The organism is Clostridium sp. DSM 17811, assembly GCF_018861905.1.
GTDB lineage: Bacteria > Bacillota > Clostridia > Clostridiales > Clostridiaceae > Clostridium_AD > Clostridium_AD frigoriphilum.
Genome location: NZ_JAHLDU010000015.1, coordinates 1 through 57,671 on the forward strand (window position 1 = coordinate 1; position 57,671 = coordinate 57,671).

The following is a 57,671-nucleotide window of genomic DNA, read 5'->3' on the forward strand; positions in this document are numbered from 1 at the left end:
CATTTATAGCACCGACAGAAAGACAAAAGTAATACATAAGGAGTGAAATTTTATGGTAACTTTACCTTTTGAAAAGAACATGTATGAACTTAAAAGTAAAATAGATGAGCTAAAAAATTTAGCAAAAGATCAAAATATGGATTTAGATAAAGAGATAAGACAGATGGAAATAAAGCTCTATAATATGCAAAAGGAAGCCTATAAAAATTTAACTGCTTGGGATAAAGTAAGTATTGCAAGGCTAGTGGAACGTCCGACTGCTCTTGATTATATAAATAAAATTTTTGATTCATTTATTGAGTTACATGGAGATAGATATTATGGAGACGATGCTTCAATTGTGGGTGGAATCGCAGAGTTTAATGGTATACCTGTAACTGTTATAGCGCAGCAAAAGGGAAAGAACACAAAGGAAAATATAAAGAGAAATTTTGGTATGCCAAATCCTGAAGGCTATAGAAAAGCTTTAAGACTTATGAAACAGGCAGAAAAATTTAAAAGACCTGTTATTTGTTTTGTTGATACTCCAGGGGCATATTGTGGATTAGGTGCAGAAGAAAGAGGTCAAGGTGAAGCAATAGCTAGAAATCTTATGAATATGTCAACTTTAAAAACACCAATAATTTCAATAGTCATTGGTGAAGGTGGAAGTGGCGGAGCTTTAGCAATGGCGGTAGCGGATGAAGTTTGGATGCTCGAACATGCAATTTATTCTATTTTATCACCGGAAGGTTTTGCGAGTATATTATATAAAGATGCAAGTCTTGCGAGTGAAGCAGCTAATGCGATGAAAATAACAGCTCAGGATTTGATAAATTACGAAATAATAGATAGAATTATAAAAGAACCTCTAGGCGGAGCACATACTAATGTAGATGAGATGTCAATTAGTATTAAACGTAACTTAGAGGAAGCAATTGGTAGATTAAAACGTGAATCGATAGAATCCCTTCTTACCAAAAGATATTATAAGTTTAGAAAGATTGGTAAGGTAGTAGAATAATTAGTAATTTCCACTTCAATTAAGCTAGGAAAAGTATATTTGCTTTTCTTTTTTTGTATAGAGGTGTATATATAAATTATATAGAATAAAAGGTAAAAATAATATTTAAAGAATGGCAAAGGGGATTTAAGTTATGAGTAAAACACATAGTGAAATAATTCTAGTAATAGATTCAGGATGCGATTTACCTTTAGAATATATTAAACAGGATAATATAGTACCATTAGGGTTGATTTGTAACTTTAAAGGGCAAGCAAGAGAAGATGATTTTGGAGAGGATTTTACTCGCAAAGATTTTTATGACGCTTTAAGGCAGGGAGAAACGCCTACTACATCACAAATTAATAGCCAAATATATTTAGAAGTTTTCAAAAAATATGTTCTACTGAAAAAGTCTATAATATATATTGCATTGTCTTCTGGATTAACTGGAACTATTAATAGTGCAAATATAGCAAGAGAAACTATACTTGAAGATTTTCCGGATGCTGATATAAGAATTGTAGATAGTAAATGCGCAAGCCTTGGACAGGGACTTTTAACATATTATGCATATGAAATGTTGAAGAGTGGGAAATCTACAGGAGAGATAGTTAAATGGCTTGAGGAGAATAAACTGAGGATTAATCATTGGTTTACGGTAAATGATTTAAATCATTTAAAAAGAGGAGGAAGGATATCTAGTTCTGCAGCAGCTGTTGGTACATTACTAAATATAAAACCTGTTTTATTTGTTGACAACGAAGGTAGGCTTATACCATTCTCTAAGTGTAGAGGAAGAAAAAAAGCAATAAGTACTTTAGTACAAAAGTTTAAGGAAAAGTCAGATCCAAGCATTAAGCAAGTTATTGCAATAAGCCATGGGGATTGTCTTCAAGATGCATTAGCTTTAGAATTATTACTTAGAGAAAATGGAAATGTTAAGGATGTTATTTTAAATTATGTTGGTACGGCAGTAGGGTCACATGTAGGACCAGAGATGTTAGGAATATTTTTTATAGCAAAGGAAAGATAAAAGATTGTATATTTTAATAGTAATAAATCGCAATTATAATAACACATCATATATTAATATAATATCATTATAATAAATCAAAAGGAAGATGTCATAGGGCATCTTCCTTTTGATTTAGGGATGTTTAAAAACTATTTCGTTTCTTTTCCTAATTTTTTAGATTCTTTAGAAACACCTATTTCATTTGCAGTTTCCATTCTCATTTTGTCTAATTCTTTTTTTGTTTTTTGACTAGCTTTTTTATTGTCTTTACTGTTTTTGTTGTCTTTATGTGACATATAAAGATCCTCCTTATATTTTTTAAGAGCATAAAATAATCATTAATCTATTACTCTTAATATTAAACATTTCAATATTAATATAACCAAATTTTAAATATTTATACTAAAAAATGTTATCAATTTGAATGTGCATTTTAATGATATAATTAGTATTATTAATTAAATTTACATTGGAGGAGTTATTGATATGAATAAAACAATAGGATTTATAGGTTGTGGGAATATGGCAAGGGCTATGATAAGTGGAATAGTTAAATCAAATTTAGTCCCTAGCGAAAATATAATAGCAAGTAATCCATCGGAGAAGAATTTAAATAAGGTAAAAGAAGAATATAATATTAAAGTAACAAATGATAACGCTAAAGTTGCAAAGGTTTCTGATATAGTAATACTTGCTGTAAAACCTTATAAATATATTGATGTCATTGAGGAAATAAAACCATATTTAAAGAAGGATGTGGTTATAGTAACTATTGCAGCGGGAATAACTTTAGAGCGTATGAGTAATTTATTAGGGGAGAAGGCAAAAATTATAAGAACTATGCCAAATACTCCAGCGCTTGTAGGCGAGGGAATGAGTGCACTTTGTTCAAATGCAAATATAAACCCTGATGAATTACAAGATGTATTGAAAATATTTGAAAGTTTTGGTAAGGTAGAAATATTAGAGGAAAAACTTATTGACGTGGTTCCTTCGGTTAGTGGATCATCTCCGGCTTATGTTTATATGTTTATTGAAGCCCTAGGTGATGGCGCAGTGCTTCAAGGAATGCCAAGAGGCAAAGCTTATAAAATGGCAGCACAGGCAGTGCTAGGGGCTGCTAAAATGGTGCTTGAAACTGGTGAACATCCAGGGAAACTTAAAGACGATGTATGTTCACCAGGGGGAACTACTATAGAGGCAGTATACACATTAGAAAAGAATAATTTTAGAGGCACTGTAATTTCAGCTATGGAAAGTTGTACGGAGAAGGCAATAAGAATGGGTAAAAATTAAATGAATAGAGTTTATAATTTGTTTATAATTTGTTTATAGAAAGTAGAGACATGTACTTTAAAATAGAATTATGAAAGACTTTCATGCTAAAAAACAAATTTAAAACAAAGAGGAGATTAAATAAAATGAAGTTAAATAAGAAAACAGCAATGATTGTAAGTTTTGCTCTAGGAAGTGTAATGTTTGCAACTACTGCTATGGCACAAGTATTAACTAAAAGTGGATATGACCAACTTAAGGATTCTGTTAAATATACAGCAGAAAATGCTACAACTAAACTAACAAGTTATACTGGAGACATGTCGATTATTATAAAGGATAATGGTAATGTAGTTTATTCTGAAGATTCTCTTAGTAAAGTTGACGTAGCAAAGGGAAGTAAAGAAACTGTAACAAAAGGACTTGATGGCTTAAAAAAGACAGAGGAGTATAATTACTCTGATTCAAATGAGTCTATATATAAAAATAGCACGAATAATATATATAATACAACTACATTTACAACTCCTCATAAAACTACAATTTCACAAAATCCCTTTAAAGAAGAGGGAGCAACTGATATGGAAAAAATTGCAGATGCTGTTGTTGGTAATTTAAAGGATGCAGTTGTGGTTACGCAAAATTCTGATGGAAGTAAGACTTTGTCTGGTTCTTTAAGTGAAGCACAAATACCATCCATTATTAATGCAGTAGTATCTCTTGAATCTAAGAGTGCATTTGGTAATATATCTAATAACCCTAATAATGAGAGTAGTATACCTAAAATAACAAATGATGTATTTGTAAAAGATGTTAAAGGAAATATGGTAACAACTAAAGATGGGCTTATTCAAACTGTTCTTGGCACTGGAGTAATTTCTGGTAAAGATGCAAAAGGCGTAGAACATAAGTTAACTTTTGAGTTACTAGCAAAGATGACGGATGTTAACTCGACTAAGGTTAATAAACCTGATTTAACAGGTAAGAAAGTAGAAAAAAATGTGGAACAAGATCATAGTAAATTAACTAATCCTGAAAAATATTTAGGAAAATATAAAGCAGATATTTTAATAGAAAAAGATGCAAAATTCGTAAAAATAGGTGAGAGATTTGTAGACATCACTGCCTTAGACAATAAAGGTGTCAGTGGAAGATATTATGAGGAATATGTAAAAGGATTTGAGCAATATGCAGTGGATAAAAAAGACTTTAAGTTTAGTTCAACATTTGAAAAAGGCCAGTTTAATGGGAAGGTTAAAGCATCTAATTTCACAGGGAATATATCTATTGACCAAGGTTCAGCAACTATATACTTTAACCAAAATGGAAATAGTGGTGGAACCTTAAATTCTAACGGTAATTACAGTAAAGTGTTTAAATAACAAATAAAATCATTAAAATTATATGGGGGACTCTAAATTAAAATATTCTGGGGTAGGGTCCCCGTATCTTTATTTTATCATTATTAAACAATATAATTATAATCAAAAGATTTTAAAAAGTGTATTTGGGGGGAAATAAATGGAGAAAGTAATTGAGATTAAAAACCTTTCCAAGGTATATAAAAATGGAAGAGGGATAACAGATATAAATCTTGATATACATAAAGGGGAGATTTTTGGATTTCTAGGACCTAATGGTGCTGGGAAAACTACTGCTATGAAAATTATGACTGGACTTATAAGACCAGACAGTGGGGATGTAAAAATCTTAGGACACAGTATACTAGAGGATTATGAACAAGTAATGAAAAAAGTCGGGTGCATTATAGAAACAGCAGAAACCTATTCCTATTTAACAGCTTATGAGAATCTAAAGCAAGTCTCAAGATATTATAAGGATGTTGATGATCAGAGAATTGATGAAGTTTTAGAGCTAACAGGTATTCTTAAATACAAAAATGAGAAACCTAGAAAATTCTCGCTTGGAATGAAACAAAGACTAGGAATTGCAGCAGCCATTTTAGCAAGGCCAGAGGTAATTATATTAGATGAACCTTTAAATGGACTTGATGTTGAGGGAATGATTGCTATGAGAAATATAGTGAAGGACCTTGCAGAAAAGGAAAATACAACATTTTTTATATCAAGTCATCTTATTCACGATGTTGAACTTACTTGTACACATATTGGTGTGTTATACAATGGGAGAATGCTTAATGTTGATACTATGAAGAATATTCTAAAAAATTATTCAACACTTGAAAATTATTTTGTTAGTGAGGTAGAGCGAAATGGTAGAATTTAAAGCTGCTTTAATAAATGAAATTGAAAAGCTATATAAAAGAAAGAAGATAATAGTTGCTGTGATTATATCACTTGTTATTATAATAATAGGACAACTATCTATGATAGTATTAAGATCTGGGTTTGGACTACGCGGAGTTTCTAGTATGGAATTTCCTATATTGGTTCTATCAGTAGTTGTAAATACAATATTACCTTTATTTACTGCTCTTGTTACTATTGAGAGTTTCTCAGGGGAGTTTTCACAAAACACTATGAAAATTGCACTAACAAGGCCCATCTCACGGTTCAAATTTTATGCATCAAAGTTAATTGCAATTATGTTATTTATCATAGCGAATCTCTTATTTATAATGATTTTTTCAATAATTGCTGGTTGTCTTTTTAATTCAAATTCAGCTACATTTAGTAGCGTTATTAAAATTCTAGTTTCCTATATTGTAACGTTAATTCCTATGGTGATATTATCAATAATCATTGCATTTTTTGCAAATATAATTAAAAGTGGTATAGGCGTGTTTTTTCTGTCTATTTTTGTTTTTGTTATGTTTAAGGGACTCGGAATTGTATTTTACAGATATTCGGGTATATTTATTACATCAATGATGAACTGGTATACGCTATTTACTATGGATACCGTACCTATTTTAAAAATCTTTCTACAATTTATGATGATGATTAGTTATGGTATAATATTTTTTACAGCAGGATATTATATATTTGACAAAAAAGAATTTTAAAGACATTTTTGAGGTGAAAAATGAATATAAAAAAACGATTGATCTTTTCTAACACTGTAACCGTGATAGTTCCTTTTGTAATTACAATTGTAGCTGCGGTCTTATTTATTTTTATTTCTTCAACCATTTTTAAAAAGGACGTAAGTTATGGTAATTTTAAAAAGTTCATATTCATAAAGACCCAATTAGCTGACACTAGCAATATTGTACGTAATCAAAGTTCTTATAATATAGAGGATATAAAATATCAACAATATTTACATCAAAAGTTATCAACCATAAATGGAGAAATAATAGTACTTAAAAATAATACTATTATTTTCACTTCAAAGGATGTAAATAAAATTGACATAGAGAAATGTTTAGTAGAAGCTAATACTAAATTTGAAAAAAAATTAGTAGAAATTGATGCTACATCTTATATGGTAGAAGTAGCTCCAATTAGGTTTAGTGATGGTAACAGAGGGAATGTCATATTACTTGCTCCAGTCTTTAGGTATTCAAGCATTCTAGAAGAGTTTATTATATTTATAGTTGCGATATTCCTTATATCATTTATAGCACTCAACATGTATATGTCCTATCTACTTTCTAAAAGAATAATAAAGCCCTTATCACTTTTAAGTATAGCTGTAGGAGAAATTAGTAAGGGTGATTTAAGTCTAGAAATTATTGAAGTTGGAGATCAAGAAATTAAGAAGTTATGTGCTGATTTTGAAAAGATGAGAATACAACTTAAAGATTCTATCCGCCTCAAAAAGAAGTATGACGAGAATAGGACGATGCTAGTTTCTAGTATATCCCATGATCTTAAAACACCTATAACGTCAATAAAGGGTTATGTTAATGGTATTTTGGATGGGGTTGCTAATACCCCTGAAAAGGCAGATCGATATTTAAAGACTATTTATTCAAAGGCCACTCAGATGGATGTTATGATTAATGATTTGCTTTTATATTCGAAGTTAGATCTCAGTCAATTACCTTTTAAATTTGAAAACACAGATATTATGGATTATTTTAAATACTGTATTCATGAAAGCGCACCAGAACTTGAAAAGTCGAACATAGAAATTTGTTTGGAAAATAATTTGGAGGGTTTAAAATACGTTAAGATTGATAGAGAAAGATTAATGAGAGTTATACTAAATATTATTGATAATTCTCGTAAATATATGGATAAAAAGCAAGGTAAAATCACAATTATTCTTAGAGAAACTAATTCTAGCATTATAATTGAAATAAGGGATAATGGTTCTGGTATTGATGAAAATGATGTAAATAAAATTTTTGATAGATTCTACAGAGCGGATGCGGCCAGAAGTGAAGCAAATGGAAGTGGACTAGGACTTGCAATTGCAAAACAAATTGTAGAGGGACACGGCGGCACAATTTGGGCTGTGAGTCATGAAAATGAAGGTACGAGTATTTTGATGTCATTTGGGAAAATATCAAATAAAGGAGTATTATGAAAAAAATTTTAATAGTAGAAGATGATATAAGTATTGCGATGCTTCAAAAAGACTATTTAGAGATTGAAGGGTTTGAAGTTGAAATATGTAATGATGGGGTAGATGGATTAAATGCTTTGAAAACAAAGGAATTTGATTTGTTAATTCTTGATGTTATGCTTCCTAAAATTGATGGATTTACTATTTTGCGCAGTATGCAAGAGGATAAGGAAATCCCAGTTTTAATGGTATCTGCAAAAAAAGATGATATTGATAAAATAAAAGGATTAAGTCTTGGTGCAGATGACTATATTACAAAGCCATTTAACCCAAGTGAACTAGTTGCTAGAGTTAAATCACACATTCGAAATTACGAGCGAATAAAGAATAAATTTAACTCTGTGGTGAAAAGTAGCACTATTATAATAAGGGGACTAGAAATAAGAAAGGATTGTAGGCAGGTATTTGTAAATGGTATTGAAATAAACTTAGCTCAAAAGGAGTTTGATTTATTACTTTATCTGGCTGAAAATCCTAACAGGGTATTTAGTAAAGTCGAATTATTTGAAAAAATATGGGGATATGATGCGTTATCAGATACTGCGACTGTAACAGTACATATTGGAAGAGTAAGGGAAAAAATTGATAAATGTACATCTCAGCCTCAATACATTGAAACTGTTTGGGGAACTGGGTACAGGCTTAGGGTATAAACATACCCTAAGCCTGTATTTTTATTATCCTTAATATTTTAGGTTCTTAAAATTATATGTATTAAGTTTACATGTAATAAAAATTACAAGCAAAACATATATATTTATTATGAAAATAAAATCTATTGACTAACGAACAAATGTTCGTTACAATGTATACATAACATAATAAGACAAAATACTTTTAAAGTATTTATAAATATATAATTATTTCATCTTATAATAGTTTTAATGACATTTCTAAAGTAGATTATTGGACTGGGGGTAAAACAAATGGAAACAAAGGATTTATTGGTTAAAATAAATTATTCAAGAGAGGGTAATGACAGTTTAGCAATAACTTATGCTTCAAGTACAGATAAGATTAATCGTTCTTCTAAATATTTAATATGTGGGGGAATGTATAATAGAAATGGTGGAACTATAATGTTTAAGGCTAAGAATATAGAAGAAGCTGCAGAAATAGCTAATAATAATTTAGTAGTTAATGCAAGTTCTAATAAATACCAGTATCTTAAAAAGGATTATATAATAAATAATATATAGAAAATAAGCTATTAAAAAAATAGATTAGGGTACCTCAAATGTTTTAATGGAAAGGGGGTGTCTCACAATAGAAATTACTTTCTATTGTGAGACACCCACTTTTTTTAGCTTTTAATTGTTAAAGGATGTAACATTATTAGACGGCAAACTCAATATTTCTAATTACGATATCTAATTGTGAAACAAGAGAAACGGTTGTGCCAACTTCATTAGAACTAGAATTTATTCCTTTTTTTATAATTTTAACTTGTGGTCTTAAAGCAAAGTTAGGAAATACAGCCATAACTACACCGATATCACCAGTGCTTAATTTGACCAGGGTTCCAGGTGGATAAGGAACAACTGCCTTAGAAAATACTTTAACCATTTCGTAATCAAACTGAGTATCACCATGAGAAAAAATATATTCTACAGCATCATTAGGGCACATGGCTTTGCTATAGGGCCTGTCTGATGTAAGTGCATCATACACATCTGCAATAGCAACAATTCTAGCAAATTTATTAATTGATTTATTTTTTATGTTATCTGGGTATCCGCGCCCATTTATTTTTTCATGATGTTGAAGAGCAACAATTCTAGCGGGAGCAGGTATTTCCAAACATCCTTTTAGAAAATCATAACCTTTTGTGGTATGTTCTTTTACAGTTTTATATTCTTCATCAGTTAAGGGACCAGGTTTTAAAATTATTTGTTTTGGAATAAGAGTTTTGCCTATATCATGTAGTAACGCTCCTATGCATAAAGTATAAAGCTCATTCTGATTTAATTGTAATTGAACACCTAATACTAGAGAAAGTACGGCTACGTTTACACTGTGTTGGTAGGTGTAATTATCCATACTTTTAATATCTACGAGGTTAATCATTACATTTTTTTTACTTATTATCTCGTCAATTATTTTCTTTGCAATACTTCCTATAGATTCGAAATAGACTCGTTTTTCTTTTGAAACTTTTTTTTCATCAATGTTGGTATTAGTAGAATACAAACTATATTTCTCAAAGCTATAAAAAGCTTCTTTTATAGCTTTAATAGCATGTTGGCGTAACTCAGGTTTTATAACATCTTCAATTTCAGCTTCGTTGTATTCATCATTAATGTATATAGAACAAATTTGTAAACGTTTTATCATTGCCAAGTAAAAATCAGTTAATGCAACACCTTCCCTTAATAGAATTCTCCCATCGTTATCAAATATAGTTTTAGCCAAAAAATCTCCTGGTTTTGCAAATTCAATTGGTAAAAGTCTCAAAATTACATCACATCCTGAATATTAAGTCACTTTAATGAATATTAATATAAAATCTATTCTAGTACGAATAATATATTACAAAATATATATTATTTTAGTATATATGTATAATAATATATTTTACACTATTATGAGCTAAAATTACACTAATATTTATTAATTATTAATTAGTGCACAACAATTGTAAAGAAGAGGTATAATAGTAACTGTAATAAAAGATTAAATCATCAATAAAGCATATAACCTTGAGAAGTTAAGGTTGCTTAAAGATAAGCATATACTTAGCATAATAAAAAATAACAAGTCTAAGATGCCTTATAACTAATCTGTAGTTAATATTGATGTTTAGAATAATTTTAGGTGGGAGGAAATGAAATGAATAAATTATCACGAAATGATGTGTGTTGGTGTGGAAGTGGCAAGAAATATAAAAAATGTCATATGGATCAAGACGTATTTATAAGCAATATAGAGGAGAAAGTTGGGTATACAATACCTAGAGATATCATGAAAACACAGGAACAAATAGACGGTATAAGAAAAAGTTGTAAACTAACTCATGATGTACTGGATATTGTTAGTGAGAGAATAAAAGCTGGAGTAACCACAGAGGAAATTAATACTTGGGTACATGAATATACGGTAGAGCATAATGCATACCCAGCACCATTAGGCTACGGTGGATTCCCTAAGAGTGTATGCACATCAATAAATGATGTGATATGTCATGGTATACCATGTGAAACTGTTCTAAAAGATGGCGATATAGTTAATGTAGATGTATCTTGCATATTAGACGGATATTACGGTGACGCTAGTAGAATGTACATAATAGGAGAGGGCTCAAAAGCATCAGTAGATTTGGTGCGTGTATCAAAGGAATGTCTAGACCTTGGCATAGAACAAGTGAAACCATTTAATACGCTTGGGGATATTGGAAATGCTATTCAGCAACATGCAGAAAGTCTTGGCTATTCTGTAGTTTATGATTATGGTGGTCATGGTGTTGGACTAGAATTCCATGAAGAACCATTTGTAGCTCATATAGGTAAAAAAGGTGAGGGTACAATATTATTACCTAATATGACGTTTACTATTGAACCTATGATTAATATCGGGAGCCCAGATACAAGGGTACTTGATGATGATTGGACAGCGGTTACAACAGATGGCTCATTGTCATCTCAATGGGAACATACCATACTTGTTACTCAAACAGGTTATGAGATATTAACTTAAGTTTTAACAAATAACAGTTTATAAGGAGAGTCCACGTTACATATGGTGGACTTTCCTTTTTGTTTTTTTGATAAGTTGTTTAGTGACTTAGACTACTCAGCTTTTATTATGTATGTGAATTCATCTAAGGAGCAAGATTCTCTTTTCCAGCTCTTATAATAAGAAAAGGTTATTTTGCATTCACCACAATTTAAACATTTAAATTTCCAGATAATTTGATTACTTCCACCTAAGATATTTGGTTTATTAAAATCAAATGTTTTTTTCTCTTCTAATAATACAATAGAAGGATCAGAGGTGGTGTAGTGCCAGCAATATCCAGTTGCTGGGGACTCAGTAAGTTCAATAATCATATTCTCATTTATAGGGATAATGTTTATAAGCTTATGGTCCAAAACAATAGCATTTGACTTGAAATTTTCATATTCATAAGTCAAGTTAGTATCCTCCTTAATCACCACCTGCGCAGATTTATCAATAAAATAGTATGAATAGCATAAATATATTATTATTGTTTCTTTTTTTTATATATTTATTCATGCAACAACAGTATCCTAAATGTCATTTTAGTAGCCATATTTAACATTTTATATAAAAACAGTAAAATGACACATTTTATTGGTATAATAACATAGATATACAAAATTTAACATAAACATTTAAATGGCTTATTATATTAATGGGATAAAGAACCTAGAGTGTACTATATTTGAAAATGAATTTCTAGCATTATCTAAAATGTTAATTTAATTGATATTTGAGGAAGTGATTAAAGTGGAAATTATTAATAATAGATATCGAATAATTAAATGTATAAAACAAAATAGGTTAGGTTCCAGTTATATTGTAAATGATATAAGAAAAAATTATGATACGGTACAATTAAATATTCTTAACTCAGAATTTCTAAAGAAAGAGTTAATAGAATTTTATACAAAAGAATTTATAAGTTTAACTAACTTAAAATGCGAAAATGTAACATTAGTATATGACTTTGATTTATTAAATTTATTAGATAATAAAAAATTAGATGACAAAGTTTATTTTTTCACAAATGAGTATGTTAAAAATGATTTTAATATTTTAGATATAGTAAGTGATATGCAAAGTGATGAGGTATTAGATTTATTTATAGAAATATGCCAAAGTATAAATTATCTACATTTAAAAGGATTTGTTTATAGTGATATAAATTTAAGTAATACAATAGTTACAAATACGAAGTACAAAAGAAATTGCGTTAAATTCAAGGATTTTGCAACAGTGGAACTTGAAAAACAAACTTTTTGGAAAGATGAGAATAGTGAGGAGTATTTTAAGGCTCCAGAGATATTAGAAGGTAAGAAATGTAGTATATTTAGTGATATATATTCTCTAGGAATTTTATTGTTTATCATATATATGAAGAGTGAAAATTGTAATTTTGTTATAAATGATGAAATTAATGATTTTAAAATAAAAGAGATATTTAATAACAATGAAAATCTTAACATAAACTTTCAAAGGATCATTGAAAAGATGATTTATAGTGATATTACAAAAAGATATCAAAATATTTCAGAATTGGTAATAGACATAAATAATTTGTTTGAAAAGAAATATATACCATATAGGAAAAAGGAAATAAACAAATTAAATACTAACTTGAAAATGATAGGTAGGGAGGATGAAGTATATAAAATTATCAATAGCTATGAATGTATAAAAAATGAAGGTGAAAATAATCTTACTGTTTTTATACATGGCGAATCTGGTATTGGTAAAACTCGGTTTCTTAAGTCATTAAAATATCTTTTTTCTTTGAGAAAAGTAAATGTTTATAATAGTTTTAAATTAGAGGCTTCTACTAAAAACAGTAATGTGGCTTTTGTAGATATATTAAAACAGCTCATTTCTGAATGCGAACCAGAAATATTAGAAAGATATGAATCTGAATTGGTAAAATTCATACCTGAATTAGGTAGTAAAAAGAATATAATACATTCAAAACCATTGAGTGGAGACAAAGAAAAATATAGGCTTATACACTTTGCTGCGGGCTTTATAGAAGAGTGTATAGGTAATAAACCTATAGTTATAATTATTGATAATTTTCATTTAGCAGATGAGTTCACAATTGAATTGATAGAATATATTACGAGAAAGAGATTACAAAACAAAAAAATTATGATTATAATGTCATACTGTGATGGGGAATGTGTACTAAACAAAAAATTTATAAAATTCAAGCAGACTATATCTAGGAGTGTTGTAGTACCCAACATATTTTTGAAAGAGTTAAGTGAAATAGAAGTAGGTAAAATGATTGAAAACATTTTAGGTATGCCTAATATGCCATATAAATTTGTAGAGAGTATATTTGAAAAGACAAAAGGCAATCCATTATTTGTGCAAGAAATTATAAAGAGCTTTTTCAATAAAAAAAGTATTTATATAGATAAAGAAAAAGGGTGTTGGACTATAGATTACGATTATTCTAAATTTAATGTGCCAGAGGATATGCATCCAATACTGCTTAATCAAGTTAAAGAAATGGGGAAATTAAATTTTAATATTCTAAAAATAATATCGATATTTAAAAGCGCGGTTTCTTTAGAAGTAATAAAAGGGTTTATTGATAAGAATAGTGAAGAACTCGAGATAGTTATTAAAGGGCTTATTTCCTCGGGAATATTATGTAAAAAAATTGAGGATAGAGGTTTTGTATTTGATTTTTATAATAAGTTTCTTAAAAGCCTTATGTATGAAAGAATTAGTGATGAAGATAAAAAAAATATGCATAGATTAGCATCGGTACTACTTGAAGGGTTTTATGCACAGGGCGGTACAGAATATATTGAGGAGCTAATTTATCACTTAGAAAAGTCAGATCAACGGCAGAAGATTATTGAATACTGCATTGAAAATGCACGAAAAATGAAACTTTTAAAAAATAGAAGCGATGCAATAAAAAATTTAACTAAAGCAGTATCAATAATGAATTGTTTAAATAATCCAGTTGAAAACATCAAGCTCATTATGGATCTAGCCGATTTGCATGAACAAGAAGGACATAATTCCATCGCTATAAATTACTATCTATCTCTTCAAATGTATAATGATAATAATCAGTTGCATAATTACATAATAGATAGCTTGATTAAAGTTGCAACGGTATATTTAAATAAAAATGATATAAAGAGTGTCATTTATTATATTAAAAAAATTAATACCATGTTAGAAAAAACAGACTATTGCTCTGGATGGCTTAAGTGTCAAGGAATTCAAGCTTGTGTATATGAGATAAGGCAAGAGTATGAAAATGTTGAAACAATATGTAACAGTGGTATAGAAATGTGCATGGGTGAATATGAAGAACTGAAATCCATATTTTATAATCATAAGGGTGTAGTTCTTATGAGAAGAGGTAGGGCGAATGAGGCATTAATGTTTTTTGAAAATGCGATAACGATATGTAATAAATATAACAATATTGATGAATTAATAAAAGCATTAAATTATATAGGACTTATTTATGAATATTATTACCAAGATAATAATATGGCTATAAAATATTTTTTAAAAATAAAAGAAGTATGTAAGAAGAATAATATTAGTAATAGAGAGGTAGATGCATCAATTAATATTGGGGTGACGTATTTTCTAGTAGAAAAGTATGAAATAGCACTACAATGTTTTATTGAACAGTTAGGGGAATGTAGAAAATATGAATTTGAGTTAAAATTATTTTATTGTTATACATCTATTGCTAGTATTTATTTAAGATTAGATGATTACGATAATGCTTATAAGTATTATGAACTTTGCAATAAGGAACTTACTAATTATCCTGATCAAAGGGAAAATATTGAAATATTCTATCTTTTAGCAGCTGAGATTAACTATAAATTAGGGGACATGAAAAAGGCGAAGAATTATATCAATATGGTTTTGAAATTATATGGGGATAATCAATCCATACATGCATTATGGGCCCAGATTTTAAATAAATGTATAAAAATATATTTAAGAAAAAATGATGATGACTTAATAAAGGATATTACATACATTGTAACAATAGCTAATAAAGTATTATATGTAAGTAGTAGACTTAATATATTTTATGGAGTTGTAATACTTTTATATGATAATGAAATACAAGAGCATGCATCAATTATTTTTAATGAGATTAACAAGATTAATATCAATATTGATATAAAAGACCACAGAGTATATGTTAAAAAGTTGTATGTTGACGGATTAATAGAAAATACAAACAGTATTGAGGTTTTTAATGAGGCTTTAGAATATTCAAAAAAATATAAAGAAATAGATATATGTTGGAAAATATATACTGCGATTGGTGATTATTATTTTAATAAAGAGGATTATTTGTATGCGGTAATATATTACTTTGAAGCTTGTGGTATATTAAAGAACATAAATTTTAAATTACCAATTAAGTATAGGTTATCTTATATAAGATTAAACAATGCAATAAGACCCTTCAATAGATTTTTAGGTATTAACAATTATTATAAAAATAATAAGGATATCTCCATGCTCAAATTTGAACAGGCAAGTATTAGCGATGAAGAAGGATTAATGGATATATTAGAGCAGGTAAACCATAAGGATATTTTGAAAAATAAAAACTTTATAAAATCTATTAAAAAAATATACTCAGTTTCTCTTCATGAGGGTATTCATGATATAGGTGATGTATTAGAAAACTTGCAATCTGATAACTTGAGAAACTTAGAACTCATAATTGATTATTTGTCCTATACAACATTAGCGACTAGAGCAATAATAATTATTAATGATGACAATAAAGAATATAAAGTTATTGCAGCCAGTGATAGAAAATATGAGTTACCAGAGACCACAGAAAAATTATCTGAAATGTTAAGCCGAGATAAACCAGGGTTAGTAACAGATGGTTCGCAAAACCAAGAGGCAGCTGGGGATAAAAACAATATTTATAATACTATAAAGGCGTCTATTTGCATCCCAATTATCATGGAAGATATTGCAGAAAAAAGTGTTGTGAAGAATCAACGACGAAAGAGCATACAAGGAAGCAAGTATGTAATTGGGCATATATATATTGAATCTCAAAGAGTATTAAATAATTTAAATAATGGTAGTATGAAAAAATGTATAGAGATTAGCAAAGTAGTGGGTATAATAATTGAAAAATATAAACTTAGATTAAGTTCATCTGTTGATAAATTGACGGGAACGCTTACTAGAAAATACCTAGAAGAGGCATTAGATGAACAAATTGAAAAATCGAGTCTTGATGAAAGTAAATTCTCTCTTATTATGTATGATTTAGATCATTTTAAAATTATAAATGATAAGTTTGGACATAGGACAGGAGATTATGCTTTAAAGAGGGTTTGTGATGTTGTGTTAAGTAATTTAAGAGACACAGATATCGTTGGCAGATACGGCGGAGAAGAGTTTATTGTTATTCTTCCAGATACAGATATTTATGAAGCACAACTTGTGGCTGAAAAACTTAGAAGTAAAATAGAACAAGAAAAGATATTAGACAATAGACGTGATGTTACTGTGAGTTTGGGTGTTACAACGTGTCCGATGCAGGGTGAGTGGCAGGGTGAATTAGTTGAGAGGGTAGATCAAGCATTATATGTGGCGAAGCAGCGGGGGAGAAATCGATATGTCACTTGGAATAGTGATTTCTCCAAAAAGGCGAAAAAAACAGATAGGCTTGCGGGTATAATATCTGGTAATGAATTGCAAGATCACAGAAATGTACTTGCAATGATAGAATTAATTGAGCTAATAAATATAAATTTAATAAAAGAAGATAAGATATATAGTCTACTGGGCAGGATTATTGAAATTACAGAAGCGCAAAAAGGTATTTTATTTCTTGTAGAGAATGGAGCCATTACCGAAAAATATTCAAGAGAGATATTTATAAACGAATGGGTAGATGGTGATAATTATAATAAAAGTATAATGAAATCTGTACTCGATAGTAAGCAGGGAGTTTGGAAGATAGATTGGGATACGATAATTGAATATGATGTTGTTACAGGTGTACCTAACTGGCAATCGGTTATTGTAATTCCACTTATCAAGGGTGATTATGTAAAAGGAGTATTATATTTAGCCGAATCAACACAAGTTAAAGAGTTTAGCTTTGATGATTTTAATTTTGTAAGTATGCTTGGTAAGATAATAGTCCCAATACTATAGCTTAAATTATTTTTTATCTTATGCATAGTATAGACTAAATAAAAATTAGGAAAGATAGATATATAAAATAATTTATGTTGTTAGCAGTGTGGAATAAAATGGTGTATAATTAGTATAATAAAAGTAATATTAATATTAGATATCATGAGTATGGCACATTTGTCATATCAATGCCATACTTATCATGTTCATTCAATGATTATCATTCGTATGATATGTAATGCGCTTAGATTTAAAAATTCACGGAAGATGAAACACTTAAAGAACTGTTTAAGTTTTCAAAGAAAGTATTAGGAGGAGAAAAATGGAGTTTAAAATTGGAGATATATACCATGGTTTTAAGTTAATTGAGGAAAAAAACATAGAAGAGTTAAATTCAGTAACAAGAGTATTTGAGCATGTGAAAAGTGGAGCAAGATTACTTCATATAGAAAATGATGATGATAATAAGGTTTTTTCTATAGGATTTAGAACACCACCTAAAAATAATAATGGTCTTCCACATATACTAGAACATTCAGTGCTATGTGGCTCTAGAAAGTTTCCTACAAAGGAGCCTTTTGTTGAATTAATAAAAGGATCTTTAAATACATTTCTAAATGCTATGACTTTTTCAGATAAAACAATATATCCTTTAGCGAGTAAAAATGAAAAAGATTTTGTTAATCTCATGGATGTGTATTTGGATGCTGTTTTTTATCCGAATCTATATTCACAACCAGAAATATTAATGCAAGAGGGTTGGCATTATGAATTAGAAAACAAGGAAGATAAACTAACATACAAAGGTGTAGTTTATAATGAGATGAAAGGCGCATTCTCATCTCCGGAAGGGTCTCTTATGCGTAAAATTCAGGAATCCTTATTTCCTGACACTTCTTATGGCGTGGAATCTGGAGGAGATCCAGAATTTATACCGGATTTAACGCAGGAGGAATTTACAGAGTTCCATAAAAAATATTATCATCCATCTAATAGTTATATATTCTTATATGGCGATGGAAATATTGAAGAGCAATTACAATTCATAAGTGAGAAATATTTAAACAATTTCGATAGAATTCAGATTGATTCAGCAATTATGCTACAAAAACCATTTAGTAAAATGGAAGAAGTTAAGATGGATTATCCTATTTCTTGTGATGATGAGGAGGAAGGAAAAACATTCTTAAGTTTAAATTTTGTATCAGGAGATAATATTAGTCAGCCAGAAATGCATTTAGCTCTTGAAATTCTAGAATACTTATTGTTAGAAAGTGCTGCAGCGCCTTTGAAGAAAGCACTTGTGGATGCAGAGATTGGTAAAGATGTATTTGGAAGTTTTGATAATAGTATATTACAACCTGTGTTCAGTATAGTAGTAAAAAACTCTAATGAAAGTGAAAAAGAAAAATTCAAGGAAGTTGTATTTACAACTTTAAAGAATTTAGTTAAAGATGGAATAGATAAAAAACTAATAGAAGCATGTATAAATATTACTGAATTTAAGCTACGCGAAGCTGATTTGGGTGGTTTTCCAAAAGGTTTATTTTATTATATAACTAGTATGGATAGTTGGCTTTATGACAAAGACCCAACTATGCATTTAGAATATGAAAGTTATTTAAGTAAAATAAAAGCTGCACTAACTACAAATTACTTTGAAAAACTTATAGAAAAGTATCTTATTAATAATACCCATAGTTCTATGGTTATTTTGAATGGTAAAAAAGGCCTTGCAGAGAAAAAGTCTAAGGTAACAGAAGAAAAATTAGAAAAGTACAAAGCAAGTCTCTCAGAAAAACAAGTAGAAGAAATTGTGAAGAGTACAAAAGATCTTAAAGAAAGACAAATGACACCAGACCCCGTGGAAGTTCTTGAAACTATTCCTTTACTTGAACTTTCAGATATTGAAAAAAGGGTAGAACATTTACCTTTAAAGGTAAATGATGAACATGGAGTGAAAGTCTTATCTCATAATATTTTTACTAATAAAATTGCTTATATAAATATATTATTTGATGCTAAAAAAGTAGATTTAGAGTTAATACCTTATGTAACCTTATTATCAACTATTTTAGGAAGAGTAAGTACGCAAAATACCAATTACTCTGATTTATCTAATGAAGTTAATATTCATACGGGGGGCATTCATTTTACTACAGATGTATATGGCGAAAATGAAAATTTTGAAAAATACAATCCTAAGTTAGTAGTAAAAAGTAAAGCGTTAATCTCGAGTATTCCTAAATTATTCGATATTATAGCAGAAATAATTAGTCTTACTAAATTTGATGAAAAGAAACGTTTGAAGGAGTTAATTCAACAATTAAAATCAAGGTATGAAATGAAGATTCTTGATAGAGGGCATATGGTAGCAGCTGGAAGGATTACATCCTACTTTTCTCCAGCCTCAGCTTATATTGAAAAAACTACAGGAATAGCATTTTATAAATTTTTAAATGAGATTGAACTAGATTTTGATAATAAAGCAGATGAAATCATAAAAAATTTAAATAAGGTTTCAAAGATTATATTTAATAAAAATAATCTCATAATAAGTGTTACAGGAGAAAAAGATATATATAACGCATTTGCAAAGGAGTTACCTAAGGTTACAAGTATCTTAGAAGATGAAAAATTACCAGATGCTAAGTATGATTTTGTTTTGAGTAAAGATAATGAAGGATTACTGACTTCATCGGATGTTCAGTATGTAGCTAAAGGCTATAATTTCATTAAGAAAGGTTATGCTTATTCAGGTAAGATGTTAGTACTTAAGACAATAGCAAGTCTCGATTATTTATGGAACAGAGTTCGTGTGCAAGGTGGAGCATATGGAGGATTTGCAAACATAGCTAGAAGTGGTAACATAGTATTTGTGTCTTATAGAGATCCAAATGTAAAAGAAACTTTAAAAGCATACGACGGAATATGTGAGTATATAGAAAACTTTGAAGCATCAGATAGGGAAATGACCAAATATATTATAGGCACAATTAGTGATCTTGATTCACCATTAACACCTTCTATGAAGGGTGAACGGGCTACTGCATATTATATAAGAGGTATCACGCAGGAGCAAAGACAAAAGGAGCGAGAAGAGGTATTAAGTACAAATGCCGATGATATTAAGTCTTTTAAAACATTGCTTTCTGATATTATAAATGAAAATTGTTTTTGTGTACTCGGAAATGAAACAAAAATTAAAGATAATAAAGACATATTTACTAATTTAGTAAATGTATTTAAATAAGGTGCCTTTTGGCACCTTTTTTTCAAAGAAAGGTGCCACCCACGTGGTAAGTGGCATCTTTTCTTAAAAGGAGGATATACATGGCGATTAAGACGCTTTTCACATATAACTATGGCGGGAAAAAAAGGAAAGATATAGAAGCTTTTGGGTATGATATAAAGGTGATTTCAGAGGGAAATCTAATTTATAATGAAGAACTTGCTGATATAGAAGTTTTAGTTTGTTATGATCCTTTTAAGACTCTTGATATAAAAAAAATGAAGAAACTAAAATGGATTCAATTATCGAGCATTGGAATTGACCAATTGCCATTAGAGTATGTTAAAAAGAGTTCTATTATAGTTACAAATAATAAAGGTGGATACAGTATTCCTATGGGGGAGTGGATTGTGTTAAAAACCCTTGAGATGCTAAAAAATAGTAAAAAATTATATAAAAATCAAGTCGATAAAAAGTGGAAAATGGATACAAGTCTCCTTGAGCTATATGGCAAAACTATAGGATTTATAGGTACAGGTACAATAGCTAATGAAGCGGCTAAGCGATTTCAAGGATTTGGGGTAACTATCCTAGGCGTAAATACAAGTGGACACGATGCTGAATATTTTGATAGATGTTATGCTATGGATAAACTTCGTGAAATGCTTAATTTGTGTGATGTTGTTGTAGTAACCGTGCCATATACTAAATCCACACATCATTTAATTAATAAGGATATGGTTAATTCAATGAAAGATGGAACTTTTTTTATAAATGTTGCTAGAGGAAATATTGTGGACGAACATTTCCTAATTAAAAGCCTAAAGAATGGTAAACTAGCTGGTGCTGCAATAGATGTATATGAAGAGGAACCTTTAAAAGAGAATAGTGAGCTTTGGGAATTAGATAATATTATATTAACTTCTCATAATTCATGGATTTCGCAGATGAGAAATGAGCGAAGGTTTGAGACTATATATGAAAATATGAAAAGATATATAATTAGTGAAAAGCTAGTAAATGTTGTAGATTTAAATAAGGGATATTAAATTATACAAATATTCAGATGACACTTGCCATGTAGGTGGCACCAATAGGAGGAAATAATTATGAAAGCGGAAATATTAGCAGTGGGCACAGAAATATTACTAGGGGATATAGTAAACACAAATGCGCAATATATTGCTAAGAGATTAGCGGATCTTGGAATATCAGTATACCATCAGTCAGTAGTTGGAGATAATCCACAAAGACTTTTAGAGGCATATAGATTAGCTTTTACTAGAGCTGATTTAGTTATAACTACTGGCGGGCTTGGACCTACGAAGGATGATTTAACTAAGGAGGTAGCTTTTGAGTATTTTGGAAAGAAAAGTGTGGTTCATGAAGCTTCTTTAAAAGTTATTGAGGATTATTTTAAAAAGTCCAATAGGGTAATGGTAGAAAGTAATAAGAAACAGGCATATTTTCCAGTGGACGTAGTAATACTTCCTAACAATAATGGGACAGCACCAGGATGTATAATAGAAGAAAACAAAAATATTGTTGCACTTTTACCTGGACCGCCTTGGGAAATGAAACCTATGTTTGAGGAGAGTGTGGTTCCATACCTTAGAAAGTTCGAGCAAGGTGTATTAGTTTCAAAGGTATTAAGAGTTATTGGAGTGGGAGAGAGTAGCGCTGCAGAAATGATAGAAGATATATTGGACACGCAAACTAATCCGACGGTTGCCCCTTATGCTAAAGAAGGAGAAGTTACCTTTAGAATTACATCAAAGGCTAATACTTATGATGAAGGCATAAAACTTATGGAGCCTATGGAAGCTAAAATACGTAGTAGACTTGGGAATGATAACATTTATGGTGAAGGAGATGTAACTTTAGAAAGTGTACTTTGTGAAATGTTAGTTAACAAAAAGCTAACTATAGCAACTGCTGAGTCTTGCACAGGAGGAATGGTTGCAGCAGCGCTTATAAGTTACCCTGGAATATCCTCTGTATTTATGGAGGGGGCAGTAACTTATACTAATGATGCTAAAATTAATAGATTAGGAGTTAAAAAAGAAACCTTAGATAAGTATGGTGCAGTAAGTAGTGAAGTTGCAGCAGAAATGGCGTTAGGGATAGCAAAAACTGCGGGTACTAATATTGGAATATCAACTACTGGAATTGCGGGGCCTGGTGGTGGAAGTGATGAAAAACCTGTAGGTCTTGTATATGTAGGATTATATATTAATGGTCAAGTTAAAACGAAGATGCTTAAATTGTCAGGTGATAGGCAAAAGGTGCGCGAAAGAGCGACTAAGCATTTACTAGACTGGGTTCGGAGAGAGTTATTATAATGTAATTGATTATATATATGGATAATAAAAAGGTATAGACGTAAAAAAAACAGGTATTTATACCTGTTTTTTACGTCTAGATTACAATTATATTAAAATATATGTTATTTTTATTAATATATATAGATTATTTAGTAACAGGCGGAACGAAAACTTTTGTTGCGAGTTCGTTATCAAGCATATAAATACTTGTTGGGTCATCGTTAATTCTTCCAAGTTTTTTTATAAGACTATTGAAAGTAGCTTCTTCTTCCACTTGCTCATCAATAAACCACTTAAGTAAGCTTATAGTTGCATGTTCTCTTTCATCAGTTGCAATGTCTGTAAGATTATAAATTTTGCTTGTTACAATTTTCTCATGTGAGTATGCAATTTTAAAAGCATCAAGGAGAGATTTATAATCGTTTTTAGGATTAGGCATTCCTTCTAGAGTTACACGTCCATTCATTTCATTTATATAGTTATAAAATTTCATAGCATGGAATTTTTCTTCCTCGGCTTGTACTTTAAAGAAATTAGAAAATCCGTCAAAATCCTCAGCAGCGCAATAAGCTGCCATAGCTAAATAAAGGTGTGCAGAGTAAAATTCAAAATTCATTTGTTTGTTTAGTTCAGTGAACAATCTTTCGCTTATCATAATAATCCTCCTAGTATTTCGAGGGTAGTATAAAACAATAATCATACCCTTAGAAATGTTAATTAGTAATAATGAATATTATTGTTTAAATGGTAATAATCATTTTTAATTAATTATAAATATTAAACAATATCTATATTATACACCATATATTTTCTTGTAGACAATAGTTATATAATATATTAATATTTAGTAATAATTTAAGGTAATAATTTCTCTAAATCTATAATGCCTGCACCTTGCATATATTTTGGAAAGTTTATTAAATTTGAAGATATCTTTAGTAATGCTAGTATATCTTTGAAACATAAATCCTTATTGTTTTCATAAAGGAGAGCGCATATACCACTTACAAAGGCAGCAGAGCAGGAAGTTCCTGTGTAGGTTGTATATAAATTAGCAATGCCATGCGGATAAAGCTTTATACCATTTTTTTCAGAGATGAATTGTGTGTCGGATATCAAAGAACAAATATCAACGCAGGCAGCAATTAAATTTGGTTTATCAAGTTTATGAAAAGGACCACATGATGAATATTCATATATGATAGGGGCTTTAAGGCTATCATAACCGCCTACAGTTATACAGTTATTAAGCGTAGATATACCTCGGATTGAACTCTTAACATTTTTATTACTTCCACTAGGTACTATTACCACAAGGCCTTTTGATACTGCTAAATCGAAAAGTTTCGCGAACAAAGAAAGCACAAATTCATTAGTTTCTAGAGTTTCAAAAGGGAGGCAAATGATTTTAATATTGAAGTCGTTACTTTCATTAATTAGAGTTTCAAGTGAAAATAAAATATCCGATATAAACCCCTTACCTAGCTTATTGAATGCTTTAATAACATAAAGATGACTATTTTGTGCAACGCCTTTGTACATACCCTTTGAAGCATAACCACTAGCACAAATAAGTCCACTCATAAAGGTGCCGTGACCATTATCATCATAAGGATAGTTTAAATTATTAACTACATCTATAAATTTTTTAATCTTATTATTAGGATTTAGTAGATCATAATGCGGGTATACACCGCTATCAATTATTCCAACGCCGATACCGTTTCCAGTTAAGTCATAATTACTTTGGAAGGAAACACCATTAGACGCTAGGACGCTACTGCCACATAAATGCGCATAGCAATCAAAGGTTATATATGTTACCTGCGGATATTCTAGCAGCCTATCAATAACCCTTGAGGTTAAAATAGCACAAATGCAATTTATAGAGGAAATATGACGTAGAATATCGCATTTTAGTGATTTTATCTTATTAACGGTTTTATTTTCGAGAGATTTACAATGTATTATTACCCTATAATTGTCATATAGGTTGTTTAATAAAGCGTGTTTGAGAGATGGATCCAACTTGTTTTTGAAGGAAAACATGTATGCCTCCTAATGTATTGTTGCACTATTATAGTATATGCAAATTTTTAAGATATGTTAATAAAAAAGAAAAGTATTATCAACAAAGAGGTAAAAGTAAATAAAATTATAAAAAAATAAAAAGGGTGTATTACCCTTTCCACTTAAATATTATTATACCTAAAATCATTATGCCAACGCCTAGAAATTTAGAAATTCCAAACCTAAGCTGTGTAGCTCCAAATAATCCAAATCTATCAATTATACCAGCAGCAAGTAGTTGAGCAACTAATATAATTGCAATAGAACAAGTTGGTCCCATCTTTGTTATGCCGAGCATTACAGAAAATATAATTATGGCGCCTAAGACGCCTCCGAGCAAATAAAATTTATTTACATCTTTTATTGCTTTAAAATTACCATTTCCGGCTATAAGAAGTATTATTAAAGTCAAAATTAAACCAGTAAATTGGACAAAAACATTAGTTTCCCATAATCCGATTTTTTCACTTACTCTTGTATTAAAAACACCTTGAAGGCTCATACAGATACCTGCGATTACAGAAAATATTATGCCCAATTACAATCACACTCCTTTAATATAGCTTACCCAGAATGTTTTGTAATATTAAAATATTTTAGTATCCATTATCTTGTCTTTCATGGTTAATCTTATTTTTATAAAAATATCCATTTTCAATATCTTCTTCAGAAAAACCTAGACTTTGACCTAAACTTAAAAAGTCATTAAAGATACTTAAATAGTTATCTAAGGAAGAAGAAGTTGCAAAATTCGATATTGTTATATATAAATTTAAAAACTGCGTTGACAATTCGCAGGTTATATTTTTTATGTTTAGGGTGACATTTTGAAAACTTTTCTCAAGTCCTAAGCTTAAAATAAAGTGGAGACAATCAATGTATTCTTCAAGAATTATATCTTTAGTCGATGATGCTTTTGTACTCCAAAATTTAAAACAACGAGTTTCATTTGCGAGTTCACCGAGTTCTACTTGAAGGGAAAGTATCTTTTTGTTAAATAAGGGTACGCCTTCAAGATGATGCTGCGTTTCAATTCTATGGTCCAAAGTATTTTGCATCTGAAATAATTTATGTAAGTTCATATTTTTTAACCACCATTTCATCATTATTATTTATAGGTTTCCAAAGCTCTACAGCATTAATTGTTATAGTTCTTTGGAAATTTTCGTCTTTAGCTAAGTTACAAGCTGCTAGATATTCGTTATTAGACCATTCTCTATCCGCGAAAGTTGTATTAGCCAGTGAAATATGTAAATTCCAATCTTCGATATGTTCTCTAACAGCAAAACCTTGTGTATTTAATATAAAATTTATATTCTTAGATAAATCATATATAGTACCTTTGTTATCAATATTTAAGTTTACGGATTTAAAGGGAGGGTCAAAACATATTACACCATTTAATTCAACTTCAAATTTAGTATAATCTTTAAGAATCTTTTTTAAAGAAACATCTAAATCACAAAGATTAGGATTGGTTATTATTTCTAATGTTATATGAAGTTTCGGCAAATTTGTATCAGGTTTATACAGATTATATTTGTTGCAAAGTGATTTTTGCATAGATTCCATATATCCATAAGAAATTTCATCAAATAAGCCAACTAAGTAATAAATCATCTTTATCCTCCTTAAACCAAAAACGTATTTCTATGGTCTTTAATATTCTCTTAGTTCATAAGTTTTAACTAATATTTCTTTTTTATTACTTACTTGCTTCCATAATTCTAGCTTAGAAACCTTTACAAATTTTAAAAAATCATCTTTAGGTAAGGTTGCATCAATAGAAATAATTCCTACATTGTATGACTTTTTAATAATATGGTTGGCATTAGCTATTGAAATACGTAAATCAATAATATCATCATCTGTTTTAACGTTAAAACCATGTAAAGCTAAAGTGTCTGTAATATTTCTTGCTATACGAAAAATGTAGCCTTTATCTTCGACTTTAAGATTAACTTGATTTGAGTTGTCAGTTAATTCAATACTGTTATTTATGCCTACCTTAAAGTGTTTATAAGGAGCTAAAATTTTAGAAATAACTACATCTAATTTGTCTACATCAGGATTTGTAATAGTACTTACAGATATATAAAGGCTAGGGGAGTTCTTGTATAGTTTATATTTTCTACAAATATCCCTTTGAATATTCTGAACTATAGAATTTGATAAATCATCAAATAGTGCAACTAAAAAATATTTCATTTTCGTCCTCCAAGTGAAATTAATAACCAAGATTGGTTAATATTATTTTGATTAAATTATAAGTTTATTATAACATAATTTTTGTTCTTTGTATTTTTTGTGTAAATTTATGTAATCAACATTATTTCGATTTTATTAAAATATAAAGTATATATAAAAAGTTTTTATTAGTTGCATAAATTATGTTAATAATACTAATAATACATTTGTACTAAATAAAGGGAGGCGTTTTTTATGGAGCATAATAATAGTATCGGGTGTGTAGTAAGTGAATGTGAATATCATTGTAAAGATGATAATTTTTGTACTTTAAACAAAATTGATGTTGTAAAACATGAAAGTGTTGCTAAAACACCAGAATGTACAGATTGCGGTAGTTTTAAGACAATGAAATAATATAAGAATCACCCGTATTTTCTACGGGTGATTTTTATATTATTTAAATAAAAATTATAAATATTATGTTAAACATAACAATATTATTTCACATTTTTAAAATAAGTGCTAGAATATAATGTAGATATGGTATAATCGAGTTGTATGTATAAAAATAAAAAATACTTAATATATAAGGTATAGTGAGGATGATACAAATATGGATAAATTGGTAATTAACGGGGGTCGACGTATCCTTGGTCAAGTGGAAATAAGTGGTGCAAAAAATGCGGCAGTAGCAATTTTACCAATAGCTATAATAGCAAGTAAAGGTAAATGTATCATTGACAATATTCCAGATATAGAAGACGTAAATTGTATTGAAAGAATATTGGAAAATTTAGGCTGCGAAATTAAAAGAGAAAAAGATTCAGTTACAATAGATAGCACAAGTATAATTAGCATAAATGCTAATACAGAAGATGTAAGAAAAATGAGAGCATCATATTATTTAATTGGTGCACTTTTAGCTAGGTTTAAAAAGGCTAGAGTAGAACTTCCAGGAGGGTGTCCAATAGGGGCTAGACCAATAGACCAACATATAAAAGGTTTTGAGGCACTCGGGGCAACAGTGACTATTGAAAATGGTGCTGTAAATGTTCAGGCTGACAGGTTAATCGGAACTAGTATTTATTTTGATGTTGTTACTGTAGGGGCAACGATAAATGTAATGACAGCCGCAACGCTTGCAGAAGGTACAACAATTTTGGAAAACTCTGCGAAAGAACCACATGTTGTTGATGTAGCTAACTTCTTAAATTCTATGGGAGCTAATATTAAAGGTGCAGGTACAGATGTTATAAGGATTATAGGGGTTGAGGAATTAACAGGATGTAACTATAGTGTAATCCCAGATCAAATAGAAGCGGGTACCTTTATGATAGCAGCTGCTGCTTGTGGTGGAGAGGTAACTATAAATAATGTTATCCCAAAACATCTTGAATCAATTTCTGCAAAACTCATCGAAATGGGAGCAGAGGTACATGAAGGTGGAGATAGTGTTACGGTCAAATCAAATGGAAGACTTAAGGCTGTAAATATTAAGACGCTACCTTATCCAGGCTTTCCAACGGATGTGCAACAACCAATGAATGCATTGCTTTGTATTTCAGAGGGGAGAAGTATAATAAATGAAAGTATCTATGAATCTAGATTTAAACAAGTTGATGAATTAAAGAAAATGGGTGCTAATATAAATGTTGAAGGAACTGTTGCTACAGTTGATGGTGTAAGCAAACTTAAAGGAACTGTAGTTGTGGCATCAGATTTAAGAGCTGGAGCAGCTTTAGTTATTGCAGGACTTATAGCAGAAGGAACTACCGAAATTCTAGGTATAGAACATATTGATAGAGGATACCCAAATATAGAAGAAAAATTTAGAAATATAGGTGCAGATATAAAGAGAGTTACTATATAACAATTTTAAATTAAAGGAGATAATTATGATTTTTTGTCCATTATATAGTGGAAGTAGTGGAAATAGTATATTTGTAGCGTCACAAAATACAAAAATTTTAGTGGATGCGGGTATGCCGGGGAAAAGCATTGAAGGCGCACTTAAATATATAAATCAAAACCCTAATGATCTCGATGGTATCTTTATTACTCATGAACACTCTGACCACATAAAGGGTGCTGGTATTGTTTCAAGAAGATATAATATACCGATTTACGCAAATGAAGATACTTGGAAAGCTATGGAGAGTAAGATAGGGAATATAAAAGAGGATAATATAAGAATTATAAATAATAATTCTGTGGATATAATGGATATGCATATAACAAATTATAAATTATCACATGATGCAGCAGCACCTATAGGATATGCTTTATATACCGGAAAAAAGAAAGCCTGTATAGCTACCGATTTAGGTTATTTTTCCGAGGAAGTAAAGAATATAATAAAAGATGCTGATGTGGTGTTACTCGAGAGTAATCATGATGTAGAAATGGTGAAATTTGGACCATATCCATATTCATTAAAAAGAAGAATATTAAGTGATGTTGGTCATTTATCTAATGATGCATGTGGCCAAGCCATAGTGGATATAATGGGTAATAAATACAAACATATCATTTTAGGTCACTTAAGTAAAACAAATAATTTTCCGGATTTAGCTTATCAAACAGTAGTTAATATTCTTAAAGAAAACAATATTGAAATAGGTAAGGATATTTCCTTGAATTTAGCTAAAAGAGATATGCCAAGTAATCTAATTGAATTTTAAGAAAAATAGATAGTACTACCTCAGTAGATTCAATACTTTAGTGAATTATTAAAGGAGAGGTCAAATATGAAAAAAGCAATCAAAATATTAGTATGTTCTATTCTAGTTGCGTCAACAATGGCATTTTCAGGGTGTGAAGAAAAAGATGAGAAAAGCGTCACCAATAAAGAAAAACTTGAAAATCTAAAACTACCTCTAGAAAAAGATGGCTTTATTCAATTGGGTATTTATTTTGATGGTACTAAAGATGGATCTACAGTGAAAGTAGTTAAAGATGAGAGAATTGTTAATAAGGAAGAGCTCATTGGTGAGACTATAATTCAGGAACTTATAAAAGGACCTACTGTAAAAAGTGAGTTGAAACCAGTACTTCCTAAAGAAACTAGACTACTTAGTTTTTCAATTAAAGATAATATTGCTTATGTGAATTTAAGCAAAGAAGCTAAAATAAATATGTCAGAGGCGAAAGAAAAAAGTTGCCTTCAAAGTATAGCAGCATCATTAACTCAATTGTCGTCTATAAAAAAAATCAAACTGACACTTGAGAATAATGATATTGATACTATAGGTGGAAATTTTGATGTATCTAAGCCTTTTAGTAAAGAAGGATTAACGCTATTAAAGAAATAAATAGTAAAAAAAACGAACAAATATATTAATTTGTGAAGATTAAGCATATATGTTGAATATTAGTGAAGTATTTATTATAATAAAGAGATATAATAAATATATTATGATTTGAAGGAGAATAGAGGATGAGTTTATATAAAGAATGGACAGATATGGTGGTTGATTATGTTAAACGTAGAGGAGAAGCTGCGTTTTGGCATGACTATGGCGAAATCGAAAGACGTATTTACACTAAATTATTAGCAAACCATACAGATAAGGTCGAGGGTACAATGGAAGAACTTGCTAAACAATTTGAAGTATCTAACATATATTTTATGGGGTTTACTGATGGAATAAATGATAGTCTTTTAGAACCTGTACAATTAGAAGAAACTGAAAGTGACACAAAAGTTAATTTCAAAGTAGATTTTGAAAAACTTTATTTTAATATGTTGGATGCAAAAGCAGATTATTTATATGAACTTCCACAATGGGAAGGGATTTTTTCAAAGGAAAAGAGAAAAGAAATTCAAAGATCATATAGAGATTCTAAAATGGTAGTTAATAATGATAAAGTTGGAAGAAATGATGCATGTCCTTGTGGAAGCGGAAAGAAATATAAGAAATGTTGTGGAAAATAATTTAGTAATTATATAAGAAAATAAGAAATAAACTAATTAAAGTAATAAACTTTGCCTTTGGGACAAGGTTTATTGCTTTTTTATTTGTCTATGATTATTAGGCAGAACTTATCAGGGCTGAAGTATCAAAAACTTAAAATATTTTAGAATTGCTAAAAATCACATATGTGTTTTATAAAAGGAGAGATTTGAGCATATAATAGTAGTGTGTTATATGTATGACAATTGCTATATAAGTAAACTAAGGGAGATTTAAAATGAGCATAACTATAATATGTGTAGGGAAAATAAAAGAGAAATACCTAAGAAGTGCCATAGATGAATACACAAAAAGATTATCTAGATATTGTAAACTTAATATAATTGAGTTAAGTGATGAGAAAACTCCAGATAATGCTTCTGGAAAAGAAGAGACATTAATAAAAGTAAAAGAAGGAGAGGCTATACTTAAGAATATAAAGGATAATATGTTTGTTATTGCTCTAGAATTAAGGGGGAATATGGTGTCCTCAGAGGAATTTTCAAATTACATAATGGATTTAGGGGTAAGAGGTGTTAGTAATATAGTTTTTGTAATTGGCGGATCATTAGGTTTGTCTAAAGGTGTTTTAGAAAGGTCCAATTATAAATTGTGTTTTTCGAAGATGACTTTCCCACATCAGTTATTTAGAGTTATGCTACTTGAACAGATTTACAGAGGATTTAGAATAATAAGTGGGGAACCGTATCATAAGTAAATATGTCTTCTTATTAGAATCATGTTAATGAGGATGTATTTTTTATTTTACAAAACTATTATAATAATTAATTAGGTTTAAAAATCGTAAATATTGTATATAGATGTAAAAAATGATAGAATAAGTATAGAATGCCTAAAAGAGCTTACATTATTAAAGAATCCTAATATGAAGTAAAATCATATTGGGTTTCTTTAATAATGTAAGCTTAAAATAGTGTAAGAACATCACCAGATAATTATAGAGTGAACAGTACATAAGTAAATGCAGTTTCCCAAGTAAAGCTTTACATATAGGTAAACAATAAACAAATAAATTATGTTTTACTAACCAGGGGGGGTATTAGGGAATGAATATATTAAAGATATGGAAGCTGTCAGATAAGAAAGCGTTGTTTATACTGCAACTCCTAATGAATATAGGGATTGCAGCTATAACAATCATAGTTAGTAATTTTGCAAAAAATGCAGTGGACCATGGCATTGGGGAGGGAAAGATGCTTGGAATATTTGTTCAATTTGTAATTATAACGGTTTTTGGAGTTGGACTAAGCTATAGTGGGGTGATTATTAGCTCTAAGTTTTCAATTGGACTGATAGAGAAGCTTAGAAATATAACCAATGATAAGCTAATAAACAGCAAATATGAGTATTTTGAAAATGAATCTTCAGGCAGTGTCAACAATAGAATACTTCATGATATGAGTAGCGTAGCCGATTATATGTCTGGAGGATTGCCAGAATTTTTAAGCAACATGATTGTTTTTGTCTGCTGTTTTATATATCTTTTAACACTTAATATTACAATGACACTTGTAAGTGCTCTATGTATACCTGTTGCAGTGGCAGTTGCTAAGAAGGTGGCAGCACCTACTTATGATACAATGGAAAAGTTCAGCAAGAAGATGGATGAGGTTATGGGAATCGCACAAGACACTGTAAATGGTATTAAAATTGAGAAAGCATATAACCTTAGAGGAAGACGTAAAAAATATTTTGATGAAAATATGGAACAGGCAACTTCATATTTTGTAGCTTATGAGAAGTTAGTGGTCAAAGCAGGACCTTATAAATATGTCATTAGGTCAGCACCTATGTTTGTTTCCATAATGTTAGGGTTTTATAATGCTTATAAGGGCAATATTACAAATGGTGAAATGGTAGCTTTTATCTTGTTGCTACAGAATGTATCAAAACCCCTTTCAGAACTTACAAGATATGTAACCGAGTTTAAAGAAGCCATGGTTTCTGTGGACAGAGTGATGGAAATTGTGGAACTTAGCGAAGAAGCCTTTGGAACAGGAGAAGCTTTTGAAAGGGAGATAGCATTTGAACTTCATAACGTCTCTTTTTCCTATGGTAAAGATAATAAAACGTCAGACAATGTACTCAATGATATAAGTTTGGTTATACCAAAAGGAAAAACAGTTGCACTTGTCGGCTCCAGTGGAAGCGGTAAGAGTACTTTATTTAAGTTGTTATTGGGATTTCATACAACTACCCAAGGCGAAGTACGTTTATTTGGTAAGAATATAATGGAGTGGGACATTGAGAAGGCAAGAAAGAATATTTCCTATGTAGCGCAAGAAACATATCTTTTTGAAGGGACAGTTGCTCAAAATATTGCCTATGGTAAGCCTGACGCTTCATTTAATGAAATAATACAAGCGGCTGAAAAAGCCTATGCCCATGATTTTATAATGAGTATGCCAGAGGGATATCAGACGGTTTTATCTGAAAGAGGAACTAATATTTCAGGAGGTCAGAAACAGCGCATCGCCATTGCACGTGCTTTTTTAAAGGATGCACCTATATTTTTGCTAGATGAAATGACATCAGCCCTTGATGTAGAATCAGAAAAGCTAATCCAAAAGGCCATCGAAAATTATAGTGAAAGAAAAACAGTCATTCTCATAGCGCACCGCTTATCAACGATCATTAATGCAGATGAAATATATGTATTAAGCCATGGCATTATAGCTGAAAATGGAACACATGAAGGTCTATTAGAAAAGAAGGGGGTATATACTATGCTCTATAGCAATCAAGTCTTAGGTAATACAGGTGAGCAAGATGCATGAATTGTATAAAGATTTGAAGAATACTTTCGTGTTTCTAAAAGGCCATTACTTTGTGTATTTTACGGGTATAATAGGAATGATACTGTTACAATCAAGTAGTGCATTGTTAGAATCGTATCTTTTAAAGATGCTACTTGATATTGGTGCACCAGAGAGTATGTGGTTCATTTTTAAAATGATTGCTATGCTTGTGATTTATATGATCTTAATGGTGTTGTTGCTTCCTGTGTTTACATTTATGTTTAATGGCAGGGCAAAATATGGTCATTGTAACTTGAATAAGGCTGTGTATGAGAAGTTTAATAAAATAGATGTGAATTATTATGAAAAGAGACATAGCGGTGAGGTATTGTCTATCTTTGAAAATGATACATGGGTGGTAGCTGTAATTTTCATGAGACACTTTAGACGTACGGTAGCTTCGCTTGCAACCATAGTGATCTATTTGATTCCTATGTTCGTATTTGATTACAGAATTACACTTATAATATTAACATTGAACCTAATTACACTTACTGCGAATACCTACATAGCTAAAAAGCTCAAAGCAACAACTAAGGAAATTCAGAAACAAATGAGTAATATGACAGTTACCATAGGAAATATTGTAGGCGGCATGTCAATAATAAAAATGTATCAACTTGCCGGCAGTATGAGAGAGAAGTTTAAGAAAGATAACAGTGAAGTTTCTAGGCTTAGTCTGAAAAATAGTAAAATAACAGCGTTGCTAACTTCCTATAATTTTTTTATATCTATGTTGAATATATTGGTCTTTCTTTTGCTTGGAACAATAATGGTAAAACAGGGACTTACTACATATGGTAATATCCTTGCAATAATGACTTTACAAACAGCTCTCGATGCAAATTTTAGAGAGTTTGGTCAGTATTATCCGATGTTTTACAATAGTCTTGCAGGAACAGAGAGAATATACGATTTTCTTGACATAGAAGAAGAACCTTTAAAATGGGAAGCCGAGCACATTAATCAAGCAGAATATATTCAATTTTATCAGGTTAACTTTGGATATACGCAAGATAAATTGGTGCTAAAGGATTTTAACCTTTCCGTAAAAGAAGGCGAAACACTAGCAATTATTGGGGAAAGCGGAAGTGGAAAGAGCTCTGTTGCAAAGCTTTTACTTGGATTTTATAAAATCAATTCCGGAGGGATATCTATCGGTGGAAAGAACCTTTCTGATATGATTTTGAGTGAAATCCGTGATATGATTGCTTATGTGCCACAGGAAGCGACACTTTTTAACACTACGATTATGGAGAATATTAGATATGGAAGAGAAGATGCCACGGATGAAGAAATATTTGCAGCAGCACGAGCAGCAAATGCAGACACTTTTATAAGGCAGCAGCCACAAGGATATGAGACATTTGTTGGTGAAAGAGGCATAAGACTGTCCGGTGGACAATGTCAGAGAATAGCTATTGCAAGGGCTATCATTAAAAATGCGCCTATACTTTTATTAGATGAAGCCACATCAGCCCTTGATTCGGAGTCGGAAAGACTTATTAAAAGTACTATAGATGAATATGGAAAGACCAGAACAACTATAATCATTGCGCATAGGCTCTCAACTATTGAAAACGCGGACAGAGTTTTTAGAATGGGTGAAGAAGAGCAACAGAGTATTGTTGCCGGGTAGTATTATATGATTAAATATTTTATTTGAGTTGAAGTTAACTTTGGGGTTACAATGTATAAAGATGGGAGGGATACATAATGAATATTTTAATTGTAGAGGATGAACAAGATATAAGAGAATTGCTAGAAATTCATTTATCAAAAGAAGGATATAAGATTTTTACGGCAGAAGATGGTCTTCAAGCTTTAAATATATTTGAAAATAAAGATATAGACATTGCACTACTTGATGTTATGATTCCGAAAATTGATGGATTTAAAGTTCTTAAAAAGATTAGAGAAACTAGTGAAATTCCAGTAATTTTTATAACTGCAAGGGAAGAAGAGGCAGATAAAATACTAGGACTAGGACTAGGGGCGGATGATTATGTAATAAAACCATTTAGTCCTATTGAAATAATTGCACGGGTTAAGGCTCAGCTCAGAAGGTATTATAAATATTCTAATAAAACTCATAAAACTGCAATAGTTGTTGGAGAGTTAATGCTAGACAAGGATAGTTGTTGTATTTATAAAAATAATATTCCTTTAGCTTTAAATCCAAAGGAATATAGGTTATTAGAGTTTATTTTAGAGAATCCAGGGAAGGTATACACTAAAAAACAGTTATATGAAATAGTATGGTGTAATCCATATTACGGGGACTCAAACACTATCATGGTACACATAAGCCATATTAGGGAAAAGATTGAAGAAGACCCTAAAAATCCAAAATATTTAAAAACAATAAGGTGTATAGGATATAAAATGGAGTTACAGCATAATGAATAGAAAAAAGTTAAAAAAAATAGGACTTTACTTTAAGAGCAAGAAAATGGCTACTCAATTATTTAAAAATTATATTATATTTCTAATTATTATAATTGCAATATTTATGCTAACAATGGTAACTTTATTGGTTTATTTTTCTGCTAATTATGTGGATCTTCCAACAGATAAAGCAACCGCTGAGTATATTATAAAGCAAAATTATAAAGATATAAACGTAACAAATTTTATAAAACATAAGGGCTATGTTGAAGTGCTTGATAAAAATTTAGTTATCGTTATGGAAAATGGTAGTAAGCATAAAGTGGGATTTAAATACCCACAAAAGTATTATCAAGATATGATTACTAACAATTTAAAGGATGGTTATTTTTATTCTAGTAAATATGGCACGAAGAAAGAGTTTATCCTAATTACAGCTATGCCGAACAGTATATTTGATGCTTATACATGGGGCTTCGAACATAAGCAGCAATTGGAAGAGGTTAGTAAACGTAAGAATAATGGATTTACTTTTTTAACAATATTTCCATTTATAATATTTATATTTTTATTATCTACAATGGTACTTTATTCTAAACTAACATCAATGATGTTTGTAAAACCATTAAAAAAACTTTTAAAGGGTGTTAACACTGTAAAAAATGGAGAATATTCGACAAGGGTTGAAATTAACTCTTTAAATGAAATTGGGCAATTAAAGGACGCATTTAATTTAATGGCAGAAAAGATACAAGAGGAGAAGTTGTTAAAGGAGAAGGCAGAGCATAATAGGAAAAGGATGATCCTTGATATATCGCATGATTTAAAAAATCCATTAACAAGTATACTCGGATATTCAGAATTCTTATTAGAGAATGATGATATTGAAATAGAGGATAGAAATAAATTATTAAAAGTTATTAACAACAATAGCAGGCGAGCAAACGACCTAATTCAAGATCTCTTTGAATTTTCACGTGTTGAAAGTACAGAATATAAATTAGATGTAAGCAATCATGATATAGGTGAGTTTTTACGAGAACTCATTGCAGGATATGTTCCAATTATGGAGCAAAAAGGCGTTTTATATGAATTTAATATCACGGAAGATGAAGTGGAAATTCTATTTGATAGAAAGAACTTAGATAGAGCATTAAGTAATATTTTATTAAATAGCATTAAATACAATAGCCCAGGTATTACTATTAGTATCAAGCTTTTATTAGATAATAATGTTGCTTCAATTATTATTGAGGACAATGGAGTAGGAATACCTAAGGAATTTCAAGGAAACATTTTTGAACCTTTTGTTCGTGTAGATACTACGAGAAATTCTAGGAATGGTGGTACAGGGCTTGGTCTTGCAATATCAAAAGCAATAATTGAAAAACATGGAGGAAGTATAACTTTAGTGCAGGATATAAATAAGGGTTGCAAGTTTATAATAAAATTAAATAAGAGCATAGATAATATATAGATTAGGAGTTTTAAATATAAGCTAGCTGCACCTTGCCTTCTAGGTAGGGTGCAGTTTAATATGCTTTTATATCATTTATTTACTTCTATTTACTTTGTTAATTTCTTTATCAAGATTCTTTATACGATTTTCTATTTTTTTTAAGGCATTACAGTAATCTAATAAAGACGAATCAATACGACTATTACTTTTGAAAATTGAATATAATTCTTTTCCAAGATCTCGATAGAGATTATCCATATTATTTTCTTCAGAATGGAGTTTATATTTAAGTTTGGATATTTCAATAAAATCTTCAGATTTGTTTGATAAAACCTCGATTCCGTTGCTTATTGAATCTTTAATTTTGTATAAATTAGGGCCTGAAGGCATAACACTTCCTCCTTTTATGGTATAATTTAAATTAAATGGGTAGACTCAATAACATATTATTTATGAGAATGCGTATATGTGACTAATAAATGCTTGTACACAAATAAATATATTTGATTTGTTATAAATTATAGATTATAAAATTGTTAATTTTAATATGGTGGTGATAATGTGAATAATAGAGAAAGACCGATAGGATTTTTTGATTCAGGAGTAGGCGGAATAAGTGTGTTAAAAGAATCTTTAAAAGTGCTTCCAAATGAAAATTTTGTTTATTTTGGAGACTCATTAAATGCACCCTATGGAACTAAAAATGTAAATGAGGTTAGAAAATTAACTTTTAAAGCGGTAGATTTTCTTTTGGAGAAAGGCGTAAAAGTAGTAGTGATTGCTTGTAATACTGCTACTAGTGCGGCTATTGATGCACTTAGAAGGCAATATAAAGATATACCTATAATTGGTATAGAGCCAGCACTAAAGCCTGCTGTAGAAGTTAGCAGGGGTAAAAGTGTAATTATTATGGCAACGCCGATGACTTTAACTGAAAAAAAGTTTGATAATTTAATGAAGTTGTACAATAAAGAAGTCGATATAATACCCTTGCCTTGTGCGGGCCTAGTTGAGCTTATCGAAAATGGAATTATAGATGGCGATGAAATTAATGAGTACTTAAAAGGAAAGTTAAAAGAGTTTAGTCATTTAGATGTAGCAGCTATAGTACTTGGGTGCACTCATTATCCATTTATAAAAAAAGAATTAATTAAGATCGTTGGAGAAAAAACTATTATAATTGATGGAAGTATAGGCACTGTGAATCAACTAAAAAGACAACTTACTCGTAATAATCTCTTAAATGAAAAGAAGACAAAGGGTATTGTAACTATATATAGTTCCTCTACGAATGATAATACAATAGATTTAAGTTATAAATTATTAAAACTATAATCTTATTAAAAAGATTTAAGAGAAAGTATTGTATATATAAAAGCAGTTTAAGACTATTTGAATTAGTTTTAGACTGTTTTTGTTTTTAATAGTGTATGTGATATATATCTAAAATTAAATTAATTATAGCAATTGTATGACTAGGTGAATAGTATAAACTATACAAAGAAACAACAGAAATAAGGTGATAAAATGAGAGTATTTCAATTGAAGAAAGATAATGAATACTACGTAGATCAGGATACATTTAATATGAAAATTGAAAGGATAAATAAAATTAATTGCATAACTATAGACAATCCCGTGCAAAATAATTTCTTATGCGTTATAAATCATCTAGTATGTAAATTTGAAGAGAATAAGAACATTGCGCATTTAATTATTACAAATGATGATAAACAATTGAAAGATACAACTACATTCGAGGGGTTAAATATTGGCTATAAGTATGACAAAGGAGAACCATTAGATAACTTAGAAATAGATATAGTTAATATTGACATAAATCGAGAGATAGACATGCTAGAAAAATATTCTTTGATAATACTTCCTGGAGGAAATATCCAAATAAAATTAGAAGAACCACAAGAAAAAATGAGTTTACAAATAAGCGTTGGTAAGGAGATGATTTAACTTTTGAATAGGATGACATTCTTAAAAATAGGTAGGGCTTACTAATTATTTTTAAGGATGTCCTTATATATATAAAATAGTAAATGATATAAAATGTGATATAATTTATAATGAATACATAACAAGAGGAGAGGTAAATATATGAATCCAATAGTAACAATTAATATGCAAGATGGAAAAGTGATAAAGGCTGAGTTATATCCAGAGGTTGCACCAAACACGGTAAATAATTTTATTAGCCTTATAAATAAGGGCTTTTATAATGGACTTGTTTTTCATAGAGTAATCCCAGGGTTTATGATTCAAGGGGGCTGTCCTGAAGGAACAGGCGTTGGTGGACCAGACTATTCTATAAAGGGTGAGTTCTCTTCTAATAAATTTAAAAATGATTTAAAACATTCAACTGGTGTTTTATCAATGGCTAGATCTAATGATTCAGATTCAGCAGGAAGCCAGTTCTTTATTATGGTAGCTAATTCTTATCATTTAGATGGAAGTTATGCAGCTTTTGGTAAAGTAACTGAGGGAATGGAAAATGCTTTAGAAATAGCTAATGTCAAAAGAGATTTTAGAGATAAACCAAACAAAGAGCAAAAGATAAAAGATATGAGTGTTGATACTTTAGGAATTAAGTACAGTGAACCAAAAAAAATAAAGTAGATATATATAAATAAAATAATAAATTGTAGGGGGAATATAGCGTGGATCTTATTAATGAAAAAGTTATCCTTGCATATGGACTAACTGGTGCAGAGGAAGAAAAATTTAATGATTTACTAGTAAAACAAAATATATTACCTTGCAGAATAATTGAGAAAAATATGGGTAACGTAACAATTAGGGAAGTATTACGAGATGTTAAAAAATTAGAGGATAATACTGAATTACCTAATGAAAAACTACTTATATTTAGTAACTTTGCGGATAAGGAATTGTATGAGCTAATTGATGATATAAGACAAATTAAAAGCAGCGATACAATACTTGCAGCAGTTACACCAACATCTATTAACTGGAAAGTTAGTTATCTTATGCATCATCTGATTGCAGAAAGAGAAGCTTACAAGAAAAGTAAATAAAGTACAGGGTCCAAAATATAAATCTTCTGCTATAAGCAGAGGATTTATATTTCGTTGTATATATAAATATAAAATTTAAATAAAAATTTTTATATATACCCGAAATGGTGTAAAATTATAATTAAATGATTAAAAACAATTATTCAATTGGAAAGGCGGAAAATTATGAGTAGAGTAGGAGACAGGATTAAACAAGTAAGAGAAACAAAAGAGGTAAGCCAAAAACAATTAGGTAAAAAAATCGGAGTTTCTGAAGGTTTTATTAATGATATTGAATTAGGAAAAAAAGTTATAAATGAAAAACTTTTAGAAAAAATATCTAAAATTTTAGGAGAAGAAATAGAAGATAGATCTGTGGCATTTGAAGATGCTTTGGAAAGTGAGGAAAGAAATCCAAAACTTGAGAGACCAATCGCAGGAAAAGTAAATGAAGTTTGGAATGATGCATTTAGTTCAGTTTTAAAAGATGTTGCTATTTATAAATATGATTTAGCTAAAGCTATAGGTAAGAAACAAATGCCAATAATATCAAATAAAGTAGAAGGATACGCTCAAGATAAAGTATTATTTTTAGAAATAGAAAATGATGATATGCTTGGGTTCAGAATTTGTAGTGGAGATATTGCTTTCGCACATTTGACTCATGAAATTGAAAACAATTCTATTTCATTATTAGATTATAATGGAGAAAGAGTATTAAGGCAGATAAAAAAACTAGATAGTAACAAAGTGCTATTAATAAGTAATAGAATTTCATTAAAAACAGATACAGTTCCTCATAATGACATAAAGGTAATTGCAAAACTAGATAGCATACAGTTTAAGTTATAATTATTTTTTATGATAGATATACTATTTATAAATGAACTTTACATTAAGTATAGAAGAAAAATGATTAATTAATAATTAATAGTATTAACAAAACACTACTGATAGTTTATAATAGAAAGTATGCATGAAGCATGTAATAATGGGGAATTAACTATTGATTTAAAAAATAAAGGATAATCAGTAGAGGAACAAGGGGGGGATAGTATTATGAAAGGAACAGTAGTGGCTACTTGGATGAAAACTTGTAGAAAACTTTATGGCGACGATACGGTTAATAATGCGATGAAATCTGTGGGGTGGAAAGCTCGGAAAATATTTTCACCGGTGGAGAACATAGATGATAGCCAAGTTAAAAATGTAATTGGCGATATATCTAAAAACCAAAATATACCTATTGATGTATTATGGAGAACAATAGGAAAAGATAATTTGACTGCGTTTCATAGAGATTTTCCTGCATTTTTTAACACTGAAAATGTATATTCGTTTTTAAAATCGCTGTTTGATATACATGTTGTAATGACAAAAAAATTTGCCGGGGCTAAACCACCGTTAGTAGGGATAACTCCTATTTCAAGTAGGGAAGCTATTTTCACTTATAATTCTAAGAGAGCGATGTTTGATTATTTTTTAGGACTATTAGATGGTACATGTGAGTATTTTAATGAAAAAGTTCAAATTGAGCAATTAGATAAAACTTCAGATAGCTTAAGTTTAAAGCTTACGTTTGATAAGGATATTTATTATAAAAAAACATATAAAATTAATAAAATCCTATCATTAGGCTTTATTAATAATACTCATGGTAAAGTAGGCCTATTTACATTTATTGTAGCTTTAATTGGGGCAATGATGTTAATTGGTACAGGTGATATTTTAAAAGTATTAGGTTTCTCTATCATTTCTGGACTAGCATCAAGTCTTGCGTCGTTTATAATGGGAAGACCTGCAAAGCTAATTATGCAAACTATAGACCAGATTAATAGCAATAATTATGTTGAAGATGGAGATATTGTAACTTGCGATGAGTACGAAGAGTTATACGAAAATATTAAGAAATATAAAAAAGGATTTAGAGCAGATTTTGTTGAGTTTAAAGGTGTAACTGATGAGATGGATACTTTTGCGCAAAATATAAATACGATTTCTAGTAGAATGAAAGATACTTCAGAGGATATATCAGGAGTAGTTGAACAAATGGCAGATACTTCTGTAAGCCAAGCTGAGAGTACTGAAAATGCTGTTTTAATCTTAAATGATAATATTAGATCGCTTAAAGATATTGTTAAAAATGAGAATGACAACAAGGATGAATTAGAAAAAGCTCTTGGAAAAATAAATAATAGCTATGAAAGTGTAAATAAAACAAGTAAAAATATACTTGGAACTTTAGAAAAATTTCAAGAAGTTAAAGATAATGGGATAAAGCTTGAAACTAAGGCTCATGACATAACAAGCATAGTATCGATTGTTTCTCAAATTTCTGAGCAAACAAACTTACTTGCTCTTAATGCATCCATAGAGGCTGCGCGTGCAGGCGAACAAGGAAAAGGATTTGCTGTTGTCGCAGATGAAGTTAGAAAGCTTGCAGAACAGTCTAAGAGCGCTGTGGAAGAAATCAACAGCAATTTGATTGAGTTTGTTAAGGATATAAATGTACTTGTTGATAAAATTGGTGATCAATATGATATTTTGCAAAATGAGACTAAGGGTCTAGAGGACGTAAGGGATATAAGTTATGAGGCTACTATGTCTGTTAGAACAGTTTCAACAGCAATGATAGATACTATAAATGAGTTAGATAGAGAAGCTAAATCTATTGCAAACATATATGAAACAATAGAGTCCTTAGCCGCAATTTCAGAAGAAAATTCTGCATCATCAGAAGAGGTAAGTGCAAGTGTTGGAACTTATACAAATGAAATTAAGAAGCTAATAGACAGTATATATGAGTTCAAAAAGATAACAAGTTCATTTAAAGAGGATTTAAAGAAATATAAGATATAGTTATTGTTAGGGAAGCAGGGGAAAGAAGATGGAACAATTACAAAAGAAAGCCGTAACATATCAATGGAAAGATGTTATTAAAAGAGGAATGTTTGCATTAAGCATACCATTAATAAGTTTGACTTATCCTCTGATTAATCAATATAGAGGAAATACTAACGACTTATTTACATTTGTAGATAAACTCATACCTTTTAATAAGTTTTTTATATTACCTTATATATCTTGGTATGTATTTATAGCAATTTTTTCAGTTATATTATGTATATATGATAAAGAAAAGTATTTTAAACTACTTATAACGTTAGACCTAGGTATGATTATGTGCTACATAATATACTATTTTTATCCAACATATGTTCCAAGACCAATAATAGTAGGAACAGATTTTTTTAGCAATTTGGTTTTGAGTTTATACGCGGCTGATAACCCCTACAACTGTTTTCCTAGTATTCATGTTTTAAATTCAGTGCTTATAACTTTGTATATTTATGAATCAGAAATGGTTAGCAAATGCATAAAGGTGATTTGTAGTATTATGTCTTTCTCTATAGTTTTATCTACTATGTTTATAAAGCAACATTATTTTGCAGATGTTATTGCGGGCATAATATTTGCTTTCATTTTATATTTTTGTTTTAAAAATTTGAAATTTAATTTTCATAAAGATGAAAGCATAACTTATATAGAATAATTAAAGGTCTCCATGATTAAATCATGGAGACCTTTAATTATTAGAAGATGAAACAGGTTACAATGGTATTTGTTATACTCCACTTAAGTTAAAATCGGGTATAAAATCAGGCGAGGAAGTTCCGTTATCTTGAACAAAACATTTTGTTATCCCTAAGTTTAAGCAGTAGTTTATTAAAGCATCATAATGATTCTGGTTTAGGGTCTTGTTTATTTCAGGAAAGTTAGCGTCTACATGTATAGGGGTATATTGATTCATTAAGCTAATATAAACATCATCATTAAAGGTAGCGTGTATAAAGTCTATTACTTTTTTAGAATCAAATAATAAGCCAGGCAGCATTAGATGTCTAATTATTACTCCCTTTTGAATTATCCCATTATCATCAAATTTTACATTCCCTACTTGAGAGACCATTTCAGTAATAACTTTACTTGCAGTATTAAAATAATTAGGTGCTTTTGAATATTTAAGAGCATATTTGTCTGCATAATATTTTAAGTCTGGCAGGTAAACATCAATGAATCCTTTGAGTGACTTAATAGTGTCTATATTTTCATATCCATTTGAATTATAGAGAATAGGAATACTAAGACCATTTTGTTTAGCCAGTTTTAAGGATTCTATTATCTGGGGGACGTAGTGAGTTGGCGTAACCAAATTTATATTGAGTGCGCCTCTTTTCTGCTGCTCTAAAAAAATTTCACTAAGGCGATTTATAGATATTGTTTTTCCATAGCCATCATGACTTATTTTATAATTTTGGCAAAATACACATTTCAGATTACAATGTGAAAAAAATACAGTGCCAGAACCTAATTCACCTGAAATACAAGGTTCTTCCCAATAATGCAAAGAAACTTTAGCTACTTTTATATACCCAGAAGCGTTGCAATAGCCTAATTCATCATCTAATCTATTAACAAAACATTTCCTAGGACATAAATTGCATTTTTTTAGTATGTCTAAAGAGGGTGAGTCATCTAATTTTTCTGTGTTTTTATTTATCATTTTTATCTCCTTGCTTTATAATTACAAGTCTTAGAATATATAAGAATTGTACAACTTTGATATATACAATGTCAATTTTGTCTTTTAGTAGTTTTCTTATAAAACAAAATGCATTGAATTAAAAATATAAAACTTATTGCACCAAAACCAGGATAGAGGACTTTGATTAGAGTTTTAAAGCCAATTTGAGAGATAGGCAAAGCTACAACAACTATTAATAAAACAGCTTTCTTATAAGAAATATTAAACTTTTTCTCTAAAGTTTTTCCAACACTATAGATATTGGAAACTTCAGTTGAAAACATTTCACAAAAGATTACGCAAAGCAAAAGGATCTGCATTAACATGCCAAAACGGTGTGTTATATAAAGAAGAGGAATTTCATATTTAAAAATTTGAGGAATATTTAATAAAAGCATTGTATTTATCAAATAACATAAGATAGTTAGTCCGAAGGCTCCTAGTATAACGCCAGTAATAAGAACTCGTTTATATTTAATTTCTTGACTTAGTGGGACTAGTACACCGCTACAACATAACATATTAAAACCTGCATAAAGCAAAGCTGAAAAAAACCATTGAGCAGGTATTATATTATCTTTATATGAGGGAATTTGCTTTATATAAGTAGCACTTACCATATCTTTGTAAAATAGCAAATATAAAATGAATATAGTTACAATAATTGTAATTAAGGCTGGAACTATAAATGAATTTATAGTTATTAATCCTTTAGTATCCTTAAGCACGGTATATAAAGAGATTATAGCCATAAGTAAAATTCCTACCCATTTTGAAATACCAAAATATTGGTGAAGAAGTGCACCACTTCCAGCGAGAATTACGGCACCACCACTTACTAAGAAAAAACTTGTGAAAACATCTGTGATTATACCGAAAAAACCTGGGCTTACGAGAGTTATAAGCTCGGTATAGGAACTTAATTTATGTTTTAGGCTAATAGAAACAATGATTGAACTTACTATAATATAGATTAAACAACATACAAGAATCCCATAAAAACTCACATATCCATAAGTACTGAAAAATTGAGTTATTTCCTGACCAGAAGCAAGTCCTGCACCTACTATAGTGCCAATAAATACAGCCGCGGTTTGAAATATTAAACCAATCGTTTTTTTCAAGATATCTCCTCCACAAAATTATTAAATTTAGAGTCACACTTAAATAAGATGCTTATATCTATAAATATATGTGTGTTATTTAATAAAAAACAATTATTTCAATGAAAATAATAATTTTATAAATTAAAAATTTAGTTTGAGGGAAACTATAATATAACAAATTATTTTTAATTATAAATATTAAGTATATTTATAATTAAAAATAAATTGAAAGGAGTGGAAATATTGAAAAAATTTTTAAGTTGTTTATTAATACTATTTTGTATTTTGTCGATCGCGGGATGCTCAAATAAAAAGGAAGAAGATAAGCCAAAAGTAAATACATTTGAAATTAAAACTGCAACCAATGTAGTTTTAAGTTATATGAATTTTATAATGAAAGAAGATTTTGAAAATGGTAAAAAATTATATACTAAGGATTTGTATTGTAAAGCTACTGATTTGCCAATTAGCAATATGAAAATAAAAGGGTATAAAGTTACAGAAAGTAATGAGATTGGCAGAAGTGGAGTTTTTAAGGTAAGGGTTACTAGGACTTCGATAGGTAGTTCGTTATCTTGCGTGGATGAATATTCTATTAAAATTGTTAAGGATGGAGCTGAATATAAAATAAGCGAAATTACGAATACACCACAAAAGGAAGCTTTCCTAGAAGGTACAGGTATTAGATTTCGAGATAAAAAAAATGTAAAGACAAATTTAATTATTGATGTATCTGGAATCCCTAAATATGCATACTCAAAGGATGATGGAGCAAGGCTATATAAAATAATGGTACCATTAAAAGAATTTGGACCCATGAATTTTAGCTATGAAGGAGATAAAATTGCATTTAGTACTTATAATAAAAATTCATTTATAGGGATTGTCAATATCGATGAGTCTCTTGAAGTTCAGGGGAGTGCAGAAAAATCATCACAAGGTGGAGGATCTGGGGTAATGGCTAAAGAAAAACCAATTGGAAAGGATTTAATACCAATAGATTTATTATTTGATTGCAAGGTCGAATTTATGACATTTTCAATGGATGAAAAATTTTTGCTTGTGCAATATAATAGTGAAAAAACAGGGAAATGTATTAGAGTTTATAAAGTAGACAATGGGGATATGATCCCAGTTAATTTTGAAAAAGATTATCCTATAGAAAAGGTTCAAATAATATTTTCTTCTTTCGGCGAGGATGATATGACATATGAAGTAATCCCTAAACCAAGTAGCAATGGAGCAGAAGGAGATATTATTGGAAAATGGAAATTAAGTTTAAAGGATTTTACTGTAAAAAAACTATAATTAATACACTCACTATGGAGATAAGGTATACTTAACATAAGTTTAGTAAACAGATAACTAGTCTAACGGCTAGTTATTTGTTTAAATATTTTTTAAAAAAGAAAGGAAGACGTTAGTGGAAAATTTATGGAATGATAAAAGATATTTTAGTTTAAATTATTTTTTAAGGGAAAAGTTCGGTAGTAAGGTTTTTAAAATTGCTTTAGATGCTGGTTTTTCTTGTCCTAATAGAGATGGAACTATTAGTAGTGGGGGGTGTCTGTTTTGCAGCGAGAGGGGCTCCGGAGATTTCGCTGGTAATAGAAAGTTTTCTATTACTAGACAATTTGAAGATATAAAGATTATGATGAGTAAGAAATGGAAATCCGGAAAGTATATTGCTTATTTTCAGGCGTATACAAATACATATGCAAGCGTTGATGTGTTAAGGGAAAAATATGAGGAAGCAGTATTACAAGAGGGTGTAGTGGCACTTGCTATAGCTACACGGCCTGATTGTTTAGATAATGATGTATTAGACTTAATAGAGGAATATTCGCATAAAGTGTACACGTGGGTAGAATTAGGACTGCAGACAAGTTCTGATGAAAGTGCAAAAATTATTAATAGAGGTTATAAGTTACATAAATTTGAAGAGACTTTGGGTGAGCTTAATAAAAGAAATATTGATGTGGTGGTTCATACTATATTTGGTCTTCCTGGAGAAAGTGCCAAGGATATGCTTAAAACAATAGATTATGTTTCACATAAAGATATAAAGGGGATAAAGCTACATTTGCTTCATCTTATGGAAAATACGCCTATGGTTGAGCTCTATAAGCAAAAAAAACTTGAATTTTTAAATCAAGATGAGTATGTAGATATTATTTGTAAAACAATTACTATGCTTCCTCCTAATATGGTTATACACAGATTAACAGGGGACGCACCAAGGGAGTTATTAATAGGCCCTATGTGGAGTTTAAAAAAATGGGAAGTCTTAAATGCTATAGATAATAAACTGAAAGAGTTAGATTTATATCAAGGAAAAAACTTTATATGTTGAAAATATTAATAAACAAGTCCTATATTACTATAGTACCAATTTGTGTCTTTCTACAAATTAACTTCACCACTTTTGGGGGTATTGGGAATAGATAAATATGATTTAAAGGATTACAATATACGTATATTGAAAATCATTTAAAACAAACATATAGGGGGAATATATTATGTCAAGTTTATCATTAAGGCACATATACAAGATTTATGATGGCAATGTAACAGCGGTTAAGGATTTTAATCTTGAAATAGAAGATAAAGAATTTATAGTTTTTGTAGGACCGTCAGGTTGTGGTAAATCAACAACTTTAAGGATGATAGCAGGTCTTGAAGAGATATCAAAAGGTGAAATATATATTGGCGATAAAGTCGTAAATGACGTGGCACCTAAGGATAGAGATATAGCAATGGTTTTTCAGAACTATGCATTATATCCTCATATGACTGTATATGATAACATGGCATTTGGGTTAAAACTAAGAAAAATGCCAAAAGATGAAATAAAACAAAAGGTTACGGATGTAGCTAAAACGCTTGATATAGAACATTTACTTGACAGAAAACCAAAAGCATTATCAGGTGGACAAAGGCAAAGGGTAGCACTTGGAAGAGCGATAGTTAGAAATCCGAAGGTATTCTTAATGGACGAGCCACTATCAAATTTGGATGCTAAACTTAGAGTACAAATGAGAACGGAGATATCAAAACTACATCATAAACTTCAAACAACATTTGTATATGTAACGCATGATCAAACAGAAGCTATGACAATGGGAACAAGAATAGTTGTAATGAAAGATGGACTAGTTCAACAAGTAGATACTCCACATAATATATATGAGCACCCAGTTAATATATTTGTTGCTGGATTTATAGGAAGTCCTCAAATGAACTTTATGGACGCTAAGATTTTAGAGCAAAATGGAAAAATTGTTATTACTTTTAATAATGAAACTATAGTGCTTCCAGAGGATAAAGCTAAAATTATAAGAGAGAAATCCTATATAGGTAAAACTGTTATAATGGGAATAAGACCTGAAGATATTGATGACGGTATTACTTTCCTTGAGGAACATAAAGATGCAATTGTAGAAGCTAAAGTCGAGGTTGTAGAGCTTATGGGAGCAGAGACTAATATTTATATGTCAAAAGGGGATACAAATATTGTCGTAAGAGTTAACGGATCATCTATGGCTAAGGTTGGAGATAAAATTAAAATTGCTTTGGATGCAAATAAAATTCATATATTTGATAAAGAAACTGAAACAACGGTAGTATAGGAGGTGACTGAAAATGTACAATTTCACTGAATTCTTAAAGAATTTAAGTCATTCTTCAAAAATACCATTTAATGTGGTTACTGAGGATGGTAATTCACTATATATTAGCGACTTAGATATTAAAAATTCACATATAACTAGCTTTACTATTATGCTTGGAAGAGTTAAAGGCATAATTAGTTTAGAAAAGCAGTATGAAAATTGTACAGCTTTGCTCAAATATACTATAGAAAATAAGTATATCCAACTTTTTTTATCTAAGGAACAGGCAGTTATTGATATCTTAGAGAATAGAGAAATTTCAATTGATAACATTAATATAAATTTGCCTTTTCTTAAAAATGGATGTTATGTCATATTAATAAGTGTTAATGGAAGCAAGTATGAAGCTTTAAGCATTATAAAACAAATATATGATAATGAGGAAGTCGTGAGTTTAATATATAACGATAACATTATTGTAATTGGTCAATTTGCTGAAGTACAGCAACATATAGAAAGTATTAAGGAGTCTATCTCATCTGATTTGTATTGTGAATGTTATGTAAGTTACGGTGATATAAATTATGATATAAGGGGAATTAAGAAGGCGTATAATGATGCAGCCGAGTGCATGATACTTGGTAAAAAGTTTGATATAAAAGATCATATATTTAATTACAATAAGATGTTATTTGAGAAAATTGTATATAATGTAGACGCTAAAATTAAGCAGGAACTGTTATACATGTTAAAAGATAAATTTGATGCTTTTGATAGTCAAATGATAGTAACTATTGAGCAATTTGTAGATTGTGGTCTTAATATAAGTGACGCTGCTAGAAAGTTGTATGTGCATAGGAACACCTTGATTTATAGACTAGATAAGATTAAGAAAGAAACAAATTTTGACATTAGAGATTTTAAAGATGCATCTGTGTTTCTTATAGCATTTTTGATATGGAAAGGAAATAAGGTAGAGTAATTTTTTTTCTTAGATGCGCAATATATACTTTTGATAGCTGTCTCTAAGGAAAAAGAGTTTGTTTCATATGGGGATACAATATTTAAGACTTCAGAGGGAGATTTATGATCCTGATGAAGTCTTTTATTGTTATTTGCATGAGTTGGTGTTCCCATTGCTCCAACAGAATTAGGATTTATATTTTTTTCTTTTTTTAATTTCTGTTGTAATTCAGTTATCGACACAACATCGCCCTTTTTTAATTCCAAAGCTTTGTTTGGTTCGATCATTTTTATATTATCTTCTGTCTGTTCAGATCCCAATGCGAATATTTTATTAGCATTATCTCTAATTACAATTGGATTAGCATTAACAGTTTTTTTGAAATTTGCAATTTCATTATCAAGTAAATTGTAACTATTAAAGCCAATGACAACCCATTTGGAATCTACTTTTGATATAATAGCAAGTGCTATTGGCTTGTTAGAATATTTTAACCTTATAGTACTTACATATTCATCATTACCTTCTTTAAGCTTTTCTGACAATTTTTTAGTATTAGTATTTGCGTTAATGTCTAAAGTGTTTTCTAGATATATTTCGCCTAATTCTAAGTTGTTTTTTATGATATCATTAGCAGTTAAATTATAATGTTCCCGTTCATTTGTAAAAACATCTTCATAAGTAGATAAGCTTTTCTGTAAATTTATTTTCGTGCTACTATCGGTAATCGCTGCATAAGAATATGTTGAAAAAAATAAAACTATTGCTAATGTAGAAATTAATGATGTAACTATTTTTTTTATTGACATTGTGTTTCCTCCTTCAAATAGCTAGTGATAAAAGCCTTGGAGTTGTTTGGTATGAATTAAAGTACTATAAATTAAAATTAACTTTATTATAAATAAATTCTATGGATTTATTAAAATTCCTTTAAAATTTTACAATTATACAGAGATATGGAAGGAAAATTGTTAAATGATATTATAATAATCATGTTCGATTTTTATAAATATGTACTATAATATTAGATAGTATAAGAAAAATAGTATTACAAAGGGGATAGAACATATGAAAATAGATATAATAATTTCTGCGGATGATATAAAGAATGAAAAAATAGAAAATAAGACTGTAGTAGTTATAGATATGCTTAGGGCAACTAGTGTAATAGTTACTGCAATGAATAATGGATGCGTCGGTGTAATTCCTGTTTTAACGGTTGAGGATGCATCTGAAATTGTTAAAAATAGTAAAGAAGAGTTTATGCTTGGTGGAGAGAGAAACGCATTGAAGATAGAAGGCTTTCACTATTCTAATTCTCCACTTGAATACACCAGGGAGTCCATAGAAGGCAAAACACTTGTTATGACTACTACTAATGGTACTAAAGCTATAAAAGGTTGCAGTGGGGCTAGTAACATCCTAATAGGGGCAATGCTAAATGCCAAAGCCATTGCAAGCAGAATAGTATCCTTAAATAAAGACGTAGTAATAGTTAATGCGGGGACTTATGGTGAATTTTCTATAGATGATTTTCTATGTAGTGGGTACATAATAGATTGTGTATTAAAACTAGCACAAGTAGAGCTAGCAGACATAGCAGTAGCTTCTCATTACATCTATAAGAACAATGAAGACATTCATAATTTTATAAAATACGCAAATCACTATAAAACAATTATGAAGTTAGGTCTAGCTACAGATTTAGAATATTGCTGTCAAAAAGATATTATAGACATTGTTCCAGAATATAAAGATGGGACTATATTATAAGTAGGTTATAAATAGCGGGTAATGCGTTAGGGAGATTACTGTATTATATTAATAAGAAAAGATGGTTTTAAAAGAAATAAAGGAGTATATATTACGTAAAATGCATTTGAACAAGCATTAGTAATTCTAATTTAGTTTATTTACAGTTGCGTTAAGAAAACTCATTGTTTGAGCGATAGCGAGTTTGAGTTTTTAGCAGATGTAAATATATTGAATTTTAGAATTACTTAGCGAAGTGAAGGCATTTGTAGTAAAATATACTCCTTTTACTTTAAACCACTTGGAATATGTAGAACTTTAAGTAGTAAGATTCATCAGAATTCCATAGTATTGGATGATCTGCTGCTTGAGTTCTGAACTCTACTTGTCTAAGTGTCCTTTTAGCATCTAGAGCTGCATCAGCAATAGTATCTGCAAACATATCAGGTTTCATAAAGTGAGAGCAAGAGCAAGTTACAAGATATCCGCCTGGTTTAACCAATTTCATACCACGTAGGTTAATTTCTTTGTAACCCCTTGTTGCACCATCTATAGTGGAACGAGATTTTGTGAATGCTGGGGGGTCTAGTATTACTACATCATATTGTCTTTTTTCTTCTCTTGACCATTCTCTTAATATATCAAAGGCATTGTGGCATTCAAATTTAACTGTTTCCGATAGACCGTTAAGCTCTGCATTCTTTCTTGAAAATTCTACGGCATATTCAGATATATCTACACCAAGAACACTTTTAGCTCCTGCGATACCAGCATTAAGTGCAAAGGAACCCGTGTGCGTAAAACAATCCAAAACATCAGCACCCTTACATAATCTTTGAATAGCTGCCCTGTTTTCCTTTTGATCTAAGAAAAATCCGGTCTTTTGACCATTTTCAATGTCAACGTCATATTTAACTCCGTTTTCGATGATTTCTATAGTGGTATCAAAAGGCTTTGTTAAAAATCCTTTTGTTTGCTCCATTCCCTCGAGCTCACGTACTTTAGCATCGCTTCGTTCATATACACCTTTTGCGCCATATTCATCTGTTAATAGATTAACTACTATATCTTTATATTTGTCTATTCCAAGAGCTAAGGATTGAATAACATAATAGTCCTCATATTTGTCTATTATCATGCCTGGTACAAAATCTGCTTCTCCAAACAAAAATCTACAGCTAGAAGTATCTATAACTGTTTTTCTATATTCCCATGCAGCGTGAAGCCTCTTTCTGAAAAACTCTACATCTATTTCTTCATGAATATCTCTTGTCATTATTCTTATGGCAATTTTAGAAACATCGTTTATATAACCTTTTCCTATAAACTCATTTCTAAAATTATATACTTCAATTATGTCTCCGTTTTCATATTCACCATCAAATTTTTCAATTTCATTAGCATATATCCAAAGATGTCCATTTTCTGAATTTCTACCTCTACCTTTATATAAGTAAAATTTACAAGCCATTCTAAATTCCTCCTGTGCTTTTTAGGGAAACATAATATATAAGTGCATTATGTCTCATATGTTTTATAATAGTTTCAATTATAATTATCATGTTATTTATCTATAGTAGTATACCACACAGAATTAATTTGTAATATGATATATAAAAATTTGTTTTGACATAAGGTCAATTATAAATTACACTTATGTATGTGCCATTTTTATATATATAATTGAAATAAAGATAATTATGTAAATACTGGACTATTTTTTTAGTCGGAAATTGATATATAACATCAAATTAATATAAATAAGTAAATAATTACAAATGTAAAAAATATAAATATGTAAAATCATACTAAAGTAAGGGGAAATACAAATGAGTATATTAGTAGTTAAAAATATGAGCCATGGTTTTGGCGACAGAGTAATATTTGAGGATGTGTCTTTTAGATTACTTAAAGGAGAACACATAGCGCTTATAGGAGCAAATGGAGAAGGAAAATCAACGTTTATGAACATTATTACCGGAAAGCTTATGCCAGATGAAGGCGATGTTGAATGGTCAAACAACGTCAGAGTTGGATACATGGATCAGCATACTGTTTTGGAAAAAGGCAAGAGTATTAGGGATGTTTTAAGAGATGCTTTTAAATATCTTTTTGACTTAGAAGAGGAAATGCTTAGCGTAACAGAAAAGATGGCAGAGGCATCACCTGAAGAATTAGAAAGATTATTGGATAGAATGGGTACAATTCAAGATCAACTTGATAATAACGGTTTTTATGGCATTGATTCTAAGATAGATGAGGTAGCAGCTGGAGTTGGTCTTAAGGATGTTGGGCTTGATAATGATGTTGCAGAGTTAAGTGGAGGGCAAAGGACAAAAGTGCTCCTTGCAAAACTTCTACTAGAGGCACCAGATGTTCTACTTCTTGATGAACCTACTAACTTTTTAGATGAGCAACACGTAGAATGGCTCAAGAGGTATCTTCAAAATTATGATAAGGCATTTATATTAATATCACATGATATTGAATTCTTAGATGGCGCAATCAATATAATATACCATGTAGAGAATAAAAAATTAACCAGATATATAGGTTCATATGATGAATTTTTGAGAGTTCATGAGGCTAAGAAGCTACAGATGGAATCTGATTATGAAAGGCAACAAAAGGAAATTACTAGACTTGAGGTCTTTGTTGCTAAAAATAAAGCAAGAGCTTCTACTAGTGGAATGGCAAAATCAAGACAAAAGAAATTAGATAAAATTGATAGAATGGAAATTGTACAAGACAAACCAAAACCACAGTTTAACTTTAAAACTGCAAGAGCTTCAGGGAAAATAATATTTAAAACTAAGGAATTAGTTACTGGTTACGATACCCCGTTATCTAAGCCATTAGATTTGTATATGGAAAGAGGACAAAAGATTGCGCTTACTGGTGCTAATGGTGTTGGGAAAACAACATTGTTAAAGAGTCTTATGGGTGATATTAAAGCTCTTTCGGGTCATACAAACTTAGGAGATTATCAATATATAGGATACTATGAACAGGAAATAAAGGGAGTTAATCGAAATAACTGTATTGAAGAGTTTTGGCAAGAATTTCCTAGCCTTACTCAGGGACAGGTAAGATCGGCCCTTGCTAAGTGTGGACTTACTACAAAACATATAGAAAGTAAAGTCACTGTGCTTAGTGGTGGAGAGCAAGCAAAGGTAAGACTTGCTAAACTTCTAAACAGAGAAACTAATATATTGATCTTAGATGAGCCTACCAATCATTTAGATGTGGATGCAAAAGATGAGTTAAAAAGAGCTTTGAAGGAATATAATGGGAGCATACTTCTAGTTTGTCATGAGCCAGAATTTTATCAAGACGTAGTAACTGATGTATGGGACTGTGAAGAGTGGACAACTAAAATTATATAGCTATATTAAAAAGAGCTAGAATAAATTCTAGCTCTTTTTATATATCGCTTTTATAAAACTTCTATTGCAAGGTCTAGTATGTTAGCAAATAATGATAATGTATTAGTATTTGGAATAACATTATTTTTAACATCTAATAATTTCCCGAGTCCATAACCCGTGCATATGCTAACTGTTGGGAAACCAATTTCACCGAGGTCACAAATAATATCAGTGACATTTAATTTTGTTTTAGTTGTTTTATCAATAGGTTTTAGGATAATATATAGTCTTGTAGAAGAATCATATCTTAGAACTTTTAAAGTATTACTTATTAGTATATCTTTAGGTTTAGCGTTAATATCGTACTTTGAAGTAGTTGAAGTTATGTTATTTATAACAAAATAATATATATTTCTTTTGTAGTTTACCTTATCTTTAAATTCTTGTAATCTTTCTAAATTCAAATTTATATCTACTGAGATTTCATCATTTTCTAAATTAATAAAGCTTTCTTTTATGTAAGTTAGTTCTTCTTTACCTTGAAGTTCTCTAGATAAGATATTCATACAGTTATCATAAATATCTTGGAATTGACTAACCGGTAAGGAATATTTTATATTATCTAAAACAAGGTAAACCTTGAACTTAGAAGATTTGTTACTATTTTTAGATGAATAATTAACTTCAACTAATAAGAGTCCATGGAGTAGATCAGTATCAAGTGTTATTTTCTGAATTCCTTTACTAAATTGTAGCATGTAATTCTCATTAGTGGATAAGTTTTGTGTATGTTGATTTATTATATAAGTACCTTTAAAGCCAGCTTCAGTAATTTCACCAACTCTTAAGGAACTTCTTATTGGTAGTTTCTTTAAATTTATATATGGTCTATTTATACATAGGTTGTTTTCGGATATTATTCTCATATTAAACTCCTTTAGTTCTAACGAGAGTGTTAGTCTTATTTATAAATTATAACATAATTAGCATTTTAAAAAATAGAAAAGAGAAAAGAGCAATTTTAAAAGGCATATATTTTATGAATATACGCCTTTGTTTTTTAAGGGACACTTTTTTCATAAATAGTTTCTTCATGATTATTAACTGTATCATCGAGAGTAATTAGGACGTCTTTTTTTATCCATCCTTTATTATTAATGTTAG

The 57,671-nt window shown here is 29.9% G+C and carries 53 protein-coding genes (1 of these 53 running past the window's edge); 37 read left to right on the plus strand and 16 right to left on the minus strand.

Annotated features, from left to right (window positions below; translation table 11 throughout):
• The first annotated feature begins 52 nt into the window (after window positions 1-52).
• Both KPL44_RS16795 and KPL44_RS16800 read left to right on the plus strand, forming a co-directional pair.
• Window positions 53-1,003 carry an acetyl-CoA carboxylase carboxyltransferase subunit alpha gene (locus KPL44_RS16795; protein WP_216252589.1) on the plus strand — a complete coding sequence of 317 codons (951 nt, stop codon included), beginning with the start codon at window positions 53-55 and terminating at the stop codon, window positions 1,001-1,003.
• A gap of 133 nt (window positions 1,004-1,136) precedes the next feature.
• Window positions 1,137-2,018, plus strand: a complete 882-nt coding sequence (locus KPL44_RS16800; RefSeq protein ID WP_216252590.1) for a DegV family protein — start codon at window positions 1,137-1,139, stop codon at window positions 2,016-2,018.
• A gap of 131 nt (window positions 2,019-2,149) precedes the next feature.
• On the opposite strand, the gene KPL44_RS16805 is transcribed toward KPL44_RS16800, so the two are convergent.
• The gene (locus KPL44_RS16805) at window positions 2,150-2,296 is read right to left on the minus strand and encodes a small, acid-soluble spore protein, alpha/beta type (protein ID WP_071614740.1); all 147 of its coding nucleotides are present in this window, start codon (window positions 2,294-2,296) and stop codon (window positions 2,150-2,152) included.
• 190 nt (window positions 2,297-2,486) lie between these two features.
• Between KPL44_RS16805 and proC the strand changes: the two genes are divergently transcribed.
• From proC to KPL44_RS16840, 7 genes are all read left to right on the plus strand, one after another.
• Window positions 2,487-3,296: a pyrroline-5-carboxylate reductase gene (gene proC, locus KPL44_RS16810; protein WP_216252592.1), complete on the plus strand. Its 810-nt coding sequence runs from the start codon at window positions 2,487-2,489 to the stop codon at window positions 3,294-3,296.
• 125 nt (window positions 3,297-3,421) lie between these two features.
• Window positions 3,422-4,657, plus strand: a complete 1,236-nt coding sequence (locus KPL44_RS16815) for a hypothetical protein (protein ID WP_216252594.1) — start codon at window positions 3,422-3,424, stop codon at window positions 4,655-4,657.
• 139 nt (window positions 4,658-4,796) lie between these two features.
• Window positions 4,797-5,522 (plus strand): ABC transporter ATP-binding protein, encoded by a 726-nt coding sequence (locus KPL44_RS16820; RefSeq protein WP_216252596.1) that lies wholly within the window; start codon window positions 4,797-4,799, stop codon window positions 5,520-5,522.
• Window positions 5,509-6,261, plus strand: coding sequence for an ABC transporter permease (locus KPL44_RS16825; protein ID WP_216252599.1), 753 nt, complete (start codon window positions 5,509-5,511; stop codon window positions 6,259-6,261). Before KPL44_RS16820 ends, KPL44_RS16825 begins: the two co-directional genes overlap by 14 nt.
• 20 nt (window positions 6,262-6,281) lie before the next feature.
• Window positions 6,282-7,733: a sensor histidine kinase gene (locus KPL44_RS16830; protein ID WP_216252601.1), complete on the plus strand. Its 1,452-nt coding sequence runs from the start codon at window positions 6,282-6,284 to the stop codon at window positions 7,731-7,733.
• Complete coding sequence (locus KPL44_RS16835) at window positions 7,730-8,425, plus strand: response regulator transcription factor (RefSeq protein WP_216252602.1); 696 nt, start codon at window positions 7,730-7,732, stop codon at window positions 8,423-8,425. The genes KPL44_RS16830 and KPL44_RS16835 overlap by 4 nt, the downstream gene beginning before the upstream one ends.
• A 273-nt stretch (window positions 8,426-8,698) precedes the next feature.
• On the plus strand, window positions 8,699-8,971 hold the full coding sequence (locus KPL44_RS16840) for a hypothetical protein (protein ID WP_071614733.1): 273 nt from the start codon (window positions 8,699-8,701) through the stop codon (window positions 8,969-8,971).
• A 136-nt stretch (window positions 8,972-9,107) separates the two neighbouring features.
• Here KPL44_RS16840 and KPL44_RS16845 read toward each other — a convergent pair whose 3' ends face one another.
• Entirely contained in the window at window positions 9,108-10,226 is a 1,119-nt protein-coding gene (locus tag KPL44_RS16845) for an HD-GYP domain-containing protein (protein WP_216252604.1), read from the minus strand.
• 375 nt (window positions 10,227-10,601) lie between these two features.
• On the opposite strand from KPL44_RS16845, the gene KPL44_RS16850 reads away from it, so the two are divergent.
• On the plus strand, window positions 10,602-11,465 hold the full coding sequence (locus tag KPL44_RS16850; protein ID WP_216252606.1) for a methionyl aminopeptidase: 864 nt from the start codon (window positions 10,602-10,604) through the stop codon (window positions 11,463-11,465).
• Between the two features lie 92 nt (window positions 11,466-11,557).
• Here the strand turns inward: KPL44_RS16850 and KPL44_RS16855 are convergent, their stop codons facing one another.
• Window positions 11,558-11,902, minus strand: coding sequence for a protease inhibitor I42 family protein (locus tag KPL44_RS16855; protein ID WP_216252608.1), 345 nt, complete (start codon window positions 11,900-11,902; stop codon window positions 11,558-11,560).
• Between the two features lie 337 nt (window positions 11,903-12,239).
• Here KPL44_RS16855 and KPL44_RS16860 point away from each other — a divergent pair, with 337 nt between their 5' ends.
• From KPL44_RS16860 to KPL44_RS16875, 4 genes are all read left to right on the plus strand, one after another.
• The gene (locus tag KPL44_RS16860; RefSeq protein ID WP_216252610.1) at window positions 12,240-17,678 is read left to right on the plus strand and encodes a diguanylate cyclase; all 5,439 of its coding nucleotides are present in this window, start codon (window positions 12,240-12,242) and stop codon (window positions 17,676-17,678) included.
• 304 nt (window positions 17,679-17,982) lie between these two features.
• Window positions 17,983-20,913: an insulinase family protein gene (locus tag KPL44_RS16865; protein ID WP_216252611.1), complete on the plus strand. Its 2,931-nt coding sequence runs from the start codon at window positions 17,983-17,985 to the stop codon at window positions 20,911-20,913.
• 80 nt (window positions 20,914-20,993) lie between these two features.
• Complete coding sequence (locus KPL44_RS16870; RefSeq protein ID WP_216252613.1) at window positions 20,994-21,941, plus strand: phosphoglycerate dehydrogenase; 948 nt, start codon at window positions 20,994-20,996, stop codon at window positions 21,939-21,941.
• A 60-nt stretch (window positions 21,942-22,001) separates the two neighbouring features.
• Window positions 22,002-23,234, plus strand: coding sequence for a competence/damage-inducible protein A (locus tag KPL44_RS16875; RefSeq protein WP_216252614.1), 1,233 nt, complete (start codon window positions 22,002-22,004; stop codon window positions 23,232-23,234).
• A gap of 127 nt (window positions 23,235-23,361) precedes the next feature.
• Here the strand turns inward: KPL44_RS16875 and KPL44_RS16880 are convergent, their stop codons facing one another.
• The 6 genes from KPL44_RS16880 to KPL44_RS16905 all read right to left on the minus strand — a co-directional run bounded on the left by KPL44_RS16880 (window position 23,362) and on the right by KPL44_RS16905 (window position 27,494).
• Complete coding sequence (locus KPL44_RS16880) at window positions 23,362-23,871, minus strand: ferritin (protein ID WP_216252616.1); 510 nt, start codon at window positions 23,869-23,871, stop codon at window positions 23,362-23,364.
• Window positions 23,872-24,071: 200 nt separating this feature from the next.
• Complete coding sequence (locus KPL44_RS16885) at window positions 24,072-25,265, minus strand: S8 family serine peptidase (RefSeq protein WP_216252618.1); 1,194 nt, start codon at window positions 25,263-25,265, stop codon at window positions 24,072-24,074.
• 130 nt (window positions 25,266-25,395) lie between these two features.
• Window positions 25,396-25,824, minus strand: coding sequence for a DMT family transporter (locus KPL44_RS16890; protein WP_301182975.1), 429 nt, complete (start codon window positions 25,822-25,824; stop codon window positions 25,396-25,398).
• Window positions 25,825-25,882: 58 nt separating this feature from the next.
• Window positions 25,883-26,368: a dUTP diphosphatase gene (locus KPL44_RS16895; RefSeq protein WP_216252620.1), complete on the minus strand. Its 486-nt coding sequence runs from the start codon at window positions 26,366-26,368 to the stop codon at window positions 25,883-25,885.
• Window positions 26,355-26,906, minus strand: a complete 552-nt coding sequence (locus tag KPL44_RS16900; RefSeq protein ID WP_216252622.1) for a 2'-5' RNA ligase family protein — start codon at window positions 26,904-26,906, stop codon at window positions 26,355-26,357. Before KPL44_RS16900 ends, KPL44_RS16895 begins: the two co-directional genes overlap by 14 nt.
• 39 nt (window positions 26,907-26,945) lie before the next feature.
• Entirely contained in the window at window positions 26,946-27,494 is a 549-nt protein-coding gene (locus KPL44_RS16905) for a hypothetical protein (protein WP_216252625.1), read from the minus strand.
• A gap of 234 nt (window positions 27,495-27,728) precedes the next feature.
• On the opposite strand from KPL44_RS16905, the gene KPL44_RS16910 reads away from it, so the two are divergent.
• The 10 genes from KPL44_RS16910 (at window position 27,729) to KPL44_RS16955 (ending at window position 38,113) form a co-directional block, all read left to right on the plus strand.
• Window positions 27,729-27,890, plus strand: coding sequence for a DUF1540 domain-containing protein (locus KPL44_RS16910; protein ID WP_216107850.1), 162 nt, complete (start codon window positions 27,729-27,731; stop codon window positions 27,888-27,890).
• A gap of 199 nt (window positions 27,891-28,089) precedes the next feature.
• Complete coding sequence (locus KPL44_RS16915; protein WP_216252627.1) at window positions 28,090-29,346, plus strand: UDP-N-acetylglucosamine 1-carboxyvinyltransferase; 1,257 nt, start codon at window positions 28,090-28,092, stop codon at window positions 29,344-29,346.
• A gap of 25 nt (window positions 29,347-29,371) precedes the next feature.
• Window positions 29,372-30,157 (plus strand): MBL fold metallo-hydrolase, encoded by a 786-nt coding sequence (locus tag KPL44_RS16920; RefSeq protein WP_216252629.1) that lies wholly within the window; start codon window positions 29,372-29,374, stop codon window positions 30,155-30,157.
• A 66-nt stretch (window positions 30,158-30,223) separates the two neighbouring features.
• A complete protein-coding gene (locus KPL44_RS16925) occupies window positions 30,224-30,787 on the plus strand; it encodes a GerMN domain-containing protein (RefSeq protein WP_071614716.1) in 564 nt (187 codons plus the stop codon).
• 125 nt (window positions 30,788-30,912) lie between these two features.
• Window positions 30,913-31,410: an SEC-C metal-binding domain-containing protein gene (locus KPL44_RS16930; protein ID WP_216124367.1), complete on the plus strand. Its 498-nt coding sequence runs from the start codon at window positions 30,913-30,915 to the stop codon at window positions 31,408-31,410.
• Between the two features lie 257 nt (window positions 31,411-31,667).
• Window positions 31,668-32,147 (plus strand): 23S rRNA (pseudouridine(1915)-N(3))-methyltransferase RlmH, encoded by a 480-nt coding sequence (gene rlmH, locus KPL44_RS16935; RefSeq protein ID WP_216252631.1) that lies wholly within the window; start codon window positions 31,668-31,670, stop codon window positions 32,145-32,147.
• Window positions 32,148-32,496: 349 nt separating this feature from the next.
• A complete protein-coding gene (locus KPL44_RS16940; protein WP_216252633.1) occupies window positions 32,497-34,227 on the plus strand; it encodes an ABC transporter ATP-binding protein in 1,731 nt (576 codons plus the stop codon).
• On the plus strand, window positions 34,220-35,887 hold the full coding sequence (locus KPL44_RS16945; RefSeq protein WP_216252635.1) for an ABC transporter ATP-binding protein: 1,668 nt from the start codon (window positions 34,220-34,222) through the stop codon (window positions 35,885-35,887). Before KPL44_RS16940 ends, KPL44_RS16945 begins: the two co-directional genes overlap by 8 nt.
• Window positions 35,888-35,964: 77 nt before the next feature.
• The gene (locus KPL44_RS16950; RefSeq protein ID WP_216252637.1) at window positions 35,965-36,657 is read left to right on the plus strand and encodes a response regulator transcription factor; all 693 of its coding nucleotides are present in this window, start codon (window positions 35,965-35,967) and stop codon (window positions 36,655-36,657) included.
• Complete coding sequence (locus KPL44_RS16955; RefSeq protein WP_216252639.1) at window positions 36,650-38,113, plus strand: HAMP domain-containing sensor histidine kinase; 1,464 nt, start codon at window positions 36,650-36,652, stop codon at window positions 38,111-38,113. The genes KPL44_RS16950 and KPL44_RS16955 overlap by 8 nt, the downstream gene beginning before the upstream one ends.
• A 75-nt stretch (window positions 38,114-38,188) precedes the next feature.
• Here KPL44_RS16955 and KPL44_RS16960 read toward each other — a convergent pair whose 3' ends face one another.
• On the minus strand, window positions 38,189-38,485 hold the full coding sequence (locus tag KPL44_RS16960; RefSeq protein WP_216252641.1) for a hypothetical protein: 297 nt from the start codon (window positions 38,483-38,485) through the stop codon (window positions 38,189-38,191).
• A 171-nt stretch (window positions 38,486-38,656) separates the two neighbouring features.
• On the opposite strand from KPL44_RS16960, the gene murI reads away from it, so the two are divergent.
• The 7 genes from murI (at window position 38,657) to KPL44_RS16995 (ending at window position 44,674) form a co-directional block, all read left to right on the plus strand.
• Window positions 38,657-39,430, plus strand: a complete 774-nt coding sequence (murI, locus tag KPL44_RS16965) for a glutamate racemase (protein ID WP_216252643.1) — start codon at window positions 38,657-38,659, stop codon at window positions 39,428-39,430.
• Between the two features lie 192 nt (window positions 39,431-39,622).
• Window positions 39,623-40,063, plus strand: coding sequence for a hypothetical protein (locus tag KPL44_RS16970; RefSeq protein ID WP_216252645.1), 441 nt, complete (start codon window positions 39,623-39,625; stop codon window positions 40,061-40,063).
• Between the two features lie 141 nt (window positions 40,064-40,204).
• Window positions 40,205-40,723 carry a peptidylprolyl isomerase gene (locus KPL44_RS16975; RefSeq protein WP_216124350.1) on the plus strand — a complete coding sequence of 173 codons (519 nt, stop codon included), beginning with the start codon at window positions 40,205-40,207 and terminating at the stop codon, window positions 40,721-40,723.
• 41 nt (window positions 40,724-40,764) lie between these two features.
• Window positions 40,765-41,142, plus strand: a complete 378-nt coding sequence (locus KPL44_RS16980) for a DUF3783 domain-containing protein (RefSeq protein ID WP_216252646.1) — start codon at window positions 40,765-40,767, stop codon at window positions 41,140-41,142.
• Between the two features lie 165 nt (window positions 41,143-41,307).
• Entirely contained in the window at window positions 41,308-41,973 is a 666-nt protein-coding gene (locus KPL44_RS16985; protein ID WP_216252647.1) for a S24 family peptidase, read from the plus strand.
• Between the two features lie 207 nt (window positions 41,974-42,180).
• Window positions 42,181-43,980 (plus strand): heme NO-binding domain-containing protein, encoded by a 1,800-nt coding sequence (locus KPL44_RS16990; protein ID WP_216252649.1) that lies wholly within the window; start codon window positions 42,181-42,183, stop codon window positions 43,978-43,980.
• A 28-nt stretch (window positions 43,981-44,008) separates the two neighbouring features.
• Window positions 44,009-44,674 carry a phosphatase PAP2 family protein gene (locus KPL44_RS16995; protein WP_216252651.1) on the plus strand — a complete coding sequence of 222 codons (666 nt, stop codon included), beginning with the start codon at window positions 44,009-44,011 and terminating at the stop codon, window positions 44,672-44,674.
• A gap of 72 nt (window positions 44,675-44,746) precedes the next feature.
• Here the strand turns inward: KPL44_RS16995 and KPL44_RS17000 are convergent, their stop codons facing one another.
• Both KPL44_RS17000 and KPL44_RS17005 read right to left on the minus strand, forming a co-directional pair.
• A complete protein-coding gene (locus KPL44_RS17000) occupies window positions 44,747-45,685 on the minus strand; it encodes a radical SAM protein (protein WP_216252653.1) in 939 nt (312 codons plus the stop codon).
• A 71-nt stretch (window positions 45,686-45,756) separates the two neighbouring features.
• Complete coding sequence (locus KPL44_RS17005; protein ID WP_407935024.1) at window positions 45,757-46,833, minus strand: YkvI family membrane protein; 1,077 nt, start codon at window positions 46,831-46,833, stop codon at window positions 45,757-45,759.
• 222 nt (window positions 46,834-47,055) lie between these two features.
• Here KPL44_RS17005 and KPL44_RS17010 point away from each other — a divergent pair, with 222 nt between their 5' ends.
• From KPL44_RS17010 to KPL44_RS17025, 4 genes are all read left to right on the plus strand, one after another.
• Window positions 47,056-48,120, plus strand: a complete 1,065-nt coding sequence (locus KPL44_RS17010) for an LptM family lipoprotein (RefSeq protein WP_216252657.1) — start codon at window positions 47,056-47,058, stop codon at window positions 48,118-48,120.
• A gap of 115 nt (window positions 48,121-48,235) precedes the next feature.
• Window positions 48,236-49,165, plus strand: coding sequence for a TIGR01212 family radical SAM protein (locus KPL44_RS17015; protein ID WP_216252659.1), 930 nt, complete (start codon window positions 48,236-48,238; stop codon window positions 49,163-49,165).
• Window positions 49,166-49,331: 166 nt separating this feature from the next.
• On the plus strand, window positions 49,332-50,441 hold the full coding sequence (locus tag KPL44_RS17020; protein ID WP_216252660.1) for an ABC transporter ATP-binding protein: 1,110 nt from the start codon (window positions 49,332-49,334) through the stop codon (window positions 50,439-50,441).
• Window positions 50,442-50,454: 13 nt separating this feature from the next.
• Window positions 50,455-51,405 carry a PucR family transcriptional regulator gene (locus KPL44_RS17025; RefSeq protein WP_216252661.1) on the plus strand — a complete coding sequence of 317 codons (951 nt, stop codon included), beginning with the start codon at window positions 50,455-50,457 and terminating at the stop codon, window positions 51,403-51,405.
• On the opposite strand, the gene KPL44_RS17030 is transcribed toward KPL44_RS17025, so the two are convergent.
• On the minus strand, window positions 51,294-52,196 hold the full coding sequence (locus tag KPL44_RS17030) for a hypothetical protein (RefSeq protein ID WP_216252662.1): 903 nt from the start codon (window positions 52,194-52,196) through the stop codon (window positions 51,294-51,296). The genes KPL44_RS17025 and KPL44_RS17030 overlap by 112 nt on opposite strands.
• A 259-nt stretch (window positions 52,197-52,455) precedes the next feature.
• On the opposite strand from KPL44_RS17030, the gene KPL44_RS17035 reads away from it, so the two are divergent.
• On the plus strand, window positions 52,456-53,160 hold the full coding sequence (locus KPL44_RS17035; RefSeq protein ID WP_216252663.1) for a 2-phosphosulfolactate phosphatase family protein: 705 nt from the start codon (window positions 52,456-52,458) through the stop codon (window positions 53,158-53,160).
• 271 nt (window positions 53,161-53,431) lie between these two features.
• Here the strand turns inward: KPL44_RS17035 and KPL44_RS17040 are convergent, their stop codons facing one another.
• Window positions 53,432-54,610, minus strand: coding sequence for a class I SAM-dependent rRNA methyltransferase (locus KPL44_RS17040; protein WP_216252664.1), 1,179 nt, complete (start codon window positions 54,608-54,610; stop codon window positions 53,432-53,434).
• A gap of 358 nt (window positions 54,611-54,968) precedes the next feature.
• Between KPL44_RS17040 and KPL44_RS17045 the strand changes: the two genes are divergently transcribed.
• Entirely contained in the window at window positions 54,969-56,525 is a 1,557-nt protein-coding gene (locus tag KPL44_RS17045) for an ABC-F family ATP-binding cassette domain-containing protein (RefSeq protein ID WP_071614695.1), read from the plus strand.
• A gap of 50 nt (window positions 56,526-56,575) precedes the next feature.
• On the opposite strand, the gene KPL44_RS17050 is transcribed toward KPL44_RS17045, so the two are convergent.
• Complete coding sequence (locus KPL44_RS17050; protein ID WP_216252665.1) at window positions 56,576-57,433, minus strand: hypothetical protein; 858 nt, start codon at window positions 57,431-57,433, stop codon at window positions 56,576-56,578.
• A gap of 134 nt (window positions 57,434-57,567) precedes the next feature.
• Window positions 57,568-57,671, minus strand: the final stretch of a protein-coding gene (locus tag KPL44_RS17055) for a hypothetical protein (protein ID WP_216252666.1). Its footprint extends 349 nt past the window's final position; only the last 104 of its 453 coding nucleotides appear in the window; its start codon lies beyond the right edge, outside the window — the gene reads right to left on this strand; it ends in the stop codon at window positions 57,568-57,570.

Bases quoted from the DNA above. Each gene is read 5' to 3' on its own strand.
- KPL44_RS16795 (WP_216252589.1), top strand. From the start codon at position 53: ATGGTAACTTTACCTTTTGAAAAGAACATGTATGAACTTAAAAGTAAA.
- KPL44_RS16800 (WP_216252590.1), top strand. From the start codon at position 1,137: ATGAGTAAAACACATAGTGAAATAATTCTAGTAATAGATTCAGGATGC.
- KPL44_RS16805 (WP_071614740.1), bottom strand. From the start codon at position 2,296: ATGTCACATAAAGACAACAAAAACAGTAAAGACAATAAAAAAGCTAGT.
- proC (WP_216252592.1), top strand. From the start codon at position 2,487: ATGAATAAAACAATAGGATTTATAGGTTGTGGGAATATGGCAAGGGCT.
- KPL44_RS16815 (WP_216252594.1), top strand. From the start codon at position 3,422: ATGAAGTTAAATAAGAAAACAGCAATGATTGTAAGTTTTGCTCTAGGA.
- KPL44_RS16820 (WP_216252596.1), top strand. From the start codon at position 4,797: ATGGAGAAAGTAATTGAGATTAAAAACCTTTCCAAGGTATATAAAAAT.
- KPL44_RS16825 (WP_216252599.1), top strand. From the start codon at position 5,509: ATGGTAGAATTTAAAGCTGCTTTAATAAATGAAATTGAAAAGCTATAT.
- KPL44_RS16830 (WP_216252601.1), top strand. From the start codon at position 6,282: ATGAATATAAAAAAACGATTGATCTTTTCTAACACTGTAACCGTGATA.
- KPL44_RS16835 (WP_216252602.1), top strand. From the start codon at position 7,730: ATGAAAAAAATTTTAATAGTAGAAGATGATATAAGTATTGCGATGCTT.
- KPL44_RS16840 (WP_071614733.1), top strand. From the start codon at position 8,699: ATGGAAACAAAGGATTTATTGGTTAAAATAAATTATTCAAGAGAGGGT.
- KPL44_RS16850 (WP_216252606.1), top strand. From the start codon at position 10,602: ATGAATAAATTATCACGAAATGATGTGTGTTGGTGTGGAAGTGGCAAG.
- KPL44_RS16865 (WP_216252611.1), top strand. From the start codon at position 17,983: ATGGAGTTTAAAATTGGAGATATATACCATGGTTTTAAGTTAATTGAG.
- KPL44_RS16870 (WP_216252613.1), top strand. From the start codon at position 20,994: ATGGCGATTAAGACGCTTTTCACATATAACTATGGCGGGAAAAAAAGG.
- KPL44_RS16875 (WP_216252614.1), top strand. From the start codon at position 22,002: ATGAAAGCGGAAATATTAGCAGTGGGCACAGAAATATTACTAGGGGAT.
- KPL44_RS16880 (WP_216252616.1), bottom strand. From the start codon at position 23,871: ATGATAAGCGAAAGATTGTTCACTGAACTAAACAAACAAATGAATTTT.
- KPL44_RS16885 (WP_216252618.1), bottom strand. From the start codon at position 25,265: ATGTTTTCCTTCAAAAACAAGTTGGATCCATCTCTCAAACACGCTTTA.
- KPL44_RS16895 (WP_216252620.1), bottom strand. From the start codon at position 26,368: ATGAACTTACATAAATTATTTCAGATGCAAAATACTTTGGACCATAGA.
- KPL44_RS16900 (WP_216252622.1), bottom strand. From the start codon at position 26,906: ATGATTTATTACTTAGTTGGCTTATTTGATGAAATTTCTTATGGATAT.
- KPL44_RS16905 (WP_216252625.1), bottom strand. From the start codon at position 27,494: ATGAAATATTTTTTAGTTGCACTATTTGATGATTTATCAAATTCTATA.
- KPL44_RS16910 (WP_216107850.1), top strand. From the start codon at position 27,729: ATGGAGCATAATAATAGTATCGGGTGTGTAGTAAGTGAATGTGAATAT.
- KPL44_RS16915 (WP_216252627.1), top strand. From the start codon at position 28,090: ATGGATAAATTGGTAATTAACGGGGGTCGACGTATCCTTGGTCAAGTG.
- KPL44_RS16920 (WP_216252629.1), top strand. From the start codon at position 29,372: ATGATTTTTTGTCCATTATATAGTGGAAGTAGTGGAAATAGTATATTT.
- KPL44_RS16925 (WP_071614716.1), top strand. From the start codon at position 30,224: ATGAAAAAAGCAATCAAAATATTAGTATGTTCTATTCTAGTTGCGTCA.
- KPL44_RS16930 (WP_216124367.1), top strand. From the start codon at position 30,913: ATGAGTTTATATAAAGAATGGACAGATATGGTGGTTGATTATGTTAAA.
- rlmH (WP_216252631.1), top strand. From the start codon at position 31,668: ATGAGCATAACTATAATATGTGTAGGGAAAATAAAAGAGAAATACCTA.
- KPL44_RS16940 (WP_216252633.1), top strand. From the start codon at position 32,497: ATGAATATATTAAAGATATGGAAGCTGTCAGATAAGAAAGCGTTGTTT.
- KPL44_RS16945 (WP_216252635.1), top strand. From the start codon at position 34,220: ATGCATGAATTGTATAAAGATTTGAAGAATACTTTCGTGTTTCTAAAA.
- KPL44_RS16950 (WP_216252637.1), top strand. From the start codon at position 35,965: ATGAATATTTTAATTGTAGAGGATGAACAAGATATAAGAGAATTGCTA.
- KPL44_RS16955 (WP_216252639.1), top strand. From the start codon at position 36,650: ATGAATAGAAAAAAGTTAAAAAAAATAGGACTTTACTTTAAGAGCAAG.
- KPL44_RS16960 (WP_216252641.1), bottom strand. From the start codon at position 38,485: ATGCCTTCAGGCCCTAATTTATACAAAATTAAAGATTCAATAAGCAAC.
- KPL44_RS16970 (WP_216252645.1), top strand. From the start codon at position 39,623: ATGAGAGTATTTCAATTGAAGAAAGATAATGAATACTACGTAGATCAG.
- KPL44_RS16975 (WP_216124350.1), top strand. From the start codon at position 40,205: ATGAATCCAATAGTAACAATTAATATGCAAGATGGAAAAGTGATAAAG.
- KPL44_RS16985 (WP_216252647.1), top strand. From the start codon at position 41,308: ATGAGTAGAGTAGGAGACAGGATTAAACAAGTAAGAGAAACAAAAGAG.
- KPL44_RS16990 (WP_216252649.1), top strand. From the start codon at position 42,181: ATGAAAGGAACAGTAGTGGCTACTTGGATGAAAACTTGTAGAAAACTT.
- KPL44_RS16995 (WP_216252651.1), top strand. From the start codon at position 44,009: ATGGAACAATTACAAAAGAAAGCCGTAACATATCAATGGAAAGATGTT.
- KPL44_RS17000 (WP_216252653.1), bottom strand. From the start codon at position 45,685: ATGATAAATAAAAACACAGAAAAATTAGATGACTCACCCTCTTTAGAC.
- KPL44_RS17020 (WP_216252660.1), top strand. From the start codon at position 49,332: ATGTCAAGTTTATCATTAAGGCACATATACAAGATTTATGATGGCAAT.
- KPL44_RS17025 (WP_216252661.1), top strand. From the start codon at position 50,455: ATGTACAATTTCACTGAATTCTTAAAGAATTTAAGTCATTCTTCAAAA.
- KPL44_RS17030 (WP_216252662.1), bottom strand. From the start codon at position 52,196: ATGTCAATAAAAAAAATAGTTACATCATTAATTTCTACATTAGCAATA.
- KPL44_RS17035 (WP_216252663.1), top strand. From the start codon at position 52,456: ATGAAAATAGATATAATAATTTCTGCGGATGATATAAAGAATGAAAAA.
- KPL44_RS17040 (WP_216252664.1), bottom strand. From the start codon at position 54,610: ATGGCTTGTAAATTTTACTTATATAAAGGTAGAGGTAGAAATTCAGAA.
- KPL44_RS17045 (WP_071614695.1), top strand. From the start codon at position 54,969: ATGAGTATATTAGTAGTTAAAAATATGAGCCATGGTTTTGGCGACAGA.
- KPL44_RS17050 (WP_216252665.1), bottom strand. From the start codon at position 57,433: ATGAGAATAATATCCGAAAACAACCTATGTATAAATAGACCATATATA.